The organism is Amycolatopsis nalaikhensis, from assembly GCF_030264295.1.
In the GTDB taxonomy this organism is placed as follows: Bacteria; Actinomycetota; Actinomycetes; order Mycobacteriales; family Pseudonocardiaceae; genus Amycolatopsis; species Amycolatopsis nalaikhensis.
Genome location: NZ_CP127173.1, coordinates 5,157,285 through 5,213,141, shown reverse-complemented (window position 1 = coordinate 5,213,141; position 55,857 = coordinate 5,157,285). Strand labels below are relative to the sequence as shown.

General features: G+C 71.9%; 55 protein-coding genes and 1 pseudogene (2 of these 56 running past the window's edge). 29 read left to right on the top strand and 27 right to left on the bottom strand.

The annotated features are described in order from the left end of the window. The 5 genes from QP939_RS51865 to QP939_RS25760 all read left to right on the top strand — a co-directional run. On the top strand, positions 1-913 hold the 3' portion of the coding sequence (locus tag QP939_RS51865) for an alpha/beta hydrolase family protein (protein WP_331657637.1). It extends 1,220 nt beyond the left edge of the window; 913 of the gene's 2,133 nt are visible here — the last part of the coding sequence; the start codon falls outside the window, past its left edge; its stop codon occupies positions 911-913. 105 nt (positions 914-1,018) lie between these two features. Next, positions 1,019-1,924, top strand: coding sequence for an ABC transporter ATP-binding protein (locus QP939_RS25775; RefSeq protein WP_285459424.1), 906 nt, complete (start codon positions 1,019-1,021; stop codon positions 1,922-1,924). Then, on the top strand, positions 1,921-2,682 hold the full coding sequence (locus tag QP939_RS25770; protein WP_285459423.1) for an ABC transporter permease: 762 nt from the start codon (positions 1,921-1,923) through the stop codon (positions 2,680-2,682). The genes QP939_RS25775 and QP939_RS25770 overlap by 4 nt, the downstream gene beginning before the upstream one ends. Before the next feature lie 27 nt (positions 2,683-2,709). Beyond that, the gene (locus QP939_RS25765; protein ID WP_285459422.1) at positions 2,710-3,393 is read left to right on the top strand and encodes a response regulator transcription factor; all 684 of its coding nucleotides are present in this window, start codon (positions 2,710-2,712) and stop codon (positions 3,391-3,393) included. Then, positions 3,390-4,853: a sensor histidine kinase gene (locus QP939_RS25760; RefSeq protein WP_285459421.1), complete on the top strand. Its 1,464-nt coding sequence runs from the start codon at positions 3,390-3,392 to the stop codon at positions 4,851-4,853. Before QP939_RS25765 ends, QP939_RS25760 begins: the two co-directional genes overlap by 4 nt. Here QP939_RS25760 and QP939_RS25755 read toward each other — a convergent pair. Continuing rightward, positions 4,850-5,713 carry a LysR family transcriptional regulator gene (locus QP939_RS25755; RefSeq protein WP_285459420.1) on the bottom strand — a complete coding sequence of 288 codons (864 nt, stop codon included), beginning with the start codon at positions 5,711-5,713 and terminating at the stop codon, positions 4,850-4,852. The two genes, QP939_RS25760 and QP939_RS25755, sit on opposite strands and share 4 nt — an antisense overlap. A gap of 74 nt (positions 5,714-5,787) precedes the next feature. Between QP939_RS25755 and QP939_RS25750 the strand changes: the two genes are divergently transcribed. Together QP939_RS25750 and QP939_RS25745 are read left to right on the top strand one after the other, a co-directional pair. After that, complete coding sequence (locus QP939_RS25750) at positions 5,788-6,399, top strand: dihydrofolate reductase family protein (protein WP_285459419.1); 612 nt, start codon at positions 5,788-5,790, stop codon at positions 6,397-6,399. A gap of 21 nt (positions 6,400-6,420) precedes the next feature. Beyond that, the gene (locus tag QP939_RS25745) at positions 6,421-6,789 is read left to right on the top strand and encodes a DUF5313 family protein (RefSeq protein WP_285459418.1); all 369 of its coding nucleotides are present in this window, start codon (positions 6,421-6,423) and stop codon (positions 6,787-6,789) included. A 189-nt stretch (positions 6,790-6,978) separates the two neighbouring features. On the opposite strand, the gene QP939_RS25740 is transcribed toward QP939_RS25745, so the two are convergent. After that, complete coding sequence (locus tag QP939_RS25740) at positions 6,979-7,809, bottom strand: formate/nitrite transporter family protein (RefSeq protein WP_285459417.1); 831 nt, start codon at positions 7,807-7,809, stop codon at positions 6,979-6,981. A 165-nt stretch (positions 7,810-7,974) separates the two neighbouring features. Then, positions 7,975-8,511: a ferritin gene (locus tag QP939_RS25735; protein WP_285459416.1), complete on the bottom strand. Its 537-nt coding sequence runs from the start codon at positions 8,509-8,511 to the stop codon at positions 7,975-7,977. 57 nt (positions 8,512-8,568) lie between these two features. Between QP939_RS25735 and QP939_RS25730 the strand changes: the two genes are divergently transcribed. Then, a complete protein-coding gene (locus tag QP939_RS25730) occupies positions 8,569-9,327 on the top strand; it encodes an SDR family NAD(P)-dependent oxidoreductase (RefSeq protein ID WP_285459415.1) in 759 nt (252 codons plus the stop codon). Between the two features lie 30 nt (positions 9,328-9,357). Beyond that, positions 9,358-10,005, top strand: a complete 648-nt coding sequence (locus QP939_RS25725; protein WP_285459413.1) for a PaaI family thioesterase — start codon at positions 9,358-9,360, stop codon at positions 10,003-10,005. 91 nt (positions 10,006-10,096) lie between these two features. On the opposite strand, the gene QP939_RS25720 is transcribed toward QP939_RS25725, so the two are convergent. Genes QP939_RS25720 through QP939_RS25700 form a run of 5 tightly spaced genes read right to left on the bottom strand, consistent with a single transcriptional unit; the run spans position 10,097 to position 14,499 of the window. Next, the gene (locus QP939_RS25720; RefSeq protein ID WP_285459849.1) at positions 10,097-10,852 is read right to left on the bottom strand and encodes an MHYT domain-containing protein; all 756 of its coding nucleotides are present in this window, start codon (positions 10,850-10,852) and stop codon (positions 10,097-10,099) included. 18 nt (positions 10,853-10,870) lie between these two features. Then, positions 10,871-11,458, bottom strand: coding sequence for a GTP-binding protein (locus QP939_RS25715; RefSeq protein ID WP_285459411.1), 588 nt, complete (start codon positions 11,456-11,458; stop codon positions 10,871-10,873). Further along, positions 11,439-11,816: a DUF742 domain-containing protein gene (locus QP939_RS25710; RefSeq protein ID WP_285459409.1), complete on the bottom strand. Its 378-nt coding sequence runs from the start codon at positions 11,814-11,816 to the stop codon at positions 11,439-11,441. Before QP939_RS25710 ends, QP939_RS25715 begins: the two co-directional genes overlap by 20 nt. Then, complete coding sequence (locus QP939_RS25705) at positions 11,813-12,220, bottom strand: roadblock/LC7 domain-containing protein (RefSeq protein WP_285459408.1); 408 nt, start codon at positions 12,218-12,220, stop codon at positions 11,813-11,815. Before QP939_RS25705 ends, QP939_RS25710 begins: the two co-directional genes overlap by 4 nt. A 23-nt stretch (positions 12,221-12,243) precedes the next feature. Continuing rightward, positions 12,244-14,499, bottom strand: coding sequence for a HAMP domain-containing sensor histidine kinase (locus QP939_RS25700; protein WP_285459407.1), 2,256 nt, complete (start codon positions 14,497-14,499; stop codon positions 12,244-12,246). Positions 14,500-14,807: 308 nt separating this feature from the next. Between QP939_RS25700 and QP939_RS25695 the strand changes: the two genes are divergently transcribed. From QP939_RS25695 to QP939_RS25685, 3 genes are all read left to right on the top strand, one after another. Next, the gene (locus QP939_RS25695) at positions 14,808-15,767 is read left to right on the top strand and encodes an ArsR/SmtB family transcription factor (RefSeq protein WP_285459406.1); all 960 of its coding nucleotides are present in this window, start codon (positions 14,808-14,810) and stop codon (positions 15,765-15,767) included. 454 nt (positions 15,768-16,221) lie between these two features. Next, on the top strand, positions 16,222-16,503 hold the full coding sequence (locus QP939_RS25690) for a hypothetical protein (RefSeq protein ID WP_285459404.1): 282 nt from the start codon (positions 16,222-16,224) through the stop codon (positions 16,501-16,503). A 59-nt stretch (positions 16,504-16,562) separates the two neighbouring features. Continuing rightward, positions 16,563-17,027: a DUF4383 domain-containing protein gene (locus tag QP939_RS25685; RefSeq protein WP_285459402.1), complete on the top strand. Its 465-nt coding sequence runs from the start codon at positions 16,563-16,565 to the stop codon at positions 17,025-17,027. On the opposite strand, the gene QP939_RS25680 is transcribed toward QP939_RS25685, so the two are convergent. Further along, entirely contained in the window at positions 17,024-18,046 is a 1,023-nt protein-coding gene (locus tag QP939_RS25680; protein ID WP_285459401.1) for an NAD-dependent epimerase/dehydratase family protein, read from the bottom strand. The genes QP939_RS25685 and QP939_RS25680 overlap by 4 nt on opposite strands. Before the next feature lie 195 nt (positions 18,047-18,241). Between QP939_RS25680 and QP939_RS25675 the strand changes: the two genes are divergently transcribed. From QP939_RS25675 to QP939_RS25665, 3 genes are all read left to right on the top strand, one after another. Beyond that, a complete protein-coding gene (locus QP939_RS25675) occupies positions 18,242-19,834 on the top strand; it encodes an ABC-F family ATP-binding cassette domain-containing protein (RefSeq protein ID WP_285459400.1) in 1,593 nt (530 codons plus the stop codon). A 90-nt stretch (positions 19,835-19,924) separates the two neighbouring features. After that, a complete protein-coding gene (locus tag QP939_RS25670; protein WP_285459399.1) occupies positions 19,925-20,356 on the top strand; it encodes an organic hydroperoxide resistance protein in 432 nt (143 codons plus the stop codon). Next, complete coding sequence (locus tag QP939_RS25665; RefSeq protein ID WP_285459398.1) at positions 20,356-21,129, top strand: alpha/beta fold hydrolase; 774 nt, start codon at positions 20,356-20,358, stop codon at positions 21,127-21,129. The genes QP939_RS25670 and QP939_RS25665 overlap by 1 nt, the downstream gene beginning before the upstream one ends. A gap of 60 nt (positions 21,130-21,189) precedes the next feature. Here QP939_RS25665 and QP939_RS25660 read toward each other — a convergent pair whose 3' ends face one another. Together QP939_RS25660 and QP939_RS25655 are read right to left on the bottom strand one after the other, a co-directional pair. Then, positions 21,190-22,227 carry an alpha/beta fold hydrolase gene (locus QP939_RS25660; RefSeq protein WP_285459397.1) on the bottom strand — a complete coding sequence of 346 codons (1,038 nt, stop codon included), beginning with the start codon at positions 22,225-22,227 and terminating at the stop codon, positions 21,190-21,192. Positions 22,228-22,319: 92 nt separating this feature from the next. Continuing rightward, the gene (locus tag QP939_RS25655; protein ID WP_285459395.1) at positions 22,320-25,028 is read right to left on the bottom strand and encodes an AAA family ATPase; all 2,709 of its coding nucleotides are present in this window, start codon (positions 25,026-25,028) and stop codon (positions 22,320-22,322) included. 148 nt (positions 25,029-25,176) lie between these two features. On the opposite strand from QP939_RS25655, the gene QP939_RS25650 reads away from it, so the two are divergent. From QP939_RS25650 to QP939_RS25635, 4 genes and pseudogenes are all read left to right on the top strand, one after another. Then, a complete protein-coding gene (locus QP939_RS25650) occupies positions 25,177-26,703 on the top strand; it encodes a tannase/feruloyl esterase family alpha/beta hydrolase (protein WP_285459394.1) in 1,527 nt (508 codons plus the stop codon). A gap of 502 nt (positions 26,704-27,205) precedes the next feature. Further along, positions 27,206-28,405 carry an IS110 family RNA-guided transposase gene (locus tag QP939_RS25645; protein WP_285459848.1) on the top strand — a complete coding sequence of 400 codons (1,200 nt, stop codon included), beginning with the start codon at positions 27,206-27,208 and terminating at the stop codon, positions 28,403-28,405. Positions 28,406-28,452: 47 nt separating this feature from the next. After that, positions 28,453-28,827: pseudogene (locus QP939_RS25640) on the top strand (DUF6130 family protein); the annotation flags it as partial. Between the two features lie 75 nt (positions 28,828-28,902). Beyond that, positions 28,903-29,973 (top strand): aldo/keto reductase, encoded by a 1,071-nt coding sequence (locus tag QP939_RS25635; protein ID WP_285459393.1) that lies wholly within the window; start codon positions 28,903-28,905, stop codon positions 29,971-29,973. A gap of 43 nt (positions 29,974-30,016) precedes the next feature. On the opposite strand, the gene QP939_RS25630 is transcribed toward QP939_RS25635, so the two are convergent. From QP939_RS25630 to QP939_RS25620, 3 genes are read right to left on the bottom strand one after another with little or no spacing between them, the layout of a single operon-like run. Next, complete coding sequence (locus tag QP939_RS25630; RefSeq protein ID WP_285459391.1) at positions 30,017-31,225, bottom strand: metal-dependent hydrolase family protein; 1,209 nt, start codon at positions 31,223-31,225, stop codon at positions 30,017-30,019. Next, positions 31,222-31,644 (bottom strand): GAF domain-containing protein, encoded by a 423-nt coding sequence (locus QP939_RS25625; RefSeq protein WP_285459390.1) that lies wholly within the window; start codon positions 31,642-31,644, stop codon positions 31,222-31,224. Before QP939_RS25625 ends, QP939_RS25630 begins: the two co-directional genes overlap by 4 nt. Beyond that, positions 31,641-33,032: an MFS transporter gene (locus QP939_RS25620; RefSeq protein WP_285459389.1), complete on the bottom strand. Its 1,392-nt coding sequence runs from the start codon at positions 33,030-33,032 to the stop codon at positions 31,641-31,643. The genes QP939_RS25625 and QP939_RS25620 overlap by 4 nt, the downstream gene beginning before the upstream one ends. 128 nt (positions 33,033-33,160) lie before the next feature. On the opposite strand from QP939_RS25620, the gene QP939_RS25615 reads away from it, so the two are divergent. Next, the gene (locus tag QP939_RS25615) at positions 33,161-34,036 is read left to right on the top strand and encodes a MurR/RpiR family transcriptional regulator (RefSeq protein WP_285459388.1); all 876 of its coding nucleotides are present in this window, start codon (positions 33,161-33,163) and stop codon (positions 34,034-34,036) included. Continuing rightward, complete coding sequence (locus QP939_RS25610; protein WP_285459387.1) at positions 34,033-34,812, top strand: maleate cis-trans isomerase family protein; 780 nt, start codon at positions 34,033-34,035, stop codon at positions 34,810-34,812. Before QP939_RS25615 ends, QP939_RS25610 begins: the two co-directional genes overlap by 4 nt. Here the strand turns inward: QP939_RS25610 and QP939_RS25605 are convergent. Next, the gene (locus tag QP939_RS25605) at positions 34,772-35,491 is read right to left on the bottom strand and encodes an ANTAR domain-containing response regulator (RefSeq protein ID WP_285459847.1); all 720 of its coding nucleotides are present in this window, start codon (positions 35,489-35,491) and stop codon (positions 34,772-34,774) included. The two genes, QP939_RS25610 and QP939_RS25605, sit on opposite strands and share 41 nt — an antisense overlap. A 190-nt stretch (positions 35,492-35,681) precedes the next feature. Here QP939_RS25605 and QP939_RS25600 point away from each other — a divergent pair, with 190 nt between their 5' ends. Next, positions 35,682-36,026: a DUF3140 domain-containing protein gene (locus QP939_RS25600; protein WP_285459385.1), complete on the top strand. Its 345-nt coding sequence runs from the start codon at positions 35,682-35,684 to the stop codon at positions 36,024-36,026. A 114-nt stretch (positions 36,027-36,140) separates the two neighbouring features. On the opposite strand, the gene QP939_RS25595 is transcribed toward QP939_RS25600, so the two are convergent. Continuing rightward, positions 36,141-36,674 carry a CGNR zinc finger domain-containing protein gene (locus tag QP939_RS25595; RefSeq protein WP_285459383.1) on the bottom strand — a complete coding sequence of 178 codons (534 nt, stop codon included), beginning with the start codon at positions 36,672-36,674 and terminating at the stop codon, positions 36,141-36,143. Between the two features lie 85 nt (positions 36,675-36,759). On the opposite strand from QP939_RS25595, the gene QP939_RS25590 reads away from it, so the two are divergent. Then, complete coding sequence (locus QP939_RS25590; protein ID WP_285459381.1) at positions 36,760-37,719, top strand: DMT family transporter; 960 nt, start codon at positions 36,760-36,762, stop codon at positions 37,717-37,719. On the opposite strand, the gene QP939_RS25585 is transcribed toward QP939_RS25590, so the two are convergent. From QP939_RS25585 to QP939_RS25560, 6 genes are read right to left on the bottom strand one after another with little or no spacing between them, the layout of a single operon-like run. Continuing rightward, positions 37,628-39,595, bottom strand: a complete 1,968-nt coding sequence (locus QP939_RS25585; RefSeq protein ID WP_285459379.1) for an RICIN domain-containing protein — start codon at positions 39,593-39,595, stop codon at positions 37,628-37,630. The genes QP939_RS25590 and QP939_RS25585 overlap by 92 nt on opposite strands. A gap of 33 nt (positions 39,596-39,628) precedes the next feature. After that, complete coding sequence (locus QP939_RS25580) at positions 39,629-41,383, bottom strand: glycoside hydrolase family 35 protein (RefSeq protein WP_285459378.1); 1,755 nt, start codon at positions 41,381-41,383, stop codon at positions 39,629-39,631. Next, on the bottom strand, positions 41,376-42,914 hold the full coding sequence (locus QP939_RS25575; RefSeq protein ID WP_285459376.1) for an alpha-N-arabinofuranosidase: 1,539 nt from the start codon (positions 42,912-42,914) through the stop codon (positions 41,376-41,378). The genes QP939_RS25580 and QP939_RS25575 overlap by 8 nt, the downstream gene beginning before the upstream one ends. Then, positions 42,911-44,248 carry an ABC transporter substrate-binding protein gene (locus tag QP939_RS25570; RefSeq protein ID WP_285459374.1) on the bottom strand — a complete coding sequence of 446 codons (1,338 nt, stop codon included), beginning with the start codon at positions 44,246-44,248 and terminating at the stop codon, positions 42,911-42,913. The genes QP939_RS25575 and QP939_RS25570 overlap by 4 nt, the downstream gene beginning before the upstream one ends. Positions 44,249-44,279: 31 nt before the next feature. Further along, a complete protein-coding gene (locus QP939_RS25565; RefSeq protein ID WP_285459846.1) occupies positions 44,280-45,089 on the bottom strand; it encodes a carbohydrate ABC transporter permease in 810 nt (269 codons plus the stop codon). 43 nt (positions 45,090-45,132) lie between these two features. Then, positions 45,133-46,062, bottom strand: a complete 930-nt coding sequence (locus QP939_RS25560) for a carbohydrate ABC transporter permease (protein ID WP_285459372.1) — start codon at positions 46,060-46,062, stop codon at positions 45,133-45,135. A gap of 130 nt (positions 46,063-46,192) precedes the next feature. On the opposite strand from QP939_RS25560, the gene QP939_RS25555 reads away from it, so the two are divergent. Together QP939_RS25555 and QP939_RS25550 are read left to right on the top strand one after the other, a co-directional pair. Next, positions 46,193-47,185, top strand: a complete 993-nt coding sequence (locus QP939_RS25555; protein ID WP_285459845.1) for a LacI family DNA-binding transcriptional regulator — start codon at positions 46,193-46,195, stop codon at positions 47,183-47,185. A 165-nt stretch (positions 47,186-47,350) separates the two neighbouring features. Next, positions 47,351-47,575, top strand: coding sequence for a hypothetical protein (locus tag QP939_RS25550; protein ID WP_285459370.1), 225 nt, complete (start codon positions 47,351-47,353; stop codon positions 47,573-47,575). Here the strand turns inward: QP939_RS25550 and QP939_RS25545 are convergent. Further along, a complete protein-coding gene (locus tag QP939_RS25545) occupies positions 47,550-48,176 on the bottom strand; it encodes a DsbA family oxidoreductase (protein WP_352252728.1) in 627 nt (208 codons plus the stop codon). The two genes, QP939_RS25550 and QP939_RS25545, sit on opposite strands and share 26 nt — an antisense overlap. 84 nt (positions 48,177-48,260) lie before the next feature. Here QP939_RS25545 and QP939_RS25540 point away from each other — a divergent pair, with 84 nt between their 5' ends. Further along, positions 48,261-48,860, top strand: coding sequence for a QsdR family transcriptional regulator (locus tag QP939_RS25540; RefSeq protein ID WP_285459368.1), 600 nt, complete (start codon positions 48,261-48,263; stop codon positions 48,858-48,860). 339 nt (positions 48,861-49,199) lie between these two features. Further along, positions 49,200-50,129: a bis(hydroxyethyl) terephthalate hydrolase gene (gene bdeA, locus QP939_RS25535; protein ID WP_285459366.1), complete on the top strand. Its 930-nt coding sequence runs from the start codon at positions 49,200-49,202 to the stop codon at positions 50,127-50,129. Positions 50,130-50,165: 36 nt separating this feature from the next. Here bdeA and QP939_RS25530 read toward each other — a convergent pair whose 3' ends face one another. Then, the gene (locus QP939_RS25530) at positions 50,166-51,134 is read right to left on the bottom strand and encodes an NAD(P)-dependent alcohol dehydrogenase (protein WP_285459365.1); all 969 of its coding nucleotides are present in this window, start codon (positions 51,132-51,134) and stop codon (positions 50,166-50,168) included. A 96-nt stretch (positions 51,135-51,230) separates the two neighbouring features. On the opposite strand from QP939_RS25530, the gene QP939_RS25525 reads away from it, so the two are divergent. Beyond that, a complete protein-coding gene (locus tag QP939_RS25525; RefSeq protein WP_285459363.1) occupies positions 51,231-51,890 on the top strand; it encodes a TetR/AcrR family transcriptional regulator in 660 nt (219 codons plus the stop codon). Positions 51,891-51,945: 55 nt separating this feature from the next. Beyond that, positions 51,946-52,947, top strand: a complete 1,002-nt coding sequence (locus QP939_RS25520) for an LLM class flavin-dependent oxidoreductase (protein ID WP_285459362.1) — start codon at positions 51,946-51,948, stop codon at positions 52,945-52,947. Here QP939_RS25520 and QP939_RS25515 read toward each other — a convergent pair whose 3' ends face one another. The 3 genes from QP939_RS25515 to QP939_RS25505 form a co-directional block, all read right to left on the bottom strand. Further along, a complete protein-coding gene (locus QP939_RS25515; protein ID WP_285459361.1) occupies positions 52,948-53,616 on the bottom strand; it encodes a fasciclin domain-containing protein in 669 nt (222 codons plus the stop codon). 95 nt (positions 53,617-53,711) lie between these two features. Beyond that, positions 53,712-55,238 carry a molybdopterin-dependent oxidoreductase gene (locus QP939_RS25510; RefSeq protein WP_285459360.1) on the bottom strand — a complete coding sequence of 509 codons (1,527 nt, stop codon included), beginning with the start codon at positions 55,236-55,238 and terminating at the stop codon, positions 53,712-53,714. A gap of 22 nt (positions 55,239-55,260) precedes the next feature. Next, positions 55,261-55,857 carry the 3' portion of an anti-sigma factor gene (locus tag QP939_RS25505; protein WP_285459358.1) on the bottom strand. The gene runs 72 nt beyond the window's last position, so 597 of the gene's 669 nt are visible here — the last part of the coding sequence; the start codon falls outside the window, past its right edge; the stop codon is at positions 55,261-55,263.

The window sequence follows — 55,857 nt, the reverse complement described above, 5'->3', positions numbered from 1 at the left end:
ACTCATGGTGTCGCTCTTCTACCCGACGGCTTCGGCGCACGGCCCGAAGACGCGGTACCTGACCGCCGCGGAGTCGGCGGCGCTGCTCGAGGGCAGCGGCCTCGACGTCCCCTCGGACCTGCTCACCACGATGGTGACCCACGCGGTGGCCGACGCCCGGCCGGACGGCCACGACCTCCCGCTGGTCGTGCTGTCACCCGGCTACACCAAGCCGCGCGCCACGCTCACCGCGCTGGCCGAAGACCTGGCGAGCCACGGGTACGCCGTCGCGCTGGTCGGCCACACCTACGAGAACACCGGGACCAGCTTCCCCGACGGGCGGTTCGCCGGGTGCGCGTCCTGCGAGGTGCCGCACGACGACGCGTTCTGGCGGAAGCTGGAGCTGGGCCGCGCCGCCGACGTGTCGTTCGTGCTGGACGCGCTGACCCGCTCGCCGAAGTGGGGCCCGCTGCTCGACGCGTCCCGGATCGGCATGGCCGGGCACTCCGCCGGCGGCGCGAGCACGCTGCCGACGATGGTCGCCGACGCTCGCGTCAAGGCGGGGATGGACATCGACGGCACGACCCAGGTCGCGCTGGAGCCGCCCGGGCTGTCGCGGCCGTTCATGTTCGTCAGCCACCAGCTCGCCGCCACGACCTGCGCACCGGGGAACGAGCCGTGGGAGCGGGACTGGGCCCAGCTGACCGGCTGGCGGCGCTGGGCCGAGGTGAAGGGCACCCAGCACGCGTCGTTCACCGACGTCGGCCTGGTGGGGGAAGAGCTCGGCGTCGACATCGGCGCGACGACCACCGCGCTGCGCACCCAGACGATCATCCGGACGTACGTCACCGCGTTCTTCGACCAGCACCTGCGCGGGGTGGCGCGGCCGGAGCTCGACCGGCCCGCCTACCCGGAGGTCGTGTTCTGCCACTGAAAACCCTGGGAATGCGGCACCCCGGCCAGGGGGCGGGTGCCGCATTCCCAGGGTTCTCCCAGAACTTCTCAGCAACCGGCCGGACCGGCTCGGCACGCTCGCCGCATGACGAGAATCGAGATCCGGGGACTGACCAAGCGGTACGGGCCCGACACCGTGGTCGACGACCTGTCGTTCACCGTCGAACCCGGCCAGGTGACCGGGTTCCTCGGCCCGAACGGGGCCGGCAAGACCACGACCATGAAGATGATCGTGGGGCTGGCCGCGCCGACCCGCGGCCAGGTCACCATCGGCGGCCGCCGCTACGGCGACCTCCCCGTCCCGCTCACCGAGGTGGGCGCGCTGCTCGACGCGGGCGCCGTCCACGACAGCCGGAAGGCCTATGACCACCTGCTGGCGCTGGCCGTGAGCAACGGCCTGCCCCGGCGCCGCATCGACGAGGTGCTCGCCCGGACCGGGCTGACGGGTGTGGCGGGCAAGCGGGCGGGCGGGTTCTCGCTCGGCATGCGGCAGCGCCTCGGCATCGCCGCCGCCCTGCTCGGCGACCCGCGGGTGCTGATCTTCGACGAGCCGGTGAACGGGCTCGACCCCGAGGGCATCCGCTGGATCCGGGACTTCATGCGGTCACTGGCCCGCGAGGGCCGCGCGGTGCTGGTGTCCAGCCACCTGATGAGCGAGATGGCGCAGACCGCCGACCACCTCGTCGTCATCGGCCGGGGCAAGCTCATCGCCGACACCGGCGTCGCCGAGTTCGTGCGCGGCGAGGGCACCGTGCTCGTCCGCACGCCCGACCCCGAATTCGCGCTCCGGCTGACCGCCGCCGGCGCGACCGTGCGGGAAGGCGCCGAGTCGTCGCTCGTCGTCTCCGGCATGACGAGCGAAGAGATCGGCAAGCTCGCCGCCTACCACGGCGTCGCGCTCGGCGAACTGAGCCCGCAGCGCGTCTCGCTCGAGGACGCCTTCATGGAGCTGACCAAGGACAGCGTCGACTACCAGGGGGCCGGCCGATGACCTTCACCCACACCGTCCGCGCCGAGTGGGTCAAGCTCCGCAGCCTGCGCTCCACGTGGCTCACCCTCGGGTGCCTGTTCGCCGTCGGGCTCGGCATCACCGCGCTCGCCATGAACGCCGCCCCCGACGCCTACGCCGAGGACCCGGCGGCCTGGGACCCGACCGCCCGCAGCCTGACGTCGTACATCGTGGCGCAGCTGATCATCGGGGTGCTCGGCATCCTGGTCGTCACCTCGGAGTTCGCGACCGGCCTGATGCGGACGTCGCTGCTGGCCACGCCCCGGCGGCACCGGCTGCTGGCGGCCAAGGTCGTGGTGGCCGCCGCCGTCGCCGTGCTCGCCGGGCAGGTGCTGATGTTCGCCGCGTTCCTGATCGGGCAGGCCGTCCTCGGCGCGAAGGGCGTCCCGACGGCGGCCCTCGGCGACCCCGGCGTGCTGCCCGCCGTCGCGGGTGGCGGGCTCTACTTGACGGCGATCGCGCTGCTCGCGGCCGGGCTCGGCACGATCGTGCGGGCGACGGCGGGCGCGCTCGCCATCCTGGTCGGGATCGTCTTCCTGGTTCCCGCGCTCGCCGGGCTCTTCCCCGCGTGGCTCGAAGGGATGTTCGCCTTCTGGCCGACGCTGGGCGCGGCCCAGGTGTTCAAGACGCTGCCCGATCCCGCGTTCCCGCACCCGTGGCTGAACCTGGCCGGGCTGGGCGCCGGCGTCGCGGCCGTGCTGGCCGCCGCGTTCGTGGTGTTCCGGCGCCGGGACGTCTGATGCCCGGTTTTCCGTATCCTCGCGCCCATGGCGAGTGAACGGCTGCTGGTGGTGGACGACGAGGCCACCGTCCGGGAGCTGCTGTCGGCCGCGCTGCGGTTCGCCGGGTTCCGGGTGACGTCCGCGGCGACCGCCGCCGAAGCGGTCGCCGCGGCCACCGGTGAGCCACCCGACCTGGTGCTGCTCGACGTCATGCTGCCGGACATGGACGGCTTCGAGGTCGTCCGGCGGCTGCGCGAGCGGCGCGCGGCGGTGCCCGTCCTGTTCCTCACGGCCCGGGACCGCCAGTCCGACAAGGTCACCGGCCTCGCTCTCGGCGCGGACGACTACGTGACGAAGCCGTTCGACCTGGCGGAGCTGATCGAGCGGATCCGCGCGATCCTGCGCCGGACCCAGGGCCGTCAGGCGGACGTGCTGACCGTGGGCACGCTCGCGCTCGACGCCGACGGCCACCTGGTGACGCGGGCGGGACGGCCCGTCCGCGTCTCGGCCACCGAGTTCCGGCTGCTGCGCTACCTGATGGAGAACGCCGGGCGCGTCGTGTCGAAGGCGCAGATCCTCGACCGGGTGTGGAACTACGACTTCGGCGGCGACGCGGGCATCGTCGACACCTACATCTCGTACCTGCGGCGGAAGGTCGACACCGAAGAGCCGAAGCTGATCCACACCGTGCACGGCGTCGGGTACGTGCTGCGGGAACCCCGCCGGTGAGGCGGCTTTCGCTGCGGACGCGGCTGTTGCTGCTCACCGCCGGGCTGCTGCTGGCCGGGCTGAGCATCCTCGGCGCGCTGGTGTCCGACCGGCTGGAGCGCTACCAGCTCGACCGCCTCGACGGCCAGCTGCGTTCGATGACCGAGCTGATCTCCCGCGCGTCGGGCCCGCCCCCGGCCGCGAACCCGGCCGCCCGCCCGGACCTCGTCGACCCCGCGCTCGACCTGCTCGGCACGCCGTACGTGGTGTACCTGGACGCCGGCGGGGCCGTGGTGGGCGGCCTGAACTCCTCGCGCGTGGCCGGGACGACGCTGCCGCCGTCCGACGCGCTGCGCACGGTGCCCCGCGACGGGACGGCCGTCGACCTGCCCGCCGCGGACGGGTCGCAACGCTGGCGGGCCGTCGCACGCCCGGCCGTCCGCTGGGGCGGGACGGTGGTTTCGGCCGCGCCGCTGGCCGAAGCCGACGCGACGATCGCCCAGCTCCGCACCAGCAGCCTGGTGACCGGGGCCGCGTTGCTGGTCCTGCTGACGGCGGCGGGCTGGTTCGCGCTCGGCCGCGGGTTGCGGCCGTTGCGGCGCATCGAGCACACGGCCGCCGCGATCGCCGACGGCGACCTCACCCGGCGCGTCCCCGACCTCGCCCCGCCCGGCACCGAGATCGGCCACCTGGCGGCGTCGCTCAACACGATGCTCGGCCAGCTCGAGCAGGCCTTCGCCGAGCGGGCCGCGTCGGAGGCCCGGATGCGCGCGTTCGTCTCGGACGTCAGCCACGAGCTGCGCACGCCGTTGTTCGGCATCAAGGGGTCGACGGAGCTGTACCGGATGGGGGCGCTGCCCGCACGGTCCGATGTGGACGAAGCGATGCGGCGCATCGACGGCGAAGCGGCGCGGCTCACCGCGCTCACCGAGGACCTGCTGCTGCTGGCCCAGCTCGACGAGGCACCCGACGGCCAGCTCGACCGCACGCCGATGGACCTGCGCACCCTGGCCGGCGACGCCCGGCACGACCTGCGGGCGTTGGACCCGTCCCGCCCGGTGACCTTGACCGGCCCGGGCGGCGGGGGTGGGCCGGGCCCGGCCCCGGTCGACGCCGACGAGGCCCGGCTGCGGCAGGTGGTGACCAATTTGGTCGGCAACGCGGCGGCCCACACGCCACCGGGCACGCCGGTCCGCATCGGCGTCGGCACGGTGTCGGGGCGCGCGGTGCTCGAGGTGGCCGACGACGGGCCGGGGATGACTTCCGAGCAGGCGGGGCGGGTGTTCGACCGGTTCTACCGGGTGGACCGGTCCCGGACGCGCACGGGTGGTGCCGACGCGGGGCTCGGGCTCGCCATCGCTCGCTCACTGGCCCGGGCCCACGGCGGGGACGTCGAGCTGGAGACGGCGGTCGGGGAGGGTGCTTGTTTCCGGCTGTGGCTGCCACTGGAGGAGCCCGGCGACGTGTCTACTGTGGACTAAGGCACCTCCGCCAGCGCGGCCAGCACCGCCGCGACCGCGGGCGGGTCGGGCGGATCGCCATACGTGGCCGCGTAAATCCGCCGGTGGAACCCGGTCAGCTCGGTCGCGTGGACGTCCGGGCGCCGGTGGGCGCGCAGGGCGAGGCCCGGCAGCATCGTCACCCCCGCGCCCGCCGCGACCAGCGCCTGCACCACCACCATGTCGTCACTGTGCGAGGCGATCCGCGGCGTGAACCCCGCCTGGTGGCACACCGCCGCCAGCTCCTCCCGGCACCGCTCGCACCCGCCGATCCACGCCGAGTCGCGGTGGTTCGCGAGGCTGTCGTCCGGACGGCGGCTGATCAGGTGGACCGGGTCGTCGCGCAGGTGGACGAGGCGGACTCCCTCGTCTTCGCCCAGCTCCGTCCCGGCGTGCCGGAACACCAGGGCGATGTCGATCTCGCCGTGGCGCAGCATCGTCAGGGCCTCGACCGGGTGGCGGTCGTAGAGGCTCAGCTCCAGCCCCGGGTGCCGCCGCGCCAGTGCCGTGGTCGCCTCCGGGACGATCGTGCACAGCGTGGACGCGTTGGCGGCCAACCGGATCCGGCCCGACCGCAGCCCGGCCTGGGCGGCCAGCTCGATCGCCGCCGCGTCGACGCGGCCGACGATTTCGGCGGCCCGGTCGGCGAGCAGCCGCCCTTCCGGCGTCAGGCGGACGCCACGCCCGATGCGTTGCAGGAGCTTGACGCCGGTGGCCGCCTCCAAGCGGGACAGGTGGTGGCTCACCGACGGCTGGGAGTAGTGCAGCTGCTTGGCCGCTTCGGTCACCGAGCCGTGCCGGGCCACCGCGGCCAAGACCTTGAGGTGGACCAGGGTGAGCATCCATCGAGAATATCAATGATTTCGCCGAGAATTTGGCATTGGACGTCATATCGGGACCGTTCCATGCTGAAGGTATGACGACCTACACCACTTGCGACCTGACGATCACGCTCGACGGCTACGCGGCCGGGCACCACCAGACCGAGCAGCGCCCGTTCGGCGACGACGGCGGCGACGGCTGGGGCGACAAGCTGCACGCCTGGTACTCCGAAGGCCCCGAAAAGCACCCGGCCGAGTTCGCCCGGATGATGACCGCGAAGGCGTTCATCATGGGGCGCAACATGTTCGGCCCGGTCCGCGGCGACTGGGACCGGCCGTGGACGGGCTGGTGGGGCGACAACCCGCCGTACCACGCGCCGGTGTTCGTGCTCACCCACCACCCGCGCGAGCCGCAGCCGATGGAGGGCGGCACCACGTTCTACTTCGTCACCGACGGCATCGAAGCCGCCATGGAACGCGCCCGCGAGGCGGCCGGGGACGGCCCGGTGTCGGTCCACGGCGGCGCGACCACGGTCAACCAGTACCTCGCCGCCGGCATGATCGACGAGCTGAGGCTGCACATCGCGCCGTACACGCTCGGCGCCGGCGTCCGGCTGTTCGACGGCGTCCCCCCGCTGGACCTGGAGCAGGTGGACGTGCGGGCGACGGATTCGGTCACCCACCTGGTGTACCGCGTGCGGTCCTGACGGAGTGGGTACCCCAGGGGTATGCCTGTCCCCCGGCCCGGCCCGCTGCGCTGGCTCCGGTACGTCTACGGCGGCCGACTGCCGGACGCCTACCGCGAGTGGGTGCTGCACGACGCGACGGCGAAGACGTGGGTGCTGCGGTTCGCGTTCCGGATCTTCGTCGAGGCGCTGCCCTGGCTCGCGGCGGCGTTCGTGCTGGCCGTCCTGTTCACGCCGTTGCCGGTCGGGGCCGTGGTGGCGGGGCTGGTGCTGAGCCTCGGCATGAGCTTGTTCTTCACGGTGACCAGCGCCGACGAGCTCGCCGAGGTCCGGCTGCAGAAGCACGGCTTCCCGCCCGGCACCGGCAAGGAGATCCGCCGACGCCGGACGGGTTCGGGGACGTGGCCGTGACCCGCCGTCAGGAAAGCGACGACCGCAGCCACCACCCGGGCGGCGTCGCTGCCGTCGTAGGGCTCGCCGAGCAGCGCCCGGACCGACGCGAGGTGGTAGCACGACGCTGGGCGTGCCCCCGGCGCGCTCGTCGAGCGGGCGGGTGCTGCCCCCGGCCAGCCGCGCGTGAACGCGGCGCGTCCTCCAGCCCTACGCGGAGACCGGCTCGAGCGCGGGCTGCGGTTCGGCCACCACGGCGGGCTCGCTCCGGCCGAGGAAGCCGTACCCTGCCCCGACGATCAAGCCGCCGCCGACGAGGTTGCCCAGCCCGACCAGCAGGAGGTTGACCGCGAACGCGCCGAGCGTCGCGCCCGGCACGCCGTCGAACAGGCCGAGGGAGAACACCGTCATGTTGGCCACCACGTGCTCGAACCCGGAGCCGATGAACGCCAGCAGGCACCAGAAGATCAGCGTCAGCTTGGCGCCGTCCGACTTCGTCCGCGCCGCCATCCACACCGCGAGGCAGACCAGGAAGTTGCACAGCACCCCGCGGAAGAACAGCGTCCCGGCCGACTCGGCGGCTTTGGCCTTCACCGTCGCCGCCAGCAGCGCGGCCGCCGGGGCACCCGGCCCGGTCTGCAGGATCCCGCTTTCGTGCACCAGCCAAGCGAACACGACCGAGCCGACGAGGTTCCCGGCGAACGAACCGGCGATCACGGCGAACCCGGCACCCACCCCGCGACGGCGCGCGAACATGCCCTGCACCATCGTCATCATGTTCCCGGTGGACAGTTCCCCGCCCGCGAACACCACGGCCGTCAGCGCGATCCCGAACACCAGCCCCTGCACGAGCTTCGTCCACGGCGACTGCGCGGCGTTCAGCGGCCCGGACACCGCGAGCAGCAGTACGACGGCCATCCCGATGTACGCTCCCGCGAGCGCCGAGCTCAGCAGGTAGCGGCCCGGGCGGCGCAGCTCGGCGATCTTGCTCCGCGCGGAGTCCGCCTGGACGCTGAGGGCTTCGGAAATCGGGATGGGCACGGCTGCTCCTCCTGGCGGCATCGGCTGCGGCGATCGGCTGATCACCGGCCCCAGTCGAACCGCCGTCCGATTCCGGGCGGTGAACCCCGCATCACGGCCTCATGAGCGGAACCGCACGCGCCTCCCGCGCCCCGGTGAAATCGGACATCGAGCAACGATCCGGGCTCAGAGCTTCCCGCCGGCGACCGGAGGCATGTCCGGCGCTTCCTCGACGTCCGTCGCCGACTCGCGGTAGAGGTGGTTTTCGATCTCGAAGAGGTTGCCGCCGGCCCGCTCGACGACCGTGAGCAGCGTGGTCATCTGCGCGACCTCCTCCACCTGCTCCTTGAGGAACCAGGCGACGAACTGCTCGCCGAGGTAGTCCTCGTCGGCACGGGCGGCCTTCGCCATCGTCTCGATGTCGGCGGTGACCGTGCGTTCCTGCTCGAGGGCAAGCGAGATCGCCTCGTGGACGCTCGAGAAGTCGTTCCGGACGTCGCCGCTGCCCGGGATCACCACCGGCTGGTCGCGGTCGAGCAGGTAGCGCACCATCGCCAGCGCGTGGTTGCGTTCCTCGATCGACTGCCGGTAGAAGCGCTTGGCCAGCCGCGGCAGGTCGCGGGCGTCGAACCAGACGGCCAGGGCGATGTACTGCTGGGCGGCGGTGAACTCGTGCCGGATCTGGGTCCGCAGCAGTTCGGGGAACTTCGGTGTTTTGGCCATGCCCCAACCTACGACGGGCGGGCGCCGGGCGGCAGCCTGCGGATCTACGATCGGCCGGTGACCCCCGCACTGGACCTGTCCGGCACGATCACCTGCGTCACGGGCGCGTCCGGCACGCTGGGCCGCGGAATCGCCCGCCGGTTCGCCGAGGCGGGCAGCGCGGTGGCGGTCCACCACCGCCGCCCGGGCGCGGCCGACGAGGTGGTCGAGGCGATCCGCGAGGCGGGCGGCCGGGCCCGCGCGTTTTCGGCCGACCTCACCGACGACCGGGCGTGCCACGCGCTGCTCGACGCCGTCGCGGAGTGGGGCGGACGGCTCGACGCGCTGGTGAACAACGCCGGGATCCAGCCGGTGTCCCCGCTCGCGGAGGTGACGGCCGAGGAGTGGCGGTCGATGCTGGACGCGACGCTGACCAGCGCGTTCTCGTGCACCCAGGCGGCGGCCCGGCTGATGGGCGAAGGCGGGAGCGTCACGCACATCGCGTCGATCGAGGCCCGCCAGCCCGCGCCCGGGCATGTGCACTACAGCGCGGCCAAGGCCGCCTTGGTGATGCATGCCCGGGGCGCGGCTTTGGAGTACGGGCCGCGGGGGATCCGCGTCAACACGGTGTCGCCGGGCTTGATCGACCGGCCCGGCTTGGCGGCGGAGTGGCCGGAGGGGGTCGAGCGCTGGCACCGCGCGGCGCCGCTGGGTCGGCTGGGAACGCCGGCCGACATCGGGAACGCGTGCGTTTTCCTCGCTTCGCCGCTGGCGGCTTGGATCACCGGGCACGATCTCGTCGTCGACGGCGGCGTCACGGCCCGGCCGACCTGGTAGAGTGGAACACGTTCTACTTTCGGGGGTGCGATGGCGGAGAGTCCGGTGTTCCCGGTCGTCGACGGCGTCCCGCCCGGCCGGGCACTCCTCGCCACCCGGATCCGCGAGCTGATCGAAGCCGCCATCCGCGTACGCGACGACGAAGCCGACCTGGTCGCCGCGGCGAGCCGGGTCGAAGCCGTCACCGCGGCCCTGCGCGCCGCCGGGCACTCCCCTCCGCTCCTGCTCGCCGCCCTCGAAGGCGGCGGTCACCTCAGCATCAACAACCCGCTCGAAGGACCAGGGAATCCCTTGGCCCCGCCGCTGTCGTGGGTCGACATCGGACCGGACGTCGTGCGCGCCGACGTCCTCCTCGGCGCCGCGCACGAAGGCCCGCCGGGGCGAGTGCACGGTGGCTGGGTGGCGGCGGTGCTCGACCACGTCCTCGGGCGGGCCACGGCGGCCGCCGGGTTTCCCGGGATGACCGCGTCGCTCACGATCGACTACCACCGGGGCACGCCCTACGCGGTTCCCCTGACCGCGGAAGGGCGGCTCGTGCGCCGCGACGGGCGCAAGCTCCACGCCACCGGCACCCTCCGCGCCGGGGACGACGTCTGCGCGACCGCCACCGCGATCCTGGTGCACTTCAGCGCCGACCACTTCCCGGTGTCCACTGAGGACCAGGGCACGCCGTGCTGAAGGGGACGTTCCTCTCATCAGATGGGCTGAAGGGCCCTTTCCTCGCGTGTGATGCAAGGAAAGGGCCCTTCAGCCCACGGGACGGCGGCCACTAGGCGACCGTCGTCGGGCGGGGCGCCTCCGTGCTCGACGACGCCATCAGCACCGCGCAGATCGGCACCGCCATCGCCAGCGCCGCCAGCACGAACACCGGGAACAGGAACGAAAACACCTCCGTACCGGACGGGTCCGGCGCCGCCGGGTCCAGGTGCAGGCGGACCGCCGCCATGCCCGTGTAGTGCATGCCGGTCACCGCCGCGCCCATCACCAGGCCCGCCGCCAGCCGGGGCAGGAGCTTGTCCAGCCCGACCGTGAACCACAGCGCCGCCGTCGCCGCGACGACCGCGATCACCACCGACAGCCCCACCAGCGTCGGGTCGTAGCCGATCGTGCCCTTGATCTGCACCGCCCACATCCCCGTGTAGTGCATGACGTTGACCGCGAGCCCGGTCAGCACCCCGCCCAGCAGCAGCCGCTTCCAGGCGAACCGGCTGCGGACGCCGAACACGAGCAGCCCGCAGAACACCGCCGCCACCGACAGGACCGCCGACAGCGCCGTGCGGAGGACGTCGTAGCGCACCGGCAGGCCGGGCGTGGAAAACCCGAGCATCGCGATGAAGTGCATGACCCAGATGCCGACGCCGCCGATCGACACCGCCGCGAGCCCGAGCCAGATCAGCCGCGTGCGCGCGTTGTCCGTCGACCGCGCCTGCAGCGTGCAGGCGAGCCCGAGCGCGCAGCCCACCACCGACGTCAGGTAGGCGAGCACGACGAGCCAGTGGCCCATCGCGAAGTCCTCGTGGTCCATGTCCATTCCGTGCTCCTGTCAGGCTTGCCGCTGCCGTGGCGCGTGCAGTTCCGCCAAGGCGTGCTCCGCCGCGGCGATCAACGTCTGTTTCGTCGACTCCGGCGAGCGCGCGTCGCACGTGACGACCTGCACCGCCGCCGAGATCTTGAGGGCTTCGCGCACCTGGTCGGGCGCGTGCTGGCGGGTGCCGTGGAACTGGTTCACCGCCACCAGGAACGGCAGGCCGCGCGACTCGAAGAAGTCGATCGACGCGAAGCAGTCCGCCAGCCGCCGCGTGTCGACCAGGACGATCGCCGCCACCGCGCCGCAGACGAGGTCGTCCCACATGAACCAGAACCGGTGCTGCCCCGGCGTGCCGAACACGTAGAGCACCAGGTCCTCGGCCAGGGTGAGCCGGCCGAAGTCCATCGCGACCGTGGTGGCGAACTTCCCCGGCACCGCTTCGGTCCGGTCGACGCCGACGGCCGCGGCCGTCATCAGCGCCTCGGTGCGCAGCGGGTTGATCTCCGAGACGGCGCCGACGAACGTCGTCTTGCCGACCCCGAACCCGCCCGCCACGACGATCTTGGCCGAGGTGATGCGTTTGTCAGAGTGCGCGTAGTCCACTGAGGACCCTTTCGAGCAGGTCGTTCCGTTCGTCGAAGGAGGCGTCCGCGGTGAGCGTGTCCCGGATGGACACCTGGCCCGCGGTCAGCAGGTCGCCGATGAGCACCCTGGCCACGCCGAGCGGCACGCCGAGGTGGGCCGCGACCTCCGCGACCGAGCGCTGGTGCAGGCACAGCTGCGTCACCACCGCGAGCGGGTTGGTCGGGCTGTAGGGCGCCACGCGCCCCTCCGGCGTGGTCTCGATGAGCGCTTCCACCGCCAGGTCCACCGTCGGCCGGGTGCGGCCGGCGGTCCACGCGTACGGGCGGGCCAGCGACGCCGCGTGCCGCCCGCCTTCGCGTCGCCGGCCTTCGGTCACCGGGCCGCTCCCGGGGACGCCGTCGGCCGCGCCGGTGTCTCGACCATCTTCCCGACCCGGTCGACCAGCAGCGTCATCTCGTAGCCCACCAGCCCGATGTCGCAGCCGGGGTTGGCCAGCACCACCAGGTTCGAGCCGTCGCCGACGTTCATCAGCATGAGGAAACCCTGCTCCATCTCGATCACCGACTGCACGACCCGGCCCGCGGTGAACAGGTCGGCCGTGCCGAGCGCGAGGCTCGCCAGTCCGGACGCGATCGCCGAGAGCTGGTCGGCCCGGTCGCGGGGCAGGGTTTCGTTCGCCGCCACGAGCAGCCCGTCAGCCGAGACGAGCGCGGCGTGCGCGACGCCGGGCACCTCCTCGGTGAACGCTGACACCAGCCAGTTCCGGGACTGGTCGACCACTTCCGCTCCTTCCTGCCGCGTGTTCACTGCTCCCCCTTCGTCGGCTCGGCGGCGACCCGGTGGCGGGCCGCGCGCATCCCGCTGTAGTGCCGGGACAGGTTGTTCCGCACGGCGGCCGGGTCCCGGAACGAGGTGTCCGGCGGCTGCGGCGCGCGCGGTGCGACCGAGCCCGGCGCGAGCTGGGCACCCGGCCGCCGGGTCGGCAGGCCCGAGTCGGTCAGCTCGAGGTCGTCCAGCTCGCCGACGGCGGCTTCCGCGGCCTGCCGGACGTCGTCGGCCGGGGTCGCCCAGCCGCCCGCCCGCGCGGGCTTCGCGGGGGCTTCGGCGAACCAGTGCGAAAGCATCTGGTCGAAGATCGGCGTCGGCATCGGCGGCGGCTCCGCGACGACGGGGCCCGGCTCCTCGGCCGGCCACCGGGGTTCGAGCTCGTGCCGGGCGGTGCCGTTGACGGTCGGCGGCGCCGACGGCAGCCCCGGCAGTCCCGGCCGCTGCTGCGGCAGGTCGACCAGGATCAGCACGCCGGGGACGTGCACGCTGGCGGTGATGCCGGCGCTCGCGGTCCGCGTGGTCGTCGGCCGCAGCCGCACGGTGATCCCGTGCGTGGCGGCCAGCCTGCTCACCACGAACAGGCCCATCCGGCGAGTTGTCTCCGGGCTCACCGCGGCCCCGGCGGCCAGCCGGGCGTTCGCCGCGTCGAGGTCCTCGCGGGTCATGCCGAGCCCGACGTCGACGACCTCGATCAGCACGCCGCCGTCGAAGCCGCGGTCGGCGGTGAGCACGACCTGCTCGTCCGGCGGCGACGACCGGATCGCGTTCTCCAGCAGCTCGGCGAGGATGTGCACGACGTCGGCGGCGGCCTCGGACTGCACCGACCCGCGCGGCGCGTTGCCGAGCGTGACCCGCTGGTAGTCCTTGACCTCCGACGTCGCCGCGCGCAGCAGCTCGACCGTCGCGACCGGGCCGACGTCGCGGCGCACCGGCCGACCGCCCGCGAGCACCTGCAGGTTCTCGCCGTTGCGCCGCAGCCGGGTCGCGATGTGGTCGATCTGGAACAGCTCGGCCAGCCGCTGCGGGTCCTGTTCGTCGGCTTCGAGGTCCTCGATCACCGACAGCTGCAGCTCGACCAGCGACTGGCTGCGGCGCGAGAGCGTCATGAACATCTCGCTGACCTGGATCCGCATCTCGGCCTGCTCGCCGACGGCCAGCCGCACGGCCTGCCGGTGCATGTCGTCGAAGGCGCGCGCGAGCTGCCCGATCTCCTCCTCGGAGTCGACCGGGAGCGGCGGGGTCGCGCGCCAGTCGACGTCGTCGCCCTCGCGGATGCGTTCGATGGTGCCGGGCAGGCGGCGGCGCGCGGTGTCGAGCGCGGCCGCGTGCAGCCGCCGGATCGGCGCGACCACCGAGCGGGCCACGGCGAGGGCGACGGCGAGCGCGCCCAGCAGCGCGGCGAGCACCAGCGCGGTGTCGCGCAGCGCGTCGGAGCGGGCGAGGTTGGTCTGCGCGCCGACCGCCGCCGAAAGCGCTTTCACCTGCTCGGAGAGGATGGTTCCGAGCACCGCGCGCCGGGCCGCGGGCCCGCCGGCCCCGGGACTGGTGGCCGCGGCGAACCGCGCGGCCGTCGCCCCGGCGGGCAGCGCCCGGCGGATCTGCCCGGTGAGCACCGTTTCTTCGGCGGCGGCGACGCGTTCCCCGGCCACCGCCGAAGCGTCGTCGGATCGCCCGCCCAGCGCTTCCTGCCCGGCGAGACCGGTCCTCAGCTGCACAAATGCTTTCACAACGGTGGCGGACGCGGCGAGATCGGCATTCGCGGCCTGCCCGACGATACCGGGGACGAGTTCGCTCAGCGCGACGACGAAGTCGTGGTAAGCCGTGACCTTTTCGGCCGGGGAACCGCTTTGCCCGCGCAGGTCGGCCAATTTCGCCAGCTGAGCTTCCAATGTCCGCGCGAGCTCCGGGCCGAGCTGCGCGAAGGCGGCGTCGTGGCGGACGGTGGCGGCTTTCGCGTCGACGGCGGCGGTCTGCGCGGCCCCGCCGTCGCTGATCATCTCGTCGTCGACGAGCGCGCCGAGTTCGGAAATCCCTTGCACGACCGGCATTTGGTCACGCACGGCGCTGAGCGCGCCGGCTTCGGCGAGCTCGGCCTGCACCCGGCCGCCGGCCAGCAGCAGGGCGACCAGGACGGGCAGCAGCAGCACCACGGAGATCTTGGTGCGCAGCCGCCAGCTGCCGGGATTCCAGGACGCGGGGGAACGGCGGGATGGAGGTCGGTCTTCTTTCATCAGTGGCGTGGCTCGATTCGTACCGGTGGCCCGAGAACGATTTACGGGTGCTTTTCCCGTTGAATTCAGGCCAGAGACGTAACCCCGGCGGCACCGGTGTTGTCAAGGAAAGCCGATCGTTTCCCCCGTACGCATCAGCTACACAGGGTGAACTTCCACAGCGCGGCTTTTTACCCTCGCGGAGCGTGAAGAAACAATTCAAGATCACCCGGAATTCCCCGCGATGTCCGTGAATTTCCGGCGGGGGCGGGAAGCGGGTCCCGCCGGGCGCCGGGCTACCCTCGGCGCCGGAAAGGGGTGCGCGGGCGATGTTGAAAGTCCACTTCACGGACGCGGACCTGGCGAAGGTGACCATCGCCGAGGACGCCGACCCGATGTGGGAGCTGCTGATGAGCAGCTACCGGATGCGGCGGCCGGAGGGCGAGCCGTTCTTCGGCAAGTGGCGCCGGGGTTCGCGCGCGGCGGTGGCCGGCTCGGGCCGGCTGCTGATGTCGGCGGTCCCGCCGTACGGCTACTGCCCGGACTTCCTGACCCCACCGGGAGCCCGCTCGATCGCGGACGGCGTCCTGGCGGTGCTCGCGACGCCGGAGCGCAAGGTGGCGGCGGACATCGCCGAGCTCGCGGCGCAGGGCACGCGCGTCCCGCCGTGGCTGCGGGGCGTGGCGGAGGGCGAGCAGCGGGAGCTGCACCGCCTCGGCACGGCCCTGCACGGGTACTACCGCCAGTGCGTGGCCCCGGACTGGGCGTCGGTGCGGCACGCGGTGGCGCGCGAGCGGGCCCGGTTGCGGGCGAACCTGGACCGAGGTGGGCCGCAGCTGCTGCTGTCGACGGTGCACCCGGACGTGACGTGGATCCCACCGGTGCTGAGGGTTCGGTTCCCGGTGGACCAGGAGCTGCACCTGGACGGCCGGGGGCTCCGGCTGGTGCCGTCGTTCTTCGCGCACGGCATGCCGACGACGTGCAAGGACCCGGGCCTGCCCCCGGTACTGGTGTGTTCGATCAGCAACCCCCGCATCGACAGCGACGCCGAGCCGGGCGCGGCCCTGGCGGCGCTGCTGGGCCACACGCGCGCTCGGGTGCTGGTGACGATCGCGGCGGGCCGGTGCAACACGAGCGAGCTGGCATCCCGGGCGGGGACGTCGCTGGCGACGGCCAGTCAGCACGCATCGGTGCTGCGGTCCAGCGGGCTGATCACGAGCGCGCGGGTCGGGAAGGCGCAGGTCCACGAGGTGACGCCGCTCGGCCAGGGCGTGATCCGCGCAAGCTGACCCGGTCGGAGTCTCCGGTGGGCTGAAGGGGACGTTGATCGCATCTGATGCGCTGAAGGGGACTTTCCTCGCATCTGATGCCAGGAAAGTCCCCTTCAGCCCACCACCCGACCCGACCAGCGGCGTCTTGAATGAGTCATTCAGGGCGTCGGAGGTCCTGAATGACTCATTCAAGACCCCCCGCCCCCCGGCCCCGCGACCAGCGCCGAGGTCGCGAATGACTCATTCGCGACCCCAGAAGTCCCCAATGAGTCATTCGCGACCCCGAGACTTGCCTCGGCGCGCGGGGGTCGTGTTAGCCTGTCGCCGTGCTGCGCCTCGTCGCTTCTTCGCGATTCGTAACCCGGCGCGCCGGCTGAACCAGGTCGCCGGCGCGCTGCGTCGTCGACCGCGGATTCCGCACCTCTCGGGACCTGGCCCCGATCCCCTTTCGCTCTCACCGTGGAGATCAGCCATGTCCAGTCCCGCTTCCTTCGCCGTCCCCGCGCCGCGCTCGGCCATGCTGTTGCGCCGCCGGATCGCCACCTACTTCGTCGGTGGTGTCGAGGAGGTCCCCGGCCTCGTCGGCGCCCTGGCCCGGGACGGCCGCCTCGTGCACGAACTCTCCGTCGACATCAAGGACGGCGTCCGCGAAAGCAGCATGGTCTGCGCCGTCCTGCTGGCCGCTGACGAGATCGAGCCCCTGCTCGACCGGCTCCGCGAGCTGCCGGCCGTCGTCTCCTCCGAGCTCGCCTGACGGGTTTGTCCGGTCCGCACCCGGGTAGTCCGGCACTTCGGCGACCACCCGGAGGCGTCATGACGAAGGAAGCCCGGAGCGCGGCCCGCGCCGCCGCCCTGCTGTTCGGGATCGCGTTCCTGCTGGTCGGCGTGCTGGGGTTCGTCCCTGGCATCACCGCGGGTTACGCCGATCTGCGGTTCGCCGGCCACGAGTCGGGCGCGCGGCTGTTCGGCCTGTTCACCGTGTCCGTGCTGCACAACTTCGTCCACCTGGCCTTCGGCGTGCTCGGCGTCCTCGCGGCCCGGCGCGACGGCGGTTCGCGGGCCTTTCTGATGCTCGGCGGCGGGCTCTACGTCCTGCTCTGGGTGTTCGGCCTCGCGCTGGACCACGACAGCCCGGCCAACTTCCTCCCGCTCGACAACGCCGACGACTGGCTGCACCTCGCGCTGGGCGTCGCGATGATCGCCGCCGGGATCGCGACGACGGCGGCCGATCGCGCGCGCGGCCGTTACCCCGAACCGGAAAAACAGGGCCAGGGCTAGGGACGGCGGCCGACGCCGGTCGCGATCTCGTGCAGCCGGGTGCCGTCCGGGGCCAACGGCGCCGTGTCCGCCCCGGCTCCCGATCGCAAGCCCGCCAAGAACTCCTTCACCGTGAACGCCGCGTCGTGCCGCGGTCGCCAGTCCAATTCGGACTCCGCGCGCCCGGTCGCCATCACCGGGAGCCGCAGCACCGCGTCGAACAGACCCGGCGTCGCCGGGGTCGCGTGCAGGCGCCACGCCGCGGCCACCGCCGCGCGGACCGCCGCCGCCGGGACCGGGACCGTGCGCGCGCCCAGCAGGTCCGCGACGAACTTCGGGTCCACCACCGGGCCGGTCGCGACGTTGAACGCCCCGCGCACCGGCCGCGTCACCGTCCGGCGGATCGCGTCGGCCAAGTCCGCCGTGTGCACCACCTGGACGCGCAGCCCCGGCACGTCCGGCACCACCGGGACCAGGCCCGGCCGCACCAGCGACCCCGGCACGAACGGCCCGCCGAACAACCGCCGCTGTTCCGACGCCGCCGCCCGCTGGAACACGAACCCGGGCCGGACGCGGACCACGTCGAGCTTCGGGTGCCGCAGCTCGAACGCGTCGAGATACCGCTCCACGTAAGACTTTTCGCGCGTGTACGCCGCGCCGGGCCAGCCGTGCGTCGGCCAGTCCTCGGTCACCGGCTCGTCGTCCTCGCGCGGCGAATACGCGCCGACCGACGACGAGTACACCAGCTTCGGCACCCCCGCCGCGGCCACCGCGTCGAACACCCGCAGCGACCCGAGCACGTTGGCGCGCCACGTGCGCTCCGGACGCCGCGTCGGCTGGAAGAGCCACGCCAGGTGCACGACGACGTCCGCGCCCCGGAAGAGCGGCACCAGGTCGTCGCGCTCGACGTCGGCCCGCACGGTCCCGGCCGCCGCCCGTCGCGCCACGCCCACGACCGACCCGACCTCCGGGTCGGCGTCCAAGGCGGCGACGACGCCGGTGCCGATGTTCCCGGTCGCTCCGGTGACCACGATGCGCATCGGGCCTGGTTACCCGGTCCGGCCGCGGCCAACCGCGCGGGTGCTATCTTCGGGGTGAAGATCGCAGCGAGGAGACCGTTCGTGGCAGGTGACGTCGACATCTCCGGATAGCTCCGGAGCCCGCAGGCCCCCGGCAGTGCCGAGGCGGCCGCCTTTCGACGTCCACTTTTCCCGCACCACACCGAGGTCTTCACCGTGTCCGAAATCGTCCTGTCCGGCCTGTCCTTCTCCTGGCCGGACGACACCCCCGTGTTCGACCACCTCTCCGCCACCTTCCCCGGCGGCCGCACCGGCCTGGTCGCCCCCAACGGCTCCGGCAAGACGACGCTGCTGAAGCTCGTCGCCGGGGTGCTGCGGCCGTCGGCGGGCAGCGTCACCGTCGACGGCACGCTCGGCTACCTGCCGCAGGACCTGCCGCTGAGCGGCGAACCGTCCGTCGCCGAAATCCTCGGCGTGGCCCCGATCCTGCGCGCGATCGCCGCCGTCGAGTCCGGTGACGTCGGCGAAGAGCACTTCACCACCATCGGCACCGACTGGGACATCGAGGAGCGCACCCGCGCCCAGCTCGACCGGCTCGGCCTCGCCCACCTCGGGCTCGACCGCTCGCTGAGCACCCTCAGCGGCGGCCAGATCGTGTCGCTCGGCCTCGCCGCCCAGCTGCTCAAACGCCCGGACGTGCTGCTGCTCGACGAACCCACCAACAACCTGGACCTCGAGGCCCGGCACAAGCTCTATTCCGTGCTCGACGACTGGACGGGCGGCCTGCTCGTGGTCAGCCACGACCGCGCGCTGCTCGACCGGATGGACCGGATAGCCGAGCTCGACGGCGGCGAAATCCGGTTCTACGGCGGGAACTTCACGGCTTACGAGGAGGCCGTCCAGGCCGCGCGCGAAGTCGCGGAGAAGAACATCCGCAACGCCGAGCAGGAGGTCAAGCGCGAGAAGCGGGAGATGCAGCAGGCCCGCGAACGCGCCGCCCGCCGCGCGAGCAACGCGTCGCGCAACCTCGGCAACGCCGGGCTGCCCAAGATCTTCGCGGGCACGATGAAGCGCAACGCCCAGGAGTCGGCGGCCAAGGCGGACGGCACGCACGCCGCCCGCGTCGGCGCCGCGAAGGCCAAGCTCGACCAGGCCGAGCGGGCGCTCAAGGACGAGCAGAAGATCAGCCTGCAGCTCCCGCGGACGGAGGTCCCGGCCGGCCGCACGCTCTTCCTCGGCGAGGGTCTGAAGGTGCGGGACCTGTTCCCGGACGGCGTCGACCTCGCGATCCGCGGCCCCGAGCGGATCGCGCTCACCGGCGCCAACGGCGTCGGGAAGTCCACGCTGCTGCGCCTGCTGAACGGCGACATCGAGCCCGACAGCGGCACCCTTACCCGCGCCGACGGCCGGATCGCCTTCCTCTCCCAGCGCCTCGACCTCCTCGACGTCGACCGCACGGTGGCCGAAAACCTGGCCGCGGCCGCTCCGGCGATGCCGCCGGCCGACCGGATGAACCTGCTGGCCCGCTTCCTCTTCCGCGGCGCGCGGGCGCACCTGCCGGTCGGCGTCCTCTCCGGCGGCGAACGGCTGCGCGCCACGCTCGCGTGCGTCCTGTTCGCCGAACCGGCGCCACAGCTGCTGTTGCTGGACGAGCCGACGAACAACCTCGACCTGGTCAGCACCGGGCAGCTGGAGAGCGCCCTGACGGCGTTCCGCGGCGCGTTCGTCGTCGTCAGCCACGACGAGCGCTTCCTCGCCGAAATCGGCGTCGACCGGTGGCTGCGGCTGGAAGACGGGAAGCTGCGGTGACGTACACCGATGACGTCGCGCGACGGTCGCCGCGGGCCCGGCCGGGTTCCTAGCGTGGAGGGCGTTCACCCCGACACGCAAAGGAAAACCATGTCCGAAGTGACCTACACCGCCGTCGCCACCTCCACCGCGGAGGGCCGCAACGGCGGCCGCGCGACGTCCGACGACGGCGTGCTCGACGTCTCGCTCGCCGTGCCCAAGGCCTTCGGCGGCGCGGGGGACGGCACGAACCCGGAGCAGCTGTTCGCGGCGGGCTGGGCGTCCTGCTTCGTCGGCGCGGTGCGCCGGGTGGCGGGCGCGAAGAAGGTGCCGCTGAACGACCTCGCCGTCGTCGCGGAGGTCACCCTGCACCACGACACCGAGGCGAGCGAGTTCAAGCTCAGCGCGGCGCTGCACCTGGAAGCCACCGGCATCGACCAGGCGACGGCCGACGAGCTGGTCAAGGGCGCGCACCAGGTCTGCCCGTACTCGAAGGCGACGCGCGGCAACATCGAGGTCACCCTCGACGCGACGGTCGCCTGATGCGGCGCACGATCGGCGCTCTGGCCGTGACGGCGGTCGTCGGGGCGGGTGTGCTCACCGCCGCCTCCCCCGGCGACGCCGTCGTCGCGGCGCGCCCGAAGCCGACAGTCGTCCTGGTCCACGGCGCGTTCGAGGACGCGTCCGCGTGGGCGCCCGTGACGCTTAAGCTGCTCGCGGAGCACTATCCGGTGATCGCGCCGGCGGTCGGGCTGCGCGGGATCGCCGCGGATGTCGCGTCCCTGCAAGGGGTGCTCGACGCGGTCAAGGGGCCGAAGATCCTGGTCGGGCACTCGTACGGCGGCCTGCTGATCAGCGAGCTGGCCGGGACGACGGCCGACGTGCAGGCGCTCGTGTACGCGGCGGCGTTCATCCCGGAGGCGGGTGAGACGGCCGGGCAGCTCAACTCCCAGTTCCCGGGCTCGCTCATCGGCCCGGACACGACGCACGCGATCGGCCCGGAGCTGTACGTCAACGCGGCGAGCTACCCCTCGCTGTTCGCCGCGGGACTCCCGGCTCTCGACACGGCGGTCGCGGCGGCGGGCCAGCGCCCGATCCTCGCGGCGGCGTTCGACGAGAAAATCGCCGCGACCGCCCCGGCCGGCATCCGCAAGTTCGCCTTGGTCGCCACGCGCGACCAGGCGATTCCTCCGGCGGCGGAGCGGTTCGAGGCTCGCCGCGCCCACGCGTCGATCACCGAGGTGGATTCCCCGCACGCGATCGCCACGGCCGCGCCCCAGGCCGTGGTGGACGCGATCCACCGCGCGACGCGTTGAACCCGTCGTGAGTGTTCAGGGCGGTTAGAACCGCCCTAAACACTCACGACGGGGTGGGGGTCACAGCTTGGCGGCGTCGATGATCGCCTGGGCGAAGGGGCGCGGGGCCTCCTGCGGCACGTTGTGGCCGATGCCGTCGAAGATCCGGTGCTCGTACTTGCCGGTGAACTTCGAGCGGTAGGCCTTGCCGTCCTTGGCGGCGGCGTCGAAGTCGCTGCCGATCGTGATCGACGGGACGCCGATGGTCGCGCCCGCGGCCAGTTTCTGCTCGTACTGGTCGTACTGCGGCTCGCCGGGGGCGAGGCTGAGGCGCCAGCGGTAGTTGTGGATGACGATGTCGACGTGGTCGGGGTTGTCGAACGCCGCCGCGCTGCGGTCGTAGGTGGCGTCGTCGAAGTGCCAGGCCGGGGACGCCGTCTTCCAGATCAGCTTGTTGAAGTCGTGGCGGTTGGCCGCGTAGCCGGCGCGGCCGCGCTCGGTCGCGAAGTAGTACTGGTACCACCAGCCGAGCTCGGCCTGCGGGGCCAGCGGCTTCTGGTTGGCCGGCAGGTTGGTGACGATGTACCCGCTCACCGCGACGATCGCCTTGCAGCGCTCGGGCCAGAGCGCGGCGATGATGTCGACGGTGCGGCCGCCCCAGTCGTAGCCGCCGAGGATCGCCTTGTCGATCTTGAGCGTGTCCATCAGGGCGACGACGTCGAGCGCGACCGCCGTCTGCTGGCCGTTGCGGACCGTGGCGGCGGACTTGAACGCCGTCGGGCCGTAGCCGCGCAGATAGGGGACGATCACGCGGTAACCGGCGGCGGCCAGGATCGGCGCGACGTCGACGTAGCTGTACGGGTCGTACGGCCAGCCGTGCAGCAGCACCACCGGCTGCCCGGTCGCCGGGCCGAACTCGTGGTAGGCCATGGTGACGAGCCCGGCGTCGGCGTGCTTGACCTCGCCGAGCGAGGTGTGCTCGCCCGAGCCTGCGCGCAGGTCCGGCGTGGTGGCGGGCGCGGCCGCCGGGGTGCCGCCGCCCGACGACGAGCAGGCGGCCAAGGACGTCGCCGCCAGTCCCGCCGCGAACGCCTGGCCGAACCTTCTCCTGCTGATCATCTGTGCTCCTGTGCGAAAGACCGTGGGACTTTCACGACGTTAGGAGCGTTCCGGTGACCGCCGCGCCCGTCGGGTGACGCAGTCGGTGTACGTCACCCGTCCAGGGTCTTCAGCGTCGCGGCGAGGTCGGCGCGGGAGCTGATGCCCAGCTTGGGGAAGATGCGGTGCAGGTGGGTGCCGACGGTCCGGTGCGAAAGGTACAGCCGCTGCCCGATCTCGCGGTTCGTCAGCCCCTCCGCGGCGAGCTGCGCGATGCTCAGCTCGTGCGGCGTGAGCTTCTCGCGCGCGTCGGGGCCGCGGTTCGGGCTGGACTCGCCCGCGCCGCGCAGTTCCCGCCGCGCCCGCTCCGCCCACGACGTCATGCCGAGCGCGTCGAAGGTCTCGCGGGCGGTGCGCAGGTGGGTGCGGGATTCGACGACGCGCCGCTGCCGCCGCAGCCACTCCCCGAAGGCCAGGTGGACGCGCCCGCGTTCGGCGGGCCAGCCGGTGAGGTCGGCGCCGAGCGCGTCGGCGAAGCGCTCGTCGTCGGGGTCGAGGACGGCTCGCGCGTACCGCAGGCCGATGTGCAGCGCGGGCGACGGCGTCCTGGCGGCGAGCGGCTCGAGCTCGGCGAGGACGTCGCGGACCGCGTCGACCTGCCCGGCACGCACGGCGGCTTCGGTGAGCTCGGCGACACAGTACGCGCGCAGGGCGAGCTGGTAGGCCGGGTCGGCGGGGTCGTGGAGCCGGCGGAGGTCGGCGAAGGCGTCCTCGAAGCGGCCCTCGCTGAGGTTCGTCAGGCCGCGGGCGAGCTGCACGGTGGCGAGGACGGGCCGAGCCCCGGCGGCGAGCCCGGCGCGTTCGGCTTCGTCGGCCAGGGTCCTGGCCTGCTTGTGGTCGCCGCGCAGGGCGGCGATCTCGGCTTGGACGGCGGTGGCCAGGCCGAACATGAAGGGCTGCCCGGTTTCCCTGGCGAACCGGGCGGCTTCGGCCGCGACGGGCACCGCGGCGGCGAGGTCGCCGAGCCGCACCCGGCTCCAGGCCTGGACGGCCAAGGCCCGCGGCAGGAGCCCGAGCCTGCCCTGGGCGCGCAGCCCGGGCGCGGCGGCCGCGGAGAACCGGGCGGCCAAGTCGAAGGCGCCGACCTGCAGGGCGGCGCTGCCGAGGTACCGGTCGACCTCGGGGTCGGCGCCGGTCTTCGCGGCCAGCTGCCGCAGGTTTTCGATGACGCTTTCGCCGCGTTCGAAGGGCGAGACATAGGCGGTCACGGCGACGATGCGCGGGTCGTCGTCCGGAACGGACAGCCGGTCGGCGACGTCGAGCAAAGCTTGCCGCGCGGGGTGGCCGGGCTCGGTCCAGAAGCACCGCATGGCGGCGCTCCAGAGGATCCGCAGGGCGGCGGCGGTTTCCCCGTCGGCGGCGACGGCCTCGGCGGTGGCGGCCAGTTCCGCGACGCGCGCGGGGTCTTCGCGGACGCCGTCTTCGAACTCGCTGAGCAAGCGGTGGGCGGTGGCCCGGCGTCGTGCGCCGGTGGGGTTGGCGGCGCGCACGAGGCGTTCGGCGGTCTCCCGCCGCCCGGAGTCGACGGCGAGTTCGGCGGCCCGGAGGAGGCGATCGGCCCGGTCATCGGGGGCGACGCTGAGCCGGGCAGCTTGTTCGAGAGCGGCGATGGCGGCGGCGGCCCCACCCCGGTACCGGGCGCGATCGGCGGTCCGTTCCAGCTCGGCGGCAACGGTCTCATCGGGCCCATCGGTGGCGGCGGCTTGGTGCCAGGCGCGACGGTCGGGCTGGTCGTTGAGGGCTTCGACGAGGGCGAGGTGGGCGCGCCGCCGGTCGAGAGGGGAGGCGGCGGCCGGGATGGCGGCGCGCATGAGCGGGTGCCGGAAGGTGACGCAGCCGGAGTCGAGTTCGACAAGCCGAGCCTCGACGGCGGGGGCGAGGATTTCAGGTGCGGGACACGAGACGTCGCCGCCGAGCAGCGCGCCCGTCGCCGCGAGGGTCTCCGCCAGCGATGTCGCCTCGTTCAGCGCCGCCACCAGCAACGCCGTCCGCACCGGCCCCGGCAGCCCCGCCACCCGCGCCGTGAACGTCTTCTCCAGCTTCTCCGTCAGCGGCAACCGCGGGTCCAGACCATCGAGATCGGCCACCGCCGCCGGGAGTTCCGTCAGCGCCAGCGGGTGGCCCGCCGCCTCCGTCAGCAGCCTCGTCCGGACCGCCGGGGCCAGCCGCGGGGCCACCGCGTCCAGCAGGTCCGCCGACGCGTCCGGGGACAACCGGTCCAGCACCATCGGCGCCAAACCCGCGTCGAGCAGCGGCGACTCCGCGCCGTCGCGCAGGGTCGCCACCAGGACGATCGGCTCCGTCTCGATCCGCCGCGCCACGAACGCCAGCACGTCCGCGCTGGCCCGGTCCAGCCACTGCACGTCCTCCGCGACCAGCAGCAACGGCTTGACCGCGGCCTCCTCCGCGAGCAACGTCAGCGTCGCCAGCCCCACCAGGTACGCGCTCGGCTCCGCGCCCTCGGCCAGCCCCAACGCCGTCCGCAGGGCGTCACGCTGCGGCGCGGGCAGCTCCGCCACCCCCGCCCGGACGGGGTACAGCAGCTGGTGCAGGCCGGCGTACGCGAGGTTCCGCTCGGCCTCGGCCCCCGTCGTCCGCAGCACCCGCAGCCCGGCGACCGACGCCGCCGCGGCCGTCTCGGCCACCAGTGCCGACTTCCCGATGCCCGCCTCGCCGCGGATGAGCACGCCGCCGCGGTCTTCGGGGCCGTCGACGAGCTCGCCCAGCTCCTTCAGCTCGGTTTCCCGTCCGTGCAGCACCATGGAATCGACCTTACCCGGAGCACGTTTCCGCAGCTCACACCCAGTGACGTACGCCTACTGCGTCACCCGACGGGCGCGAAGGACGCCGTCGGATGACTAGCGTTCGGGCGCAATGTCCACATCGGACGAAAGCGACCAGAGAGACCCGATGAGACGCTTACTCTTCGCGGCGGCCGTACCGCTGCTGCTGACCACCGTCACGCAGCTGGCGCCGTCCGCCGCCGCCGCGGCCACGACGTCCTGCACCTCCGTCCCGGTGCCCGCGCCCGCCGGCGCGAAGATCGAGTCGGTGCAGGCCGAGCGCAAGATCGACACGCCGTCGTACTGCCAGATCACCGTCACGCTGACCCACTCCGGCAGCGACCACGTCAAGGTCGCCGTGGCGCTGCCCGAGACCGGGTGGACCGGCCGGCTCCAGGCCCTCGGCGGCAGCGCCTACGCCGCCGGCGAGTTCGGCGCGCCGTTCGTGCAGGCCGTCAAGAACGGCTACACCGCGGTGACGACCGACGCGGGCGTGTCCCTCAACGGACTCGACACCACGTGGGCCCTCACCGCCGACGGGAAGGTCGACCAGACCCTCCTGACCAACTTCGCCACCCGTTCGGTGCACGAAGAAGCCCTGATCGGGAAGGCCGTCACCGAGCGGTACTACCACCGGCCGGTGACGTACTCGTACTGGACGGGCTGCTCGACCGGGGGCCGCCAGGGCTACTCCGAGGCCCAGAACCACCCCGGCGACTTCGACGGCATCCTGGCCAACGCCCCGGCCGTCGAGTGGACGCAGTTCGCGGTCGCGACGCTGTGGCCGCAGATCGTGATGAACCAGAGCCACGACTTCCCGAGCACGTGCGTGCTTTCGGCGTTCCGGACCGCGGCGGTCCAGGCGTGCGACGCGCGCGACGGCGTCACCAACGGCATCGTCGACCGCCCGGACGAGTGCAGCTACGACCCGCGCGGCCTGATCGGCACGAAGGTCGTCTGCGACGGCCAGGAGTTCACCGTGACGGCCGCGGACGCCGAGGTCATGCGCAAGATCTGGGCCGGCCCGACCGACGAGTACGGCCACAAGCTGTGGTCCGGGCTGCCGAAGGGCGCCGACTTCACGTGGCTCGCCGGGACGCAGCCGGGCCCCGACGGCACGCTGGTCGCGCCGGGCTTCCCGGTGGCCGTCAAGTGGGTGCAGTCGTTCCTGGAGAAGCAGGCGGACTTCGACACGTCGAAGCTGACCTACGCGCAGTTCACGGACCTGTTCCGCCAGTCGGTGCGGGAGTACGACGACGTCATCGGCACGTCGGACCCGGACCTGTCGGCGTTCCGCCGCTCCGGCGGCAAGCTGCTGACGTTCGTGGGCGCGAACGACCAGCTGATCCCCCCGGGCGGCACGCTGCGCTACCGCACCCAGGTGGAGTGGACGATGGGCGGCGCGCAGCGGGTGAACGACTTCTACCGGCTGTTCTTCGCGCCGGGCGTCGAGCACTGCTTCGGCGGCGGCGGCCCGGAGCCGACGAACCCGCTGGGCGCGCTGGTCGACTGGGTCGAGCACGGCAAGGCACCGGCCACCCTGGCGGCGGCCACCCCGGACGGCACGCAGAAGCGTGACCTGTGCCCGTACCCGAAGGTGTCGCGCTACACCGGCGGCGACCCGGCTGTGGCGTCGAGCTACCGCTGCCGCTGAGCCTGGTCCCAAGCGCCCCAAGGCGGCCTTGGTTGCGTCTCACGCACCCAAGGCCGCCTTGGTTGCGTCTCACGCACCCAAGGCCGCCTTGGTTGCGTCTCACGCACCGAAGGCCACATTGGGGCGCTTTTCCGTGACGTACAGCGAGTGCGTCATCCGACGGGCGCGAAGTCGATCTTGACGCACCTAGCGTCGGACGCATGATCCTTCGCACAACAGTCCTCGCCGCCGTCGTCGTGCTCGCCACCGCCTGCTCGGCCGAAGCGAGCGCCCCCGTTACCTTTTTCGTGGCTCCCGACCAGGGAGTTGTGGTCACCAGGCCCGGCATGACTTGCGCCCCCAGTCGAAGGCATGATCCGGGGGGTGGTGTCACCGGGCCTGGTGGCATCGAGGGACCGCTGATAGGGACACGGCCACCACCAGGTAGGTCTCGTCGTAACGTGGGTGCCGGCCATCGATGCCCAACCCGGTGACCACGACGCGACGAACGAACGGCTGGTGGATGAGCAGCAGCTTCGGGGTGTTCCTCGGCTTGGACGTCGGCAAGGAAGCCCATCATGCGGTCGGCCTCGCCCCGGACGGCAAGCGGTTGCATGACGGCCCGCTGCCCAACACCGAACCCAAACTGAAGGCCCTGTTCGACAAGCTCGCCGCGCACGGACCGCTGCTGGTCGTGGTCGATCAGCCCGCCACGATCGGGGCGTTGCCGGTCGCGGTCGCCCGCGCCGCAGGACACCAGGTGGCGTATTTGCCTGGCCTGGCCATGCGCCGCATCGCCGACCTCTATCCGGGTCGCGCGAAGACCGATGCCCGGGACGCGTTCGTCATCGCCGATGCCGCCCGCTCCCTGCCGCACACCCTGCGCCCGGTCGATGTCGGCGACGAAGCCTTGGCGGAGCTGGAGGTGCTGGTCGGGTTCGACGACGACCTGGCCGGCGAAGCCACCCGGATCAGCAACCGGATCCGTGGGCTGCTCACCGGCATCCACCCCGCTCTCGAACACGCCATCGGCCCGCGGATCAGCCACCCAGCGGTGCTGGAGATCCTCTCCCGCTGCGGCGGCCCGGCCGGCATCGCCAAGGCCGGCCGCCGCAAACTCACCGCCATCGCCAAAGTCCACGCGCCCCGCCTCGGCGACAAGCTGGTCGAGGCGATCATGACCGCGCTGGGCGAGCAGACCGTCACCGTCCCGGGCACCGCCGCCGCGGACACGGTCCTGCCGCGGCTGTCCGACAGCCTCAAAACGGTTCTCCTGCAACGGAAACAGGTCGCTGAGCAGGTTGAGGGGATACTTGATGCGCACCCTCTTGCCGGGGTCCTGACTTCGATGCCCGGCGTCGGGGTCAGGACCGCAGCCCGCATCCTGCTCGAGGTCGGCGACGCCTCGAACTTTGCCAGCTCGGGGCATCTGGCGGCCTACGCGGGCATCGCCCCGGTCACCCGCAGCTCCGGCACCAGCATCAAGGGCGAACATCCCGCTCGGACGGGCAACCGCCAGCTCAAACGCGCGTTCTTCCTCGCCGCCTTCGCCGCGTTGTCTGACCCGACCAGCAGGGCCTACTACGACCGGAAGCGGGCCGAGGGCAAGAAACACAACGCTGCGCTGATCTGCCTGGCCCGCCGCCGCTGCGACGTCCTCTACGCCATGCTGCGCAACGGCACCCACTACCGACACCCCGAACCCGCTCCCGCCGCGGCTTGACAACCACATAGGGACACCCCCCGCCGTCGCCCTCCACGGCGGCGACTGCCCCTTCGGGCTGGGACCCGGCGCCGGTCGTGCCGCTGGCGTCGCAGCCGCCGCCCGCGCTGGTCGTCGACGCGCCGCTGCCCGAGCAGCTGGCGATGGGCCTGGTCGTCATCCGGTACCGGGCCGAGAACCTGCGGATCGTCCCGGTCTACGGCACGGGCGCCCTGGACGTGTCGCCGCGTATCGGGCACATCCACGTCACGGTCGACGACGCGTCGTGGCACTGGGCCGACGGCAGTGGCGAGCCGCTGATCATCCAGGCGCTGCCGCCGGGCCCGCACAAGGTGTGGATCGGCCTGGCCGACCCGACGCACAAGGTGCTGGACAGCAAGACCGTCAGCTTCGTCATCCCCGACGGCGCCGGTCACCACTGATTGGACTTGCGGGTCCAAAATCCGCTCGGCACTGTGAAGGGGACACGAGATCTTCCCTTTCCCAGGAGCATTTCCATGCCTCTCGACCAGTACTACCTCCTCGGCCGGTCCGGGCTGCGCGTGAGCAGGCTCGCGCTCGGCACGATGAACTTCGGCACCGGCGGGTTCCACGCCGCCTACGGCAAGACCGAAGACGAGGTGCGCCCGATCTTCCGCGAGTACCTCGACCAAGGCGGCAACTTCCTCGACACGGCGGACTTCTACACGGCGGGCGAAAGCGAAACGATCCTCGGCAGGCTGATCGCCGAGGCGAACGTGCGCGACCGGGTCGTGCTGACGACCAAGTTCACCAACAGCGTCGACCCCGGCGACCCCAACGCGGGCGGCAACGGGCGCAAGCACATGATCCGCGCGCTCGAGGCGTCGCTGCGGCGGCTGGGCACCGACTACGTCGACCTGTTCCTGCTGCACACGTGGGACCGCCTGACGCCGGTCGAGGAGGTCGTGCGCACGTTCGACGACCTCGTCCGCGCGGGCAAGATCCGCTACGCGGGCCTGTCCGACGTGCCGGCGTGGTACGCCGCGCGGGCCCAGAGCATCGCCGAGGCGCACGCGCTCACGCCGATGGTCAACCTCCAGCTGCCGTATTCGCTGGTGCAGCGCGAAATCGAGACCGAGCACGTGCCGATGGGCCAGAGCCTCGGCCTCGGCGTCACGGCGTGGAGCCCCCTGGCGGGCGGGTTCCTGACGGGCAAGTACCGCGACGGCGGCGCGGGCCGCCTGGCCGACCCGGCCGCCCAGACCTGGACCGAGCGCGACTGGCAGCTGCTGAAGCCGCTGGACGAGGTGGCGGGCAAGCTGGGCGTGACGATGGCCCAGGTGGCGATCAACTGGGTGGCGACCCAACCGGGTATGGCCGCGGCGATCGTCGGCGCGAGCAGCGCCGGCCAGCTGGCCAAGAGCATGGCGGCGTTGGACTTCGAGATTCCGGCCGAGCTGCGCGCGACGCTGGACGAGGCGAGCGCGGTGCCCCCGGCGTCGGTGTACCGGATGTTCACGCCGGGGTACCAGAACTGGGTCGTGACGCCGGACTTGAAGATCGGTGACAAGCCGGAGGGTTACGCGCCCGCCGTCCGGAACTGGTGAGGTCTCCCGAAGGCCACCGCATCCAGGTGGCCTTCGGAAGCCTTCAGTCCGAAACGACCTCGCCGCCCTGGATGATGTGTGTGAAGTTCTTCGGCTCCGCCAACACCCCGATGTCCTCCAGCGGATCTCCCGCCACCACCAGCAGATCCGCGTACGCCCCCACGCTCAGCGTCCCGATCTCGCCCGTCATGTTCACGAGATCAGCCGCCGTCGACGTCGCCGAGCGCAGGACCTCCAGTGGTGTCTGCACTTCCGCCCGCAACCGGAACTCGTGGTTTTGGTGCCGGTGCATGCCGCCCAGCAGATCCGTTCCGTACACCAGCTTCACGCCGCCGCGCGCCGCGCGCTCCAAAGCCGCCATGCCCGCGCCCAGCACCTCGTCCACCTTGCGCCAGGACGACTCCGGCAGCCCGTGCTCGCGGCCCTCCTCCTTCAACGCCCAGTACGTCACCAGCGTCGGCACCAAGTACGCGTCGTGCGCCAGGAACAGCGAAACACTGCGGTCGTCCAGCAGGTTTCCGTGCTCGATCGAGCGGACTCCCAGCTCCAGTGCCCGGTTCACCGCTCGTGCCGTGTACGCGTGCGCCGCCACGTAACGGTTCGCCGCCGCGGCCTCCTCGACGATCGCGCTCAGCTCCTCGGCCGAGTACTGCGTCGAATCGATGCGGTCCGTCGGGGATGCCACGCCGCCCGAGGCCATCACCTTGATGTGGTGCGCTCCCTTGCGCAGCTCGTCGCGGGCCGCCGCGCGGACCGCGTCCACTCCGTCCGCCACCCGGCCCAAGCCCGCGCAGCACGGGTGGTCGTCCTTCGCGTTCGCGCCCCTCGTGCGGCTGTCTCCGTGGCCGCCCGTCTGGCTCAGCGCCCGGCCGCAGAACAACAGCCGCGGGCCGCGGAACAGCCCCTCCGCCTGGGCGTCCGCGAGGCCGTAGTCCGCGCCGGACGCGTCGCGGACCGTCGTGAACCCGCGGTCCAGCATGCGGCTCATCGTGCGGGCGCTGTGCGCGGCCACGTACGAGGGCGACGTCGACGGCAGCGACCCCAGGTCCGCCGTCGACGCCGTGACGTGCACGTGCGCGTCCACCAGCCCGGGCAGCACCACCGCGCCCCGGACGTCGATCGTCCGGACGTCGGCCGCGGCCAGGTTCGGCCCCGTCTCGACGATGCGGCCGGACTCGCACCGCAGGTCGCCCTCGGTGTACTCGCCCGACCGCGGGTCGAGCAGCTTGGCGTTGCGCAGCAACAAGGTCACTTTTCCTCCAGGAGCGCGGGCACGGCCAGTGGCGCGAGCGATTCCGCCACCGCCACCGAACCCTCGTCGTAGGCGCCTTCCGCGTCGAGGATGTTCAGCACCCCGAGCGTCCGGCCGTCCGCCACCACGGGCACGTTGATGATCGACCCGCAGCCGAGCCCCTCGATCAGCTCGTGGTCGGCGAAGATCTCCCGCACCGCCGCGCGGTCCGGGCCGAAGTACGGCCGCTGCCCGACGATGCAGCGTTCGAGCCAGCCCGCCGCGACCTCGACCGTCTTCTCCCCGCCCACCGGGTACTCCGCGGGGTGGCTGCTGTGCACCCGCCGCAGCGCCCGGCGTTCCGGCACCCAGGCGAGCACGGTGAACAGCCGCACGCCCAGCTCGGCGCGCACCCGTTCCTCCACAGTGGACAAACTCACTTCGTCATCTCCTTCGCGGCGGCCTTGGGCGCGCCGTGTTCGGTCAGTTCTTCCAGCGACCGGCCCGCCGTGGACAGGCCGAACACGAGCACGCACAGCACCCCGGCCGCGAGCACGGCCGTCGTCAGGCCGAACACGCCCGCGAACCCGAGGCTCGCCGCCGACAGGCCGATGATCGTCGGCGCGAGGATGCTGCCGACCCGCCCGAACGCGCTCGACAGGCCGGTGCCGCTGGCCCGGATCCAGGTCGGGAACACCTCGGGCGTGTACGAGTAGACCCCGGCGTAGGTGCCGTTGAGGAAGAACGACAGCACCGCCCCGGCGAGCGTGATCGACCACGGCGCGCTCGTCTGGCTCAGCCAGAACGCGCTCACCGCCGACCCGGCCAGGTACAACGCGATCGTGTGCTTGCGGTCCAGCCGTTCGGACAGCCACGCGGCCGAGAAGTACCCGGGCACTTGGGCCAGGTAGATGATGATCGAGAACTCGAAGCTCTTCGTCACCGTGATGCCGCGCTCCACCAGCAGCGTCGGGATCCACGAGAAGAAGCCGTAGTAGGAGAACGTGATCACGAACCAGACGGTCCAGATCACGGCCGTCCGGCGGCGCATCGCCGGGCTCCACAGGAACTTCAGCGCGCTCAGCAGGTTGACCTTCGGCGTCTCCGTCGCGGGCTGGGCGGCGGCGGCCGGCACCGGCGGCAACGGGGTCCGGGTGGCCTTCTCGACGTCGCGCTCGATCTTGGCGACGACCTGTTCGGCCTCGGCGGCACGGCCGTTCGCGAGCAGGAACCGCGGCGACTCGGGCAGCGACCGCCGCCACCACAGCAACATCACGATCGGCAGCGCGGTGACCAGCTGCGCGATGCGCCAGCCCTCGTCGAACGACGGCACGATGAACCGCCCGATCAGCGCGGCCGCGACGAAGCCGAAGGAGAAGAACCCGGCGAGCGCGCCGACGAACCAGCCGCGCCGCTTGGCCGGGACGAACTCGGACAGGAACGGCGCGATGATCGCGCTTTCCGCGCCGGCCCCCGCCCCGGCCAGCACGCGGGCGCCGAGGAAGACCTCGTAGTTGGGCGAGAAGGACGCGATGACGGAGAACAGCGCGTAGAACGCGAGCGCGTACATCATGACCTTCTTGCGGCCGATGCGGTCGCCGAGCAGGCCGGCCGCGATCGCGCCGAAGAGGAAGCCGAACGGCGTCGCGGAGCCGATCAGGCCGAGCTGGCCGTTGTCGAGTCCCCACGCCGCTTTGGCGCTGGGCAGCAGGAAGGCGACGACCGCCGAGTCCATGCCGTCGAAGGTGTAGCCGAGCCCGCCGATGAGCAGAAGTTTGTAGTGGGGCCGGCTCAGCGGGAGCCGATCCAGTCGCGCCAGCAGGGTCATGGGGAACGCCTTCCGTGTCCGGGCGTCGAGGAGTGCGGACAACGTATACTGCACTTTCCGAGTTTTGCAACGTTCGTTGCAAGACGGCGACCCTGCGTTACGGTTTACGGGAGCGAGGGAGGGTCGAGGTGGCGGAGACCGACGACGGTTTCGAGGGCTGGCTGCGGGACCGCCTGCCCGAGCGGGGGCTGCGGCCGAAATCGGCCGCCGTGCTGGAGGTCCTGGTCTCCCAGCCGAGGCGGGCCTCCTTCGGGTCGACGGCCGAGCTGGCCCAGCTCGCCGGGGTCAACGTCGCGACCGTGACGCGCACGGCGCAGGCGCTCGGCTTCGCCGGCTGGCCGGCGTTGCAGCAGGAGCTGCGGGCGCGCTACATGTCGTCGCTGAGCGCCCCGCAGGTCGCCGAAGAGCACCGCGGCGTCGACTCGCCGGGTTCGGCCTCCCTGCGTCGCGACCTCGACAGCCTCGCGCTGCTGAACCGGCGCTTCGACGAAGAGGTGCTCCGCGAGGTCGCGCGCGCCATCGCCGCCGCGCGCCGGACGCTGGTGATCGCCGACGGCAGCTACGCGGCGGTCGGGATCGCGCTGGCGCACAACGCGCGGCTGGCCGGCTACGACGTCCACGCGGTGACGGCGGGCGACGCGGAACTGGCGAACCAGACCGCGAAGATGACCGGCGACGACGTCCTGGTGGCGATCAGCTTCTGGCGCCTGTACGAGAGCACGGTCCAGGCGGCGAACGAGGCGAAGCACCGGGGCGCGCGCGTCTTCGCGATCACCGACGCGGCGAGCCCGGCGCTGGCGGGCGCGGCCGAACACGTGCTGATGGTGCCCGCCGAAGGCGTCACGTTCTTCCCGTCCCTGACCGCCGGCATGGCGCTGGCGCAGGCGATCGTCGCCCAGCTGGCCGCGGTCGACCCGGCGCGCACCAGCGAGTCCATCGAGGCGGCCGAGGCGATGTGGTCGCGCTTCGACCTGCTCCACCGGCGTCCCTCGGGCAAGCCGTGAGCCCTCGCCTCGGCCTGCTGTACCCGACGCGCGACTGCGGCGAAGACGACTTCGCCGACCTGTGCCGCCGTCTCGACCCGGCCATCGACCTGGACTTCGCCTACCCGGAGTGGGATCCGGGCATCGGCGACGTCGAGGACCTCGACGCCGCGGGCCAGGCGGCGGCCGTGCGCGCGCTCGGGGCGCCGGAAAGCCTGACCAAGGCCGCGGACGGGTTCGCCGAGCCGCCGGACGTCGTCAGCTGGGCCTGCTCCAGCTGCAGCTTCACCCACGGTCTCGACGGCGCGCGCGAGCAGGCCGACGCGCTGTCCGCGCACCTCGGCGTCCCGGCGAGCAGCACGTCGCTGGCCTACCTCGCCGCACTGGACCGGCTGGGCGTCGACCGCGTCGCGCTCGCCTCCGTCTACCACCCGGACCTGACGGATGTCTTCGCCGCTTTCCTCGCCGAGGCGGGCGTGACGACGGTCCACTCCGTCTCGGCCGACGCGGGCTCCGACCGCGCGCTCGCGACGTGGGACGCCGACCGGATCCGGGACCTCGCCACCGCGGCCGACCACGGCGACGCGCGCGCCGTGCTCGTCCCGGAAACCGCCCTGCACACCACGCCGTCGCTGGCCGAGCTGGAGGAACGGCTCGGGAAGCCGGTGCTGACCGCGACCGCCGTCACCGTGCGCCACGCGCTCGATCTGGCGGGCGCCACCCGGGAGCGTGGCGGGCTCGGAACGCTCTTCGCTGCTACGGGCGACGGCCGTCGGCCGAACTCATCCGCGCGGTGAACCGCGCCGCGACGTCGCGGAGCTTGATGTTCGTGTGCTGCGATTCGACGATCAGCCGTTGCATCGCCGCGTCCTCGTTCACCCGGTGGATCAGCATCAGCATGCCCTTGGCCTGCTCGATCACCGCGCGCGTCTCCATCGCGTTGCGGAGCTCGTCGGCGAGTCTTCGCGCTTCCCGGTAGCGGCGGGTCAGCCGCAGGACGGTCTCCACGCACAACGTGAACAGCCGCAGCACCTTCGTGTCGAACTCGTGGTAGCCGTGGGCGCCGAAGCCGAACAGCGTGATCGCGCCGACCAGGGTGTCGTCCACGCGCAGCGGCACCGCGAGGTAGCTGCCGACGCCGACCTCCTTGGCCGCCTCGACGAACTCGGGCCACTGCCCGCCGGTGCCGCCGACGGCCACGCGCACGACCTCACCGGTGAGCGCGGCACGCAGGCCGGGCCCGTCGCCCGCCGCGTACTGCACGTCGTCGATGATCCGGGCGCGCTCGTCGGTGAACGCCGCGGTGCGGGTCACGCCGTCGCGGACCACCATGATGCTGGCCAGGTCCGCGTCCGGCACCACGCGGACCGCTTCGCCGCAGACGGCGTCGAGCAACCCGGGTGTGTCGGACACCGATTCGAGGACCCCGACGAGGTCCGCCAGGACGGCGTTCAGCTCGTCGACCCGCTCCGCCATGCCGTCGCCAGTGGTCGGCAAGGCCCACCCCTCCCATGCGTCAAGCGGCGAGCACGGGGATGAGCTCGCCAGCAGCGTCAACCGAGACCACCGCTGGCGTTTCAACGGGTCCGGGTGAACTCTACCGGCCGGACCCGCCGGTTTGGCGACGGCCGCGCCGGGTAGCCGGACGGTGCGGAGGTGAGACACGATGACCACGGACAACCCGGCGGTGGACGACGAGCTGTGGACCGAGTTCCACCGCGTGGTGAACATGACGTCCCGCGAGCTGGAGGACTGGCTCCGCACGCGCGACGCGGGCCCGGAGGACGAGCCGCTGCCCGACGAGGCCGGGCCGCCGACGGGTCACCAGGTGCTGGGCATCCTGCGCAAACGCCGCTCGGACGTGACCGCCCACGACGCCGAGGTGATGCGCAAGGTGGTCGGCCGGGTCCACGAGCAACGCCGTGACGACCTCGAGCCGACGGCCGGTGAGGCCCACTGGCGGCGTCGCCTGATGTCGGTGGGCCACGACCCGCTGAAACCGGCGGAGTGAGCCGGGCGGGCTGAAGGGGACGTTCAGGGCATCTGATGAGCTGAAGGGCCCTTTCCTGTCATCTGATGGCAGGAAAGGGCCCTTCAGCCCACCCGGGCCGGGCGGGCTGGCGGGCTAGATCTTCTGCCGCGCCCGGAACTCGGCCACCTTGGCCCGGTTCCCGCACGACCGCATGTCGCACCACCGCCGCGCCTGCTTGCGCGACTGGTCGACGTACAGCCGCGTGCACTCGGGCGCCGCGCACTCCTTGATCGTCGACGACCCGCCGAGCAGTTCCACGGCCGCGCGGGCCACCTCGGTCAACGCCGCGTCGAGCCCGCCCGACCGGCGCACCGACCCGTCGTCGGCGAGGCTCACCTTGACGCCTGGGCCCGCGGCTGCCTCGTTGAGCACCCGCCGGTCCGCCGCCCGCTGACCGCTCCCCTCGATCGACGCCAACGCCAGCCGGTACACCGCTTCCCGCAGCCGGACCGTCGCCGCGAACCCCGCGTCGTCCACCGCCACCGGGCGGTCGACCAGGCCCGCGCCCGCCACCCAGCGGGCCACGTCGGCCGGGCCGGTGAGCAGTTCCAGGACGTCGGTGCGCCGGTGGCCGACCGTGCCGACCAGGTCCAGGGCGAGGTTCCCGGTGCCGTACTTGAAGTCCACGAGCGTCAGCGTAACCGTCTGGACAGGTTACCGCCACGGCTGCTAGCTTCCCCGTAACCACACTGACCGGTTACCAGGAGGCGCGATGAAAGCCGTGTTCGTGCTGCTGTGGAGCAGTGCCTTCATCGCCGCCGTGTTCGGCACCGCCGCCGTTCCGCCACTGCTGCTGACCTTCTCGCGATTCGCGCTCGCGGGCGTGCTGCTCGCGGTGATCGCCTGGGTGTCGCGCTCGCCGTGGCCGCGCGGGCGGCAGCTGCTGCACGTCGCCGTCACCGGGCTGCTCATGCAGGCCGTGCAGTTCGGCGCCTTCTACCTGGCGATCGCGCGCGGGCTGCCCGGCGGCGTCGTGGCCCTCGTGCAGGGCCTCAACCCGGTGGTCATCGCGCTGCTCGCGGGCGGGCTGCTCGGCGAGCGGATCACCCGCGCGCAGTGGCTCGGCTTCGCGGTCGGCGGCGCCGGGGTCGCGCTCGCCGTCGCCGACCAGCTGCACGTCTCGGTGTCCGGCATCGTGCTCTGCTTCGTCGGCCTGCTGGGCTTGAGTTTCGGCACGGTGTACCAGAAGCGCTTCGCCACCGGCGCCGACGTGCGCAGCGGCACCGCGGTGCACTTCCTGGTCAGCGCGCCGGTCGTCGGGCTCGCGTCGCTGCTGCTGGAGACACCGCACGTCGGCGACTGGACGGCGTTCGGGCTCTCGCTGGGGTGGATCGTGCTGGTCAACTCCGTCGGCACGTTCCTGTTGCTGAACTTCATGCTGCGCCGCGAGGCCGCGAGCCGGGTCGGCACGCTGTTCTTCCTGACGCCGGCCGTCACCGCGCTGCTCGCCTGGCTGATCAACGGCCAGACCCTGGACGGGGTGACCGTCCTGGGCCTGGCCGTCGGGGGCCTCGGGGTGCTGCTGGCCGGGCTGAGCAGCCCCCGTTTTCCACGCTATCGGAGGGGACCGACGGAACCGGTCAGCGCGGAACCGCCTGCCAGCGCTGGTTCGGGCCGTTGGTCGGCCGGTACAGCCCGATCGGGGCGCCGTCCGCGCGCGACTCGCCGATGACGTCCAGCAGCTGACCGGTAGCCGCGTTGACGAACGTCCACGTGCCGTCGCCCGTCGTCGACAGCGTCCACTCCGCCGCCGCGCCCGTCGTTCCCGGCGGGGCCAGCGTCACCGCGCCGCCGGACGTGCCGAGCACCTGGCCCGTGGCCGCCGACGCGATCGTGAACCGATCGCGGCTGCCGTAGCGGCCCGTGCGGTCGGTCAACGTCCACCGCTGCGCCGCCGCCGACGCGTCCGTCGTCCGCTGGACCAGCGTGCCGTTCTCCGCCGACAGCGACTTCCCGCTCTGGACCCCGGTGAACGTGACCGGCTTGCCGGTGCCGAGGCCCGTGCCCGCGGCCGTCGACGAGACGCCGTCGACGACGAACGTCGTCACCGACCGCGCCGGCACCCGCAGGCTCGCCTTGCCCGCCGCCACCCGCACCGGTTTGCCCCGCTTCAGCGCTCCGGTGACGTCCGTGACGACCGGCGTCACCATGGCGCCGGGCCGGACGGTGCCGAAGCCGGACAGGTCCAGGGTGACGTCCTGCTCCGCGGTGCCCGGGTTCACGTGGACCACCGAAGCCAGGTCCTCGCCGCGCATCGCGGCCGTCGACGCGGTGTCGTTCGACGCGATCAGGCGGTCGCCCGGCCGGATGAAGTGGGTGAAGTTCCGCATCGTGTCGAACTTCGTGTTCGTCCGGATCGGACAGTCGGCGCTCGTGCAGTCGAACGGGACCTGGATCTCGCCCCAGTTCATCCCGGCCGCGGATTCCCCGCCGGGCTTCATGTTGTTGTAGTCCTCGATCGGCTGCCAGCTGACCCACGCGCTCGGCTCGAGCAGGCGCAGGTCGTCGGTGATCTGCGTGGCCATCCCGAGACCCGGGTCCATGCTGGTGAAGTCCTGCCGGTCCAGCCAGCTGCCGCCGACCTCGCTCATCCACAACGGCTTGGCCGCGCCCTTGGCGATGTCCCGCGGGATGGGCCGGTTGCCGGTGCCGTAGGTGTGCACGTTCAGCCGTCCCGCCGCCGCACGGGCGGCCGCCGACCAGCCGGTCCAGTCCGCGGCGAAGATGTCCGGGTTCGTCTCGTCGGGCGCGGAAACCGTGGTCCCCGGCAGCGCCGCGGCCATCGCCGGGATCAGCTGGGACTGCACCGACGGCCCGATGTGCGCGCCCTCCTGCCGCCCGCCGGTCGGGTTGCCGTCGGCGCCGAGGGTGGTCTTCCAGTAGTTCGTGTTCGGCTCGTTCATCGGGTTCACCGAGGAGAACTTGATGCCGTGCGCGCGTTCGAGGGTCCGCACCACCTGCGCGAGGTACGCGGTGAAGTCGCCGATCTTGTCCGGGCGCAGCTGTTCGTCGGTGGCGTTGAAGCCGCCGGAGACATAACCCGAGACCGTCTGGAAGTACGGCGGCGAGTTGCTGAACGCCTCCCACTTCGTGACGCGGTTCTTGATCTTGTCGACCCACCAGCGCTGGTTCGGGTCCGCGTCCGGGTCGAACTCGGCCGGGTCGCCGGGCGTCCACCAGTCCTTGTCGGCGCGGGTGGTGCCCGCCGGGGCCGTCCACCAGCCCGGCACCGCGCCGCCCGCGCGCAGGTACGACGGGACGTCGGGGGCGTTGCCACCGCCGATGTTGAACCGGGCGATGTTGAGGTTCAGTCCGGTCGGGCCGAAGACGAGGTCGGCCAGGCGGTCGCGGACGGCGTCGGGGTAGCCGCCGGTCGCCTCGGCCATCCACGCCAGGCTGGCGCCCCAGCCTTCGAACGGCTGCTGCCGGTAGGTGGGATCGGGTTTCACGGTGACCGCGGTCGCCGCGTCGGCCGGGGCGGCGGCGACCGCACCTCCGACCAAGGGGACACAAAGGACGGTGAGCAAACGCCGGAACGTGCGGTTCATCGTCGAACTGCCCTTCGTTTCGGTGGGGACTTCTCAGGCCTCCGTGTGGCCCAGCAGCGGCCGCGGCACGAACCGGGCCGCCGGGTCGAGCATCGTGTCCAGTTCGAGCACGACGAGTTCGTTGGCCCCGGCGCGGACCACCGGCCGCGGCACGTACAGCGTCCGCTGCGGCCCGCGCCGCCAGTACCGGCCGAGCGGGAACCCGTTGAACCACGCCAGGCCCTTGCCCCACTCCCCGGTGTCGAGGAACAGGTCGGCGGGGGCGGCGAAGTCTACGTCGGCGCGCAGCAGCACCGGCCCGGCTACCGGACCGTCCACAGTGGTCGCGGCGGTCGGCCGCAGGGACGGCACCTTGTCCAGGTCGACCGGCAGCACGTCCCAGCCGGTCAGCGGTGCGCCGTGCAGCGAAGCCCCGCCGATGATCCCTTTCGCCTCGCCGATCCGCGGCCCGTAGTCGACGCGGCCCTGGTCCTCGACCAGCACCAGCAGCTCGCCGCGCGCCCTCGGCAGCGCGAGCGCGCGCTCGTGGTGGTCCCGCTGGAGGGTGCCGACGCGCTCGCCGTCGAAGAACACCGTCGCGCGGTCGCGGACCTCGCCGAACGCCAGCACACCCGGCCGGTCCCCCGTCACCGTGGTGCGCAGCAGCGCCAGGCGCGGCATCGGCGTCAGGGCGTCGAACACCGGCAGTTCCTCGTGGAACTCCCAGGTGCCCCACTCCGCCGGTGCGTCGAGCAGCCGGACGGGGTCGCGCAAGGGCCCCTCGGACGTCGGCGCGGGCCGGGCCGGCGGCGGAACACTGTCGGGCACCTTGTGGTACCGCGCGATCACGTCCCGGAAGGCGTGGTACTTCGGCGTCGGGTCACCGGCTTCGTCGAGCGGCGCGTCGTAGTCGTAGGACGTCACCAGCGGCTGGTAGACGCCCTTGTCGTTGGCGCCGTTGGTGAGGCCGAAGTTCGTGCCGCCGTGGAACATGTACAGGTTGACCGACGCGCCCGCCGCGAGCAGCGCGTCGAGTCCGGCCGCGGCGTCCGCCGCCGACGTCGTGTGGTGGTGCGCGCCCCAGTGGTCGAACCAGCCGTTCCAGAACTCACTGCACATCAGCGGTCCGGTCGGCTGGTGCGCCCGCAGGATCGCGAGCCGCTCCTCGGCACCGGAACCGAACGACGCCGTGCGGTGCACCCCGTCGATACTGCCCGCCTCGAGCATCTCCGGCGTCGGCTGGTCCACTGTGGTCAGTGGCACGGTGATGCCGGAGGCCCTCGTGTGTTCGGCAAGCGCTTCCAGGTACCGCTTGTCGTCGCCGAAGGCGCCGTACTCGTTCTCGACCTGGACCAGCAGCACCGGCCCGCCGCGGTCGATCTGGTGCGGTGCGACGACTTCGTACACGCGGGTCAGGTATTCGCGTACCGCGGCCAGGTACTTCGGCTCGTAACGCCGGACCCCCACGGACGGGTCGCGTAACAGCCACGCGGGCAGGCCGCCGTTGTCCCACTCCGCGCAGATGTACGGGCCGGGCCGCACGATCGCGTACATCCCGGCCTCGGCGACGAGCCGCAGGAAGCGGTCCAGGTCGAGGCCGCCGGAGAGGTCGAACGTGCCGGGTTCGGGCGCGTGCGCGTTCCACGGCACGTACGTCTCGATGGTGTTCAAGCCCATCCGCCGGGCCTTGTCGATCCGGTCGGCCCACAGGTCCGGGTGCACGCGGAAGTAGTGCAGGGCACCGGAAAGGATCCGGAACGGCTGCCCGTCGAGCAGGAAGTCGGTCTCCCCGATCGCGAACTCAGGCATGGTTGCCCGCCTCCGGGCTCAGCTGGAGCACGGTCCAGGACAGCGGTGGCAGTGTCACGGTGATGGTCGTCCCCCCTGGGTCGGACGTCACGGCGGTGCCGGGCAAGGGCACCGGCCGGACCGGGTGCGTGTCGGCGGTGTTGGTCGTGTGGCGCGTCCCGCCCTCGGGTGTGGTCAGGGTTTCGGCGGCGTAGACGCGGAACCGCGCGCCGCGCAGGCGGATCCGGACCTCCGTCGGCGACGTCGTCGCGCGGTTGGTGAGGAACACCGCGCCACGCCCGGACTCCGCGACCGTCGCGGCGGCGTCGACGAGGTCGACCTCGCCGTGCTGCGCGGTGCGCAGGCGCTCGCCCTCGACGTCCAGGCGCAGGCTCGCCCCGGCCGCCAGCGCGGCGACCTGCCGGAACGGGTGGAACGTCGTCTGCCGCCACGCCGGGCCACCGGGCTCGGTGCGGATCGGCGCGATGACGTTCACCAGCTGCGCCTGGTTGGCCATGGTGACGCGGTCGACGTTGCGCAGCAAAGAGGACAGCAGCGAGCCGACGACGACCGCGTCGGTGACGGTGTAGTCGTCCTCGATGATCCGCGGGTGCTCCCGCCAGCCGCCTTCGGCGAGCCGCGCCTGGTCGACCTCGTTCCAGCGGCGCAGGTCCCAGACGTTCCACTCGTCGACGCTGATCCCGATCTTCTTGTCCAGGCCCAGTTCGGCGAGCGTCTCGTCGATGATCCCCGCGGTGGTACCGATGAAGCGGTCCAACGCGGCGCCGCTGGCCAGGTAGCTGTCGGTGTCGCCGTGCAGCTCCTGGTAGTAGGCGTGCAGCGAGATGTGGTCGACCAGCTCGGCGGTGTGGCGCAGCACCGTGCGTTCCCACTCGCCGAACGTCGGCATGTCCGCGTGCGAGCTGCCCGCGACGACCAGTTCGACGTCCGGGTCGATCATCCGCATGAGCCGCGCGGTCTCGGCGGCCAGGCGGCCGTACTCGTCGGCCGTCTTGTGGCCGATCTGCCACGGGCCGTCCATCTCGTTGCCCAGGCACCAGAGCTTGAAGCCGAACGGGCGGTCGGCGCCGTTCGCGCGGCGCCACTCGCTCAGCGACGTGCCGCCCGGGTGGTTGCAGTACTCGAGGACGTCGGCGGCCTCCTGGATGCCACGGGTGCCGAGGTTGACCGCGTACATCACCTCGGCACCCGCGGCCTCGGCCCACGCGACGAACTCGTGCAGGCCGAAGCGGTTGGACTCGAAGCTGTGCCAGGCCGGGTCGAGCCGGACGGGCCGGTCCGGCCCGACGCCGTCTTCCCAGCGGTAGCTCGAGACGAAGTTGCCGCCCGGGTACCGGAGCACGGTCGGCCCCAGTTCCCGCACCAGCTCCAGGACGTCGCCGCGGAAGCCGCGAGCGTCCGCCGTGGAGTGACCGGGTTCGTAGAGTCCGGTGTAGACGGACCGGCCCATGTGCTCGACGAACGAGCCGAAGAGGCGGCGCGGGACCGGGCCGATCACCCGGCCCGCGTCGCCTTCGATGTGGACGGTCATCCGGCGCTGACCGTGAAGCCCTGCTGGTTGCCGTAGTCGACGATGGCCTGCTGCCAGGCCGCCAGCCCGGCGTCGAGGCCGGTGGCGTTCAGGTAGGCCTTGCCGGCGGTGTCGCTGAAGACGCTGTTGGCGTAGGTCTGGTACGGCAGGTACGTCCAGCCCGGCGCGACGTCCTTCGACGCCTGCGTCAGCACCTGGTTGATCTTCTGGCCGCCGAAGTACGGGACGGCCTGGTCGACGAACGCGGGCGCGGTCAGGTCGGCCGTGGTGGACGGGAAGCCGCCGCTCTTGATGAACGGCTGGACGCCGCCGTCGTGGTTGAGCCAGCGCACGAACGCCGCGGCCAGCGCCGGGTTCTTGCTCTGCTTGACCACCGACTGCGTGCTGCCGCCGTTCTCCGCGGTGACGGGCTTGCCGTCGTAGGTCGGCATCGGCGCGACCGCCCACTTGCCGCTGCCGCCGGGCACCGAGGAGATGAAGTTGCCCGGCATCCAGGCGCCGGTGACCAGCGAGGAGATGGTGCCGTCGCCGAGGGCGCGGAACCAGTCGTCGGACCACTCCTTGACCGGGGCGAGGAGCTTGGCCTGGATCAGCTGGTCCCACATCGCGGTCCACTTCTTCGTGCCCGCGTCGCCGAAGTTCACCTTGACGTTCCGGCCGTCGACGCTGAACGGGCGCCCACCGGCCTGCCAGATCATGCTCAGCGCGAACCCGGGGTCACCGGTGTCGGAGGTGATGTACTTGGTGGGGTCGGCGGCGTGCAGCTTCTTGGCCGCCGCGATGTACTCGTCCCACGTCTTCGGCACGGCGATGCCGTTCTTGTCGAAGACTTCCTTGTTGTAGAACAACGCCATCGGACCCGAGTCCTGGGGCAGGCCGTACAGCCCGTTGTTGCTCTTGACCTGGGCCCAGGTCGAGGCGCTGTAGTCCTTTTCGAACGCGCCGAAGCCGTACTGGTCGAGGTTGACCAGGGAATCGGTCAGCGCGAACTGCGGGAGCGCGTAGTACTCGATCTGCGCGACGTCGGGCGCGCCGGAGCCCGCCTTGATCGCGTTCTGGAGCTTGGTGTACTCCTCCTTGTTCGTCCCGGCGTTGACGTAGTTCACCTTGACGTTCGGGTACTGCTTCTCGAACGCGGCGACCTGGTCCTTCGCCGAGGGCGTCCAGCTCCAGTAGGTGATCGTGCCGCCCGCCTTGAGCGCGGCGTCGACGGAGTCCTGGGTGCCGGTGGCGGCGGCGGGCCCGGACGTGCTGCCGGACGAGCAACCGGCCGCCAGTGCGGCGGCCAGTGCCACGGCGGCGAACGCCTTGGCACGCAAGCGGATACGTGACATCGAGTGTCCCTTCACGACGGTGTGACGGCGGCTATTGCTTGACGCTGCCCGCGCTCAGCCCGGACTGCCAGAACCGTTGCATGAGCAGGAAAGCGAGGACGAGGGGGATGATCGTGAGCAGGGAGCCGGTGAGCACCAGGTTGAAGATCGGCTGCGCGCCGGCGCCGTTGGCCTGCGCGCTCCACTGGTTGAGCCCGACGGTCAGCGGGTACCACTGGGGCTCGCTGAGCATGATCAGCGGGAGGAAGTAGTTGTTCCAGGTCTGCACCATGGTGAACAGCGCGACCGTGACGATCCCGGGCGCGAGCTGGCGCAGCGTCACGGTGAGGAAGATGCGCAGCTCCCCCGCGCCGTCGATGCGCGCGGCTTCCATCAGCTCGTCGGGGATGGCGTCGGCTGCGTAAACCCAGATCAGGTAGAGGCCGAACGGGCTGATCAGCGACGGGATGATGATCGCGAGCGGGGTGTTGGTCAGCCCGAGCTTGCTGAACATGAGGAACGTCGGCACGGCGAGCGCGGTCGTGGGTACGGCGACGGCGCCGAGGACGATCGCGAACACCGCGCGGCGGCCGGGGAAGCGGTACTTGGCCAGCCCGTAGCCCGCCGCCGTCGCCAGGATGGTCGCGCCGCCCGCGCCGACCACGACGTACAGCAAGGTGTTGCCCAGCCAGCGGAAGAAGATCCCGTCGTTGTAGGTGAACGTCTGGGCGATGTTGTCGAAGAGCGCGAACGAGCCGCCGAACGACAGGCCGGACGTCGTGAACAGCGCGGGCTGCGTCTTGGACGCGTTGATCACCAGCCACACCAGCGGCACCAGCGTGTAGATCAGGTACAGCGCCATGACGGCGGTGAGGACGCGGGACTTGCGCGGGCGCGTCAGCACGTCACATCCCCTTCCGGGAGCCGCGCAGCTGCACGACGTAGGCGATGATCGCGGTGATCACGCCCATCACGATCGCGACGGTGGCGGAGTAGTTGTACTGCTGCCCGCCGAAGGAGAGGTTGTAGGCGTACATGTTCGGCGTGTAGAAGGTGCCGATCACGTTGGGCACCAGGTTGCGCATGATGTTCGGCTCGTTGAACAGCTGGAAGCTGCCGATGATCGAGAAGATCGTCGCGATCACGATGGCGCCCCGGATCGCCGGGAGCTTGACCGAGAGGATCGTGCGGAACGTGCCGGCGCCGTCGATCGCGGCGGCCTCGAACAGCTCCTTCGGGATCACCTTCAGCGCGGAGTAGAAGATCAGCATGTTGTAGCCGACGAACTCCCAGGTGACGATGTTGCCGATCGAGGCGAGCAGCCAGTTCGCCGACAACGGCTTGATCGCGTCGGTGCCGAGCAGGTGGTTCAGGTCGGCGGCGAGTCCGAAGTGGTCACCGTAGATGAAGCCCCACATGAGCGCGGCGACGACGGCGGGCACGGCGTACGGCAGGAAGATCACGATCCGGAAGAACCCGGCGGCGTGCAGCCGGGCGCTGTCGATCGCGAGCGCCGCGACGAGCGCGAGCAGCAGCATGATCGGCACCTGCACGGCGAGGAACACCAGCACCCGCTGGAAGGACTCCCAGAACTTCGGGTCGGCGAGCACCTGCGCGTAGTTGTCGGCGCCGACGAAGGTGGTGCCGCCGAAGAAGGCCTGGTCGCGGAACAGGCTGAGGACGAAGGCGTAGACGACGGGCGCGACGAAGGTCAGCGCGAACACGAGCATGAAGGGGGCGACGAAGAGCCAGCCGCGCCATTTCCGCCGCGGCCGACGGGCGGCCGTCGCCTGGCGGGACGGCGCCGGAACGGGCGGAGCCGCTGTGGACGTCATCGTCTCTCCGGTGTTCGCGTGGATGTTTACGTCAACATGGACGGTCGGAGGGTAACGTGTTGACGTAAACATGTCCAGGACACCCGGAGGAGACACCGTGCCGACAGCATCCCCGCGCCGTGGACCGTCGATGGCGGACGTCGCGCGCGAGGCGGGCGTGTCCGGCCAGACGGTGTCCCGTGTGGCGAACGGCAAGACCAACGTGGACGACGCCACGCGCGAGCGGGTGCTGGCGGCGATGCGCCGGATCGGCTACCGGCCCAACAGCGCGGCGCGGGCGTTGCGCAACGGCAAGTTCCGCAGCATCGGCGTGATCATTTCGGCGCTGCCGACGTTCGGCAACAGCCGCACGCTGGACGCCATCGCGGCGGCGGTGGTGCCGGAGGGATTTTCGATCATCCTGATGCCGGTGACGCGCCCGACGCAGGGCGAGGTGACGGGGGCGTTCAGCAAGCTGAACGAGCAGGCCGTGGACGGCGTGATCATCCTGATCGAGCAGCACCAGCTGGACCAGAGCGAGATCGAGCTGCCGCACGGGCTCCCGGTGGTGGTGATCGACTCGAGCGCGCGCTACGACTACCCGGTGGTGGACAACGACCAGGCGGACGGCGCGGCGACGGCGACCCGGCACCTGCTTTCGCTGGGGCACGCGACGGTGTGGCACATCGCGGGACCACCGCAGTCTTATTCGGCCGAGCGGCGCCGGAAGTCTTGGCAGGCCACATTGGAGCGTGCCGGGGCGGTGGTGCCGCCGGTGCTGACCGGGGATTGGTCGCCCGCGTCGGGGTACGAGGCGGGATTGACGCTGGCGGCGGACCCTTCGGTGACGGCGGTGTTCGCGGCGAACGACCAGATGGCGTTGGGATTGCTGCGGGCGTTGCACGAGGCCGGGCGGCGGGTGCCGTCGGAGGTCAGCGTGGTGGGGTTTGACGACATGGAGGAGTCGGCGCACTTCTGGCCACCGTTGACGACGATCCGGCAGTCTTTCGAGGCCGTGGGACGGCATGCGGTGGATGCGTTGTTGGCGGAGATCGAGACCGGAGCGGAGGTCGGGGAGCCGGTGACGGTGCCGACGGAGTTGGTGGTGCGCTCGAGTACGGCGCCGCCGCCCGCGAGGTCTTGAATGAGTCATTCAGGACCTCCGAAGACCTGAATGAGTCATTCAAGACCTCTGCCTGGGCTCGGGCTGCGGAGCGTCACCCCGGCGAGATTCTCGTTTCAGCGCGCGGCAAGCGGGGCATTCCCGGCCACCGAGCCGGGACCGCCCGTCCCGGCGAACGTCGCAGTGGTGTGGACCATCCGGTCGCACCGCGGAAACGAGGCCGCCGTGCTCGCCATTCTCGCCGCCGTGCTCTTCGGGCTCGCCCTGCTCATGGAACTGGCCGGGTTCGGGCTCGGCCCGGTCATCACCACCGGCACGCTGACCACCGCCGGGCTCTTGTGCGTCGCCCTGCACCTGGCCGGCGTCGCCACCGATCGGTCGCGGTTCACCCGGCGGCGGCGCCGTCGGTGACCCGGCGCAGCACCTGGGCGAACACTTCACTCGACTGCGCGCCCGCCACGCCGTACCGCTGGTCGATCACGAAGAACGGCACGCCGCTCGCGCCGAGGGCCCGCGCCTGCTCGCCGTCCGCCGCCACTTCGGCTTCGTACGCGTCGGATTCGAGGACCGCGCGGGCTTCTTCGGCGTCGAGACCGGCTTCGGCCGCCAGCTCCACGAGCGAGTCCCGGTCGAAGATCGACCGCGACTCCGTGAAGTACGCGCGGTAGAACCGCTCGACGACGGCGTCGGCCATCCCCCGCTCGGCCGCGAGGTGCACGAGCCGGTGGCCGTCGACGGTGTTGCCCATGTGGGCATCGGCGAGGTGGTACTCGAGGCCGTCGGCGGCCGCGCGTTCCTCCATCTGCGCCTGCATCGCGTCGGCTTCTTCCGGTGTCCGCCCGTACTTCTCGGCCAGCACCTCGCGCGTCGGGCGCGATGTCCCGCGCGGGAACGACGGGTCGAGCTGGAACGAGTGGTGCACCACCTCGACGTCGACGCCGAGTTCGGCGACCGCCCGTTCGAAGCGGCGTTTGCCGAGATAGCACCAGGGACAGACGAGATCGGACCAGATGTCGACGCGCACGACTCCAAGCTAGCCGAAGGGCCGGCGCGCACTTCAAGGTAACCGGCGGCGACCTGCGGATAGGGTGGGCCGGTGACCGTCTCGACCGACGACATCGTCCGGCACGCGGCGCGGCTGCTGTTCGCCGGAAGCCGCCTCGACCTCGGCCGGATGGCCGCCGAACTGGGGATTTCGCGCACGACGTTCTTCCGCCGCGTCGGCAACCGCGACGACCTGATGGGCGCCGGCCTGCGGCTGCTGTCCGACCGGACCTGGCAGCGGGCGCTGGACCACTGGCACGAGCGGCACGGCGACGCGGTCCGGTCACCGGACGGGCGCCTGCGGTGCCTCGGGGTGATGGAGGAGTACCGCCGCGAGGTGGCCGCGAGCGAGGGCATGCGCAAGCTGATCGAGGCGGAGTCGACGGTGGCGCTGCGCGTCCTGACCGACCCGCGCGGCGCGGTCCAACCGGCACTGGTGGACGCGCACGTGGACCTGTTCAGCGCGGACGCCGAGGCGGCCGGGCTGACGCCGTTGGTGGATCTGCCGGACCTGGCGTTCGCCGTGGTGCGGCTCGGCGAGTCGTTCCTGTACGCGGACGTGCTGGCGGCCCGGACGGTGGACCTCAAGGTGGCGACAACCCTGCTGGACACGCTGGTCCGCGGCGCCCTGGAGCCAACCACGCCCCGCTGACGGGCCCGCCCCAAGCGCCCCAATGTGGCCTTCGGTGCGTCTGACGCACCCAAGGCGGCCTTCGGTGCGTCAGACGCAACCAAGGCCGCCTTGGGGCGCTCGGGTCCAGCCGCCCGCCCTCCGCAAGGTGAGCGGGCTGCTGAGCAAGCGCACAGTCCGTCAACCACTCACCCGTTCGGCCGTTGTGGAACATTTCGGCTAAGTGTTTCATAAGCGGCGGGAAAGCGGTTACCCCGCGTCCCGCACGCGGCCCCTTCTCCGGTGCCGTGCCACGGTTCCACTGGTCCGCCCGTCCGTGTCCGGGCGCGCTTTCGCCTGCCCGGGGAAAGAGAGCGATCCATGTCCGTACTCACCAGCCCGCCGACGTCGTCTGGCTCGGGTGAGAAAATTTCCCGCCGACGCCCTTGGCGCGCCAAGGTCGCCGGGGTCTTCGCCGGCGTGCTGGCGCTCAGCACCGCTGTCGCCTCGCCCGCGCCCGCCGCCGACAACCCCTACGAACGGGGCCCCGATCCGACCACCGCCAGCATCGAAGCCAGCCGGGGGTCGTTCGCGACCAGCACCGTCAGCGTGTCGCGGCTGGCCGTCTCCGGGTTCGGCGGTGGCACCATCTACTACCCCACCAGCACGACCGCCGGCACCTTCGGCGCGATCTCGATCGCGCCCGGCTTCACCGCGACGCAGTCGAGCATCGCCTGGCTGGGCCCGCGCCTCGCCTCGCAGGGCTTCGTGGTCTTCACCATCGACACCATCACCACCAGCGACCAGCCCGACAGCCGCGGCAGGCAGCTGCTCGCCTCGCTCGACTACCTGACGCAGCAGAGCTCGGTGCGCTCGCGCATCGACAGCAGCAGGCTCGGCGTCGTCGGGCACTCGATGGGTGGCGGCGGCACCCTGGAGGCGGCGCGCTCGCGGCCGTCGCTGCAGGCCGCCGTGCCGCTGACCGGGTGGAACCTCACCAAGAACTGGTCGACGCTGCGGGTGCCGACGCTCGTCGTCGGGGCCGAAGCCGACACCATCGCGCCGGTCGCGACGCACTCCATCCCGTTCTACACCAGTCTGCCGTCCACTTTGGACCGCGCGTACCTCGAACTGCGCGGCGCCAGCCACTTCGCGCCGAACACGTCGAACACGACGATCGCGAAGTACACGCTGTCCTGGCTCAAGCGGTTCATCGACAACGACACCCGCTACGAGCAGTTCCTGTGCCCGATCCCGAGCACCAGCCTGTCCATTTCGGACTACCGCGGCAACTGCCCGCACACGAGCTGAGCCGAGGCCCCCGGGAGCGCGTCTCCCGGGGGTTCCTCACATCGTCACGACGACCTTTCCCTTGGCGTGTCCCGCTTCCTGGTACGCGATCGCCGCGCGCAGGTCGGCGAACGGGTAGCTCCGGTCGATCACCGGTGTCAGCGCACCCCGTTCCGCCAGCGCGGCGAGCTTCCCCAGCACCGCCTTCTTGTCCGGGCAGCCCACCGCGTCCGCGAGCACGGCCCGCCGCCGCGCGAGCGGGCTCGCCGCCAACGTCCCGAACGCGTGCCCGGCCGGTTGCAGCCAGCGTCCGGCCGGGCCGCCGACCGCGACGAACGTGCCGTCGCGCTCCAGCACCCGGCGGCAGGCCAGGAGTGACCGGCTGCCCGCGATGTCCAGCACGACGTCGTAGCGCCGCCCGCTCCGCGTGAAGTCCGCCGCGCGGTAGTCGAGAACATGCTCCGCGCCCAGCAAAACGGCGACGTCGGCGTTGGCCGCGCCGCACACCGCGTCGACGTTCGCGCCGAGCGCTTTCGCCAGCTGGACGGCGAACGTTCCGACTCCGCCGGAAGCGCCGTTGACCAGCACCCGCTGCCCGGCCGCGACGCCGTTCAGGGCGACCCGCGCGGTGACCGCCGCCATCGGCATCGCCGCCGCCTGCTCGTGGGTGAGGTTCGGCGGCATCGGCGCGAGCAGGTCCTCCGGCACGCAGACGTACTCGGCGTAGGCGCCGTGCGGCAGCAGCGCGTAGACGTCGTCACCCGGGTTGAACACAGACCCCGGCGTCTCGACCCGCCCCGCGAGGTCGCAGCCGAGGACGCCGACCCGCGGGCGGCGCAGGCCGAACCCGCCGGTCATCAGCCGCGCGACGTACGGCTCCCCTCTCATGAAGTGCCAGTCGTACGGGTTGACCGACGTCGCGCGCACCCGGACCAGCACCTCACCGTCGGCCGGCACGGGGTCGGGCACGTCTTCGAAAACCAGGGCTTCCGGTGGGCCGTACACGCGCTGGACCAGGGCTTTCATGACGCCTCCCGACGTTCTTACAATGTAAGTCTTACGTCGTAAGGTACGCCGTACACCGTAAGGCCGTCAACGAGCGCACCTTGTACGATCACCGGCGTGGCCACCCCGACCGAGCGGATCCCGCTGAGCCGCGAGCGCGTGCTGCACGCCGCGGTCGAGCTGGCCGACGCGCACGGCCTGCCCGCCGTCACCATGCGCCGCCTCGCCGAAGAGCTCGGCGCCGAAGCGATGTCGCTCTACTACCACGTGGCCAAGAAGGAAGACGTGCTCGACGGGATCGTCGACGTCGTCGCCCACGAGATCAACGACGCCGTCGCCCGGGTCGAACCGGGCGCGGACTGGAAGCAGACCGTGCGACGCCGGATCCTCGCCGCGCGCGAGGTGTTCCTCCGCCACCGGTGGGCGCCGGAACTGTTCGCGACGCGGTCGTCGACGAGCACGGCCGTCCTGCGCTACTACGACGAGCTGGTCGGCCTGATGCGCGCGGGCGGGTTCTCCTACGACCTGGTGCACCACGCGCTGCACGCGCTGGGCAGCCGCGCGCTCGGCTTCAGCCAGGAGCTGTTCGACCCCGGCGCCGGCGCGTCCACGGACGTCCCTACCGAGCTGGCCGCGCAGCTGCCGAACCTGGTCGGCATGCTCGGCGAGATCGCCCACGACGACCCGGACTCGACCCTCGGCTGGTGCGACGACCAGCGCGAGTTCGAGTTCGGCCTCGACGTCATCCTCGACGGGCTGGACCGCCTGCGCGCGTGAGCCCACCAGGTGGAACCGCGGCGGCCGCCGTCGCGGCCGGAGCAGAATCGACGGCGTGTCGCGACCACTGCGGAAGCTCGGCTTCCTGACCATCGGCCTGTTCGACCCCGCCGACCCGCGCCGGGGCCACGAGTCGACGCTGGAGATCATCGAACTGGGCGAACGGCTCGGGTTCGACAGCGCCTGGGTGCGGCACCGGCACCTGCAGCACGGCATCTCCTCGCCGGTCGCCGTGCTGGCCGCCGCGTCGCAGCGGACCCGCCGGATCGAGCTCGGCACCGCCGTCATCCCGCTCGGCTGGGAGAACCCGCTGCGGCTGGCCGAAGACCTCGCCACCGTCGACCTGCTGTCCGGCGGACGGCTCAACCCGGGTATCAGCGTCGGCCCGCCGATGCGCTTCGACGAGGTCAAGGGAGCGCTCTACCCGGACACCGCCGACGCCGAAGACTTCGGCTACGGCCGCGTGCAACGGCTGCTGGACTTCGTGCGCGGCAAGCCCGCGACCGGCTTCAGGGGCACCGAAGGCTTCGAGGTGTTCTCCGACCGGGTCCAGCCGCAGTCGCCCGGGCTCGGCAGCCGCCTCTGGTACGGCGGGGCCAGCCTGCGCTCGGCCGAGTGGGCGGGCGAGCACGCGATGAACTTCCTGACCAGCAGCGTGGTGAAGGCCGAGGGCGAGAGCCGCGACTTCGCGGAGATCCAGCTGTCGCACATCCAGGCGTTCCGCGCCCGCCACCCGGACGGCGAGACGGCCCGCGTCTCGCAGGGCCTGGTCGTGGTCCCGACCGACCGCGCGACGCCCGAGCAGCGCGCGAAATACGAGGCGTACGCGGCGAAACGGCTGCCACGCACCAAGGAACCGCAAGGTCCCGCGCGGATGCTGTTCTCCCCCGACTACGTCGGCACTTCCGCCGAGATCGCCGAGCGGCTCCACGCGCACGCGGCGTTCCGCGAGGTCGACGAGGTGGCCTTCGCCCTGCCGTTCACCTTCGACCACGAAGACTACGTGCAGATCCTCACCGACATCGCGGAACGCCTCGGCCCCCTGCTGGGACGCTGACTACTTGTTGGTGCCCGGGGTGAGCACCTTGTCGATCACGAAGACCGTGGCGTTCTTGGTCGGGATGTTGCCGCACAGGACCTTCGCGCCGTTGACGGTCATGTTCTCGCCGGAGCCCTCGATCTTCAGCGGGCCGCCCGCGGTGTTCAGCGACTCCAGCGAACCGGCCGCCTCGAGCCCCTTGGCGTCGTAGCGCTTGCCGACGACGTGGTACTGCAGGATCGGCGCCAGCTCGGCCGGCTTGCCCGCCAGCTCAGTGAACTTCGCGTCGCCCAGGGCGGCGAAGGCCGGGTCGGCCGGCGCGAACACGGTGATGGCCTGCTGGCTGTTGAGGGTGTCGACCAGGTTGGTGGCCTTGACGGCGGCCACCAGCTTGGTCAGCAACGGGTTCGTCGACGCGGCCGAGGCGACCGGCTGCGGGCCCATCGAGTCGAGCGAGCCGGGCGCGGACCCCTGCGGCAGCTGCGAACAGGCAGGACCGAAGACGTCGGCGTTGGTGGTCACGCCGTCCGAAGCGGCGGCGCTGGGCGACGGCGCGGCCATCGAAGACGACGGCGCCATCGAGCTGCTGGAGCTGCCGGAGGAAGCGGTGTCGCTGCTGCTGCACGCGGTCAGCGAAAGCGCGGCGACGGCGGCGACGCCGAATCCGGCGACACGAAGCTTGGTCACGAAAATCACTCCAAAGGAAGCGGCTGAGAACTTCTTCTTGCCCGGTATTCGGAGCTACCGGAAAATCGGATTGGTGCCTATTAGGGTGACCCGGGTCACCGCGCGGTGAACGCGATGCTGTGCCACCCGGTCGCACCGTCGGGCACGGTTCCGGCGCGGGTTTCGGTCTGGGTGTACCCGCTTTTGTCGGTGGCCCGGCAGACGACCTGGTGCCCGCCGGGCGCGGCGTCGAACTCGAGCCACCACATGCGCCAGGTGTTCGGGTTGACTTCCCGGGACAGCATGGCTTCCCGCCACGGACCGCCGTCGACGCGCACCTCGAGCTTGGCGATCCCGGTGTGCTGCGCCCAGGCGATCCCGGCGACCCGCACCTTCCCCGAAGGGACGGTTTCGAAACCCTTCGGCGTGTCGATCCGCGATTCCGTTTTGATCGGCGCTTCGCGACCCCAGCCGCGTTTCAGCCAATAAGCCTGACGGGCCGACCAAGTCGTCACTTCGAGGTCGGTCACCCATTTCGTGGCCGACACGTATCCGTACAACCCGGGAATGACGAGCCGGGCCGGAAAACCGTGTTCGATCGGCAACGGCTCGCCGTTCATGCCGATGGCGAGCATGGCGCCGCGGCCGCGGTCCATCGCCGCGGCGACCGGGCTGCCCGACGTCCAGCCGTCCACACTGGACGAGAAGAGCTGCTCGGCGCCGGGGCGCACCCCGGCCTCCTCGAGCAGGTCCGCCAGGTCGACGCCGACGAAGTTCGCCGTGGAGACGTAGGTGCCGCCGACCTCGTTGGAGACGCACGTCATGGTGATGGTGCGTTCCACCAGCGGCCGGTTCCGGATGTCGCCGTAGCGGTAGCGGATTTCGCGGTCGACCATTCCGTGCAGGCGCAGGCTCCAGTCTTCGGCCCGCACCTGCGGCACCGACAACGCGGTGTCGACGCGGTAGAAGTCGGCGTTGCGCGTGACGAACGTCGGCGTGCCGAGCTTGGCGAAGTCGGCGTCGGCCGGGATCGCCGGGGCGGTCCGGACCGGGACCAGCCGCCCGACCGCTTCGCGCGAGGACGCGGCGTCGCGGGTCCGGGCAAGCAGCTGACCGCCGAGGCCCGCGACCCCGGCGCCGACGACGACGCCGGCCCCGGCCAGCAGGACGGTGCGGCGCGACAAGCCGTCCGCGGGCGCGGCGTCGCGCCGGGCGAGCCGGTGCAGGAACGCGAACGCGGCGACCCCGGCGACCAGGCTCGCCAGCGGGGCCAGCAACGCGACCGCGTCGAGGTCGGGGCGGGCGTACACGGCGAGGAGACCGACCAGGCCGAGCCCGGTGACCACGACGAGGCCCGGCCACGGCGTGCGGCGCGAGAGGAGGCCGGCCGCCGCCGCCACGAGCACCAGCACGACGGCCATCCCGGACAGCAGCACGAGCTTGTCGTGGGTGCCGAAGGTGCGGACGGCGAAGTCCTTGAGCCACACCGGGGTCAGGTCGATGGCGCCGTTGCCGACCGCCAGGTACGGCGACGCGTTGACGCCGACGAACCCGGCGACGAGGTGGCCCGCCGCCAGCGCGGCGGCGAGCGCCACGACGCCCAGTACCGCCGCCACCCACCGGCTCAGCCGGGGTGTAGCCATCACGCTCACGTCCAATCGGTTGTCAGGTCAGGGAAATCATGCTGACGGCCGGGGTCGTCGGGCCCCGCGAGCCACCGGCGGGCTCGACGGTGATACCGACCCGGTCGACGCCCGGCGGCAGGTCGGCCAGCATCGGCCCGGACCCCATCAGCCCGGCCGAGTGCGCGCCGCCCTTGCCGATCAGCCACACCTGGTAGGCGTGCGCCGGGTCGAGGGCGGGCAGGCCGGAGGCCAGCAGGACGGCCTGGTTGCGGCTGCGGGAAACGACGAGCGTCGCGGTGCCCTCGCCGACGCCCTGCAGCGTCGTGGCATCCGGGGCGGACAGCACGGAGTCGACGGGAGCTTGCGGGACGGTCGTGGTCTGCACGCCGACCAGAACCGCCACGACGGCGGCCGCGGCGGCGCCGAGCAGCGCGAACCGCACGTGCCAGGTCTTGGCGCGACCGGCGACGGGAAGCTTGGGCGGCAACTGGCGGGTGCGGGCGACTTCGGCCAGCACGGTGAGCCGCAGCTCGGACGGCGGGTCGACGGCGTCGGCCGCGGCGAGCCGGGCACCGGTGGCCCGCAGTTCGGCCACCTCCTGACGGCAGGCGGAGCACTCCCCGAGGTGCCGTTCGAA

Bases quoted from the DNA above. Each gene is read 5' to 3' on its own strand.
- QP939_RS25510 (WP_285459360.1), bottom strand. From the start codon at position 55,238: ATGGCTACACCCCGGCTGAGCCGGTGGGTGGCGGCGGTACTGGGCGTC.
- QP939_RS25555 (WP_285459845.1), top strand. From the start codon at position 46,193: ATGGCGGACGTCGCGCGCGAGGCGGGCGTGTCCGGCCAGACGGTGTCC.
- QP939_RS25750 (WP_285459419.1), top strand. From the start codon at position 5,788: ATGACGACCTACACCACTTGCGACCTGACGATCACGCTCGACGGCTAC.
- bdeA (WP_285459366.1), top strand. From the start codon at position 49,200: ATGTCCGTACTCACCAGCCCGCCGACGTCGTCTGGCTCGGGTGAGAAA.
- QP939_RS25680 (WP_285459401.1), bottom strand. From the start codon at position 18,046: ATGCGCATCGTGGTCACCGGAGCGACCGGGAACATCGGCACCGGCGTC.
- QP939_RS25605 (WP_285459847.1), bottom strand. From the start codon at position 35,491: ATGGCGGAGCGGGTCGACGAGCTGAACGCCGTCCTGGCGGACCTCGTC.
- QP939_RS25620 (WP_285459389.1), bottom strand. From the start codon at position 33,032: ATGACCCTGCTGGCGCGACTGGATCGGCTCCCGCTGAGCCGGCCCCAC.
- QP939_RS25580 (WP_285459378.1), bottom strand. From the start codon at position 41,383: ATGCCTGAGTTCGCGATCGGGGAGACCGACTTCCTGCTCGACGGGCAG.
- QP939_RS25670 (WP_285459399.1), top strand. From the start codon at position 19,925: ATGTCCGAAGTGACCTACACCGCCGTCGCCACCTCCACCGCGGAGGGC.
- QP939_RS25755 (WP_285459420.1), bottom strand. From the start codon at position 5,713: ATGCTCACCCTGGTCCACCTCAAGGTCTTGGCCGCGGTGGCCCGGCAC.
- QP939_RS25655 (WP_285459395.1), bottom strand. From the start codon at position 25,028: ATGGTGCTGCACGGACGGGAAACCGAGCTGAAGGAGCTGGGCGAGCTC.
- QP939_RS25570 (WP_285459374.1), bottom strand. From the start codon at position 44,248: ATGTCACGTATCCGCTTGCGTGCCAAGGCGTTCGCCGCCGTGGCACTG.
- QP939_RS25725 (WP_285459413.1), top strand. From the start codon at position 9,358: ATGGCGGAGAGTCCGGTGTTCCCGGTCGTCGACGGCGTCCCGCCCGGC.
- QP939_RS25695 (WP_285459406.1), top strand. From the start codon at position 14,808: ATGTTGAAAGTCCACTTCACGGACGCGGACCTGGCGAAGGTGACCATC.
- QP939_RS25575 (WP_285459376.1), bottom strand. From the start codon at position 42,914: ATGACCGTCCACATCGAAGGCGACGCGGGCCGGGTGATCGGCCCGGTC.
- QP939_RS25745 (WP_285459418.1), top strand. From the start codon at position 6,421: ATGCCTGTCCCCCGGCCCGGCCCGCTGCGCTGGCTCCGGTACGTCTAC.
- QP939_RS25770 (WP_285459423.1), top strand. From the start codon at position 1,921: ATGACCTTCACCCACACCGTCCGCGCCGAGTGGGTCAAGCTCCGCAGC.
- QP939_RS25660 (WP_285459397.1), bottom strand. From the start codon at position 22,227: ATGATCAGCAGGAGAAGGTTCGGCCAGGCGTTCGCGGCGGGACTGGCG.
- QP939_RS25685 (WP_285459402.1), top strand. From the start codon at position 16,563: ATGACGAAGGAAGCCCGGAGCGCGGCCCGCGCCGCCGCCCTGCTGTTC.
- QP939_RS25590 (WP_285459381.1), top strand. From the start codon at position 36,760: ATGAAAGCCGTGTTCGTGCTGCTGTGGAGCAGTGCCTTCATCGCCGCC.
- QP939_RS25635 (WP_285459393.1), top strand. From the start codon at position 28,903: ATGCCTCTCGACCAGTACTACCTCCTCGGCCGGTCCGGGCTGCGCGTG.
- QP939_RS25775 (WP_285459424.1), top strand. From the start codon at position 1,019: ATGACGAGAATCGAGATCCGGGGACTGACCAAGCGGTACGGGCCCGAC.
- QP939_RS25565 (WP_285459846.1), bottom strand. From the start codon at position 45,089: ATGGCGCTGTACCTGATCTACACGCTGGTGCCGCTGGTGTGGCTGGTG.
- QP939_RS25645 (WP_285459848.1), top strand. From the start codon at position 27,206: ATGAGCAGCAGCTTCGGGGTGTTCCTCGGCTTGGACGTCGGCAAGGAA.
- QP939_RS25650 (WP_285459394.1), top strand. From the start codon at position 25,177: ATGAGACGCTTACTCTTCGCGGCGGCCGTACCGCTGCTGCTGACCACC.
- QP939_RS25720 (WP_285459849.1), bottom strand. From the start codon at position 10,852: ATGGACCACGAGGACTTCGCGATGGGCCACTGGCTCGTCGTGCTCGCC.
- QP939_RS25530 (WP_285459365.1), bottom strand. From the start codon at position 51,134: ATGAAAGCCCTGGTCCAGCGCGTGTACGGCCCACCGGAAGCCCTGGTT.
- QP939_RS25765 (WP_285459422.1), top strand. From the start codon at position 2,710: ATGGCGAGTGAACGGCTGCTGGTGGTGGACGACGAGGCCACCGTCCGG.
- QP939_RS25560 (WP_285459372.1), bottom strand. From the start codon at position 46,062: ATGACGTCCACAGCGGCTCCGCCCGTTCCGGCGCCGTCCCGCCAGGCG.
- QP939_RS25700 (WP_285459407.1), bottom strand. From the start codon at position 14,499: ATGAAAGAAGACCGACCTCCATCCCGCCGTTCCCCCGCGTCCTGGAAT.
- QP939_RS25665 (WP_285459398.1), top strand. From the start codon at position 20,356: ATGCGGCGCACGATCGGCGCTCTGGCCGTGACGGCGGTCGTCGGGGCG.
- QP939_RS25690 (WP_285459404.1), top strand. From the start codon at position 16,222: ATGTCCAGTCCCGCTTCCTTCGCCGTCCCCGCGCCGCGCTCGGCCATG.
- QP939_RS25585 (WP_285459379.1), bottom strand. From the start codon at position 39,595: ATGAACCGCACGTTCCGGCGTTTGCTCACCGTCCTTTGTGTCCCCTTG.
- QP939_RS25735 (WP_285459416.1), bottom strand. From the start codon at position 8,511: ATGGCCAAAACACCGAAGTTCCCCGAACTGCTGCGGACCCAGATCCGG.
- QP939_RS25600 (WP_285459385.1), top strand. From the start codon at position 35,682: ATGACCACGGACAACCCGGCGGTGGACGACGAGCTGTGGACCGAGTTC.